This is a genomic window from Citrobacter gillenii (assembly GCF_013337685.1).
GTDB lineage: Bacteria > Pseudomonadota > Gammaproteobacteria > Enterobacterales > Enterobacteriaceae > Citrobacter > Citrobacter gillenii.
The window spans coordinates 1-57,671 of the sequence record NZ_SUQN01000010.1 but is presented as its reverse complement, the minus strand read 5'-3'; the positions used below and the strand labels follow the sequence as shown (position 1 = coordinate 57,671).

At 52.4% G+C, this 57,671-nt stretch carries 55 protein-coding genes and 1 pseudogene (1 of these 56 running past the window's edge); 30 read left to right on the top strand and 26 right to left on the bottom strand.

Annotated features, from left to right (window positions below):
- Window positions 1–408: the 5' portion of a 6-hydroxyaminopurine reductase gene (yiiM, locus tag FCH32_RS21065; protein ID WP_096758835.1), read on the bottom strand. It extends 267 nt beyond the left edge of the window; the window shows 408 of its 675 coding nt (coding positions 1–408); the start codon lies at window positions 406–408; the stop codon falls past the left edge of the window.
- 152 nt (window positions 409–560) lie between these two features.
- Between yiiM and FCH32_RS21060 the strand changes: the two genes are divergently transcribed.
- Entirely contained in the window at window positions 561–1,451 is an 891-nt protein-coding gene (locus FCH32_RS21060) for a dihydrodipicolinate synthase family protein (RefSeq protein WP_115259794.1), read from the top strand.
- An 88-nt stretch (window positions 1,452–1,539) separates the two neighbouring features.
- Here the strand turns inward: FCH32_RS21060 and sodA are convergent, their stop codons facing one another.
- Window positions 1,540–2,160 (bottom strand): superoxide dismutase [Mn], encoded by a 621-nt coding sequence (gene sodA / locus FCH32_RS21055; protein ID WP_096758838.1) that lies wholly within the window; start codon window positions 2,158–2,160, stop codon window positions 1,540–1,542.
- A 255-nt stretch (window positions 2,161–2,415) separates the two neighbouring features.
- Between sodA and FCH32_RS21050 the strand changes: the two genes are divergently transcribed.
- Window positions 2,416–3,837, top strand: coding sequence for an L-fucose/L-arabinose isomerase family protein (locus FCH32_RS21050; protein ID WP_174361468.1), 1,422 nt, complete (start codon window positions 2,416–2,418; stop codon window positions 3,835–3,837).
- A gap of 202 nt (window positions 3,838–4,039) precedes the next feature.
- Window positions 4,040–5,074 (top strand): L-rhamnose/proton symporter RhaT, encoded by a 1,035-nt coding sequence (gene rhaT, locus FCH32_RS21045; RefSeq protein WP_117343650.1) that lies wholly within the window; start codon window positions 4,040–4,042, stop codon window positions 5,072–5,074.
- Here rhaT and rhaR read toward each other — a convergent pair.
- On the bottom strand, window positions 5,071–5,922 hold the full coding sequence (gene rhaR, locus FCH32_RS21040) for an HTH-type transcriptional activator RhaR (protein WP_117343676.1): 852 nt from the start codon (window positions 5,920–5,922) through the stop codon (window positions 5,071–5,073). The two genes, rhaT and rhaR, sit on opposite strands and share 4 nt — an antisense overlap.
- 152 nt (window positions 5,923–6,074) lie before the next feature.
- Complete coding sequence (gene rhaS / locus FCH32_RS21035) at window positions 6,075–6,923, bottom strand: HTH-type transcriptional activator RhaS (RefSeq protein ID WP_096758841.1); 849 nt, start codon at window positions 6,921–6,923, stop codon at window positions 6,075–6,077.
- Window positions 6,924–7,226: 303 nt separating this feature from the next.
- Between rhaS and rhaB the strand changes: the two genes are divergently transcribed.
- The 5 genes from rhaB to rhaM all read left to right on the top strand — a co-directional run bounded on the left by rhaB (window position 7,227) and on the right by rhaM (window position 12,512).
- A complete protein-coding gene (gene rhaB / locus FCH32_RS21030; RefSeq protein WP_117343649.1) occupies window positions 7,227–8,696 on the top strand; it encodes a rhamnulokinase in 1,470 nt (489 codons plus the stop codon).
- The gene (gene rhaA, locus FCH32_RS21025) at window positions 8,693–9,952 is read left to right on the top strand and encodes an L-rhamnose isomerase (protein WP_137362844.1); all 1,260 of its coding nucleotides are present in this window, start codon (window positions 8,693–8,695) and stop codon (window positions 9,950–9,952) included. The genes rhaB and rhaA overlap by 4 nt, the downstream gene beginning before the upstream one ends.
- A 144-nt stretch (window positions 9,953–10,096) precedes the next feature.
- A complete protein-coding gene (gene rhaD / locus FCH32_RS21020) occupies window positions 10,097–10,924 on the top strand; it encodes a rhamnulose-1-phosphate aldolase (protein ID WP_115259799.1) in 828 nt (275 codons plus the stop codon).
- A gap of 128 nt (window positions 10,925–11,052) precedes the next feature.
- A complete protein-coding gene (fucO, locus tag FCH32_RS21015) occupies window positions 11,053–12,201 on the top strand; it encodes a lactaldehyde reductase (RefSeq protein ID WP_146717404.1) in 1,149 nt (382 codons plus the stop codon).
- Window positions 12,198–12,512 carry an L-rhamnose mutarotase gene (gene rhaM, locus FCH32_RS21010; RefSeq protein ID WP_096758846.1) on the top strand — a complete coding sequence of 105 codons (315 nt, stop codon included), beginning with the start codon at window positions 12,198–12,200 and terminating at the stop codon, window positions 12,510–12,512. Before fucO ends, rhaM begins: the two co-directional genes overlap by 4 nt.
- Before the next feature lie 57 nt (window positions 12,513–12,569).
- Here rhaM and FCH32_RS21005 read toward each other — a convergent pair whose 3' ends face one another.
- The gene (locus tag FCH32_RS21005) at window positions 12,570–13,118 is read right to left on the bottom strand and encodes a helix-turn-helix domain-containing protein (RefSeq protein ID WP_135912772.1); all 549 of its coding nucleotides are present in this window, start codon (window positions 13,116–13,118) and stop codon (window positions 12,570–12,572) included.
- A 101-nt stretch (window positions 13,119–13,219) separates the two neighbouring features.
- Between FCH32_RS21005 and FCH32_RS21000 the strand changes: the two genes are divergently transcribed.
- Entirely contained in the window at window positions 13,220–13,879 is a 660-nt protein-coding gene (locus FCH32_RS21000; RefSeq protein ID WP_174361467.1) for an AzlC family ABC transporter permease, read from the top strand.
- Window positions 13,879–14,202, top strand: a complete 324-nt coding sequence (locus FCH32_RS20995) for an AzlD domain-containing protein (protein ID WP_115259804.1) — start codon at window positions 13,879–13,881, stop codon at window positions 14,200–14,202. The genes FCH32_RS21000 and FCH32_RS20995 overlap by 1 nt, the downstream gene beginning before the upstream one ends.
- A gap of 42 nt (window positions 14,203–14,244) precedes the next feature.
- Here FCH32_RS20995 and FCH32_RS20990 read toward each other — a convergent pair whose 3' ends face one another.
- The 3 genes from FCH32_RS20990 to fdhD form a co-directional block, all read right to left on the bottom strand.
- Window positions 14,245–14,457, bottom strand: a complete 213-nt coding sequence (locus tag FCH32_RS20990) for a YdgH/BhsA/McbA-like domain containing protein (protein ID WP_135912774.1) — start codon at window positions 14,455–14,457, stop codon at window positions 14,245–14,247.
- Between the two features lie 394 nt (window positions 14,458–14,851).
- Window positions 14,852–15,481: a hypothetical protein gene (locus tag FCH32_RS20985; protein ID WP_174361466.1), complete on the bottom strand. Its 630-nt coding sequence runs from the start codon at window positions 15,479–15,481 to the stop codon at window positions 14,852–14,854.
- Between the two features lie 82 nt (window positions 15,482–15,563).
- Window positions 15,564–16,400: a formate dehydrogenase accessory sulfurtransferase FdhD gene (fdhD, locus tag FCH32_RS20980; protein ID WP_174361465.1), complete on the bottom strand. Its 837-nt coding sequence runs from the start codon at window positions 16,398–16,400 to the stop codon at window positions 15,564–15,566.
- 194 nt (window positions 16,401–16,594) lie between these two features.
- Between fdhD and fdnG the strand changes: the two genes are divergently transcribed.
- Genes fdnG through fdhE form a run of 4 tightly spaced genes read left to right on the top strand, consistent with a single transcriptional unit; the run spans window position 16,595 to window position 22,118 of the window.
- Window positions 16,595–19,645, top strand: coding sequence for a formate dehydrogenase-N subunit alpha (gene fdnG, locus FCH32_RS20975; RefSeq protein ID WP_117343643.1), 3,051 nt, complete (start codon window positions 16,595–16,597; stop codon window positions 19,643–19,645).
- 12 nt (window positions 19,646–19,657) lie between these two features.
- The gene (fdoH, locus tag FCH32_RS20970; protein ID WP_115259809.1) at window positions 19,658–20,560 is read left to right on the top strand and encodes a formate dehydrogenase O subunit beta; all 903 of its coding nucleotides are present in this window, start codon (window positions 19,658–19,660) and stop codon (window positions 20,558–20,560) included.
- Window positions 20,557–21,192, top strand: a complete 636-nt coding sequence (gene fdoI / locus FCH32_RS20965) for a formate dehydrogenase cytochrome b556 subunit (RefSeq protein ID WP_096758858.1) — start codon at window positions 20,557–20,559, stop codon at window positions 21,190–21,192. The genes fdoH and fdoI overlap by 4 nt, the downstream gene beginning before the upstream one ends.
- Window positions 21,189–22,118: a formate dehydrogenase accessory protein FdhE gene (gene fdhE / locus FCH32_RS20960; RefSeq protein WP_096758859.1), complete on the top strand. Its 930-nt coding sequence runs from the start codon at window positions 21,189–21,191 to the stop codon at window positions 22,116–22,118. The genes fdoI and fdhE overlap by 4 nt, the downstream gene beginning before the upstream one ends.
- A 126-nt stretch (window positions 22,119–22,244) precedes the next feature.
- Here the strand turns inward: fdhE and fabY are convergent, their stop codons facing one another.
- The 6 genes from fabY to FCH32_RS20930 form a co-directional block, all read right to left on the bottom strand.
- A complete protein-coding gene (gene fabY, locus FCH32_RS20955; RefSeq protein WP_153064726.1) occupies window positions 22,245–23,186 on the bottom strand; it encodes a fatty acid biosynthesis protein FabY in 942 nt (313 codons plus the stop codon).
- 44 nt (window positions 23,187–23,230) lie between these two features.
- Window positions 23,231–23,668, bottom strand: coding sequence for a D-aminoacyl-tRNA deacylase (gene dtd / locus FCH32_RS20950; protein WP_096758864.1), 438 nt, complete (start codon window positions 23,666–23,668; stop codon window positions 23,231–23,233).
- Window positions 23,669–23,670: 2 nt separating this feature from the next.
- A complete protein-coding gene (locus FCH32_RS20945) occupies window positions 23,671–24,537 on the bottom strand; it encodes a virulence factor BrkB family protein (protein WP_115259810.1) in 867 nt (288 codons plus the stop codon).
- Window positions 24,531–25,130, bottom strand: coding sequence for a glucose-1-phosphatase (gene yihX, locus FCH32_RS20940; RefSeq protein ID WP_174361464.1), 600 nt, complete (start codon window positions 25,128–25,130; stop codon window positions 24,531–24,533). The genes FCH32_RS20945 and yihX overlap by 7 nt, the downstream gene beginning before the upstream one ends.
- A 105-nt stretch (window positions 25,131–25,235) precedes the next feature.
- Window positions 25,236–26,039 carry a DeoR/GlpR family DNA-binding transcription regulator gene (locus tag FCH32_RS20935; RefSeq protein WP_096758867.1) on the bottom strand — a complete coding sequence of 268 codons (804 nt, stop codon included), beginning with the start codon at window positions 26,037–26,039 and terminating at the stop codon, window positions 25,236–25,238.
- 33 nt (window positions 26,040–26,072) lie between these two features.
- Window positions 26,073–26,969 (bottom strand): sugar kinase, encoded by an 897-nt coding sequence (locus FCH32_RS20930; RefSeq protein WP_174361463.1) that lies wholly within the window; start codon window positions 26,967–26,969, stop codon window positions 26,073–26,075.
- 165 nt (window positions 26,970–27,134) lie between these two features.
- On the opposite strand from FCH32_RS20930, the gene yihU reads away from it, so the two are divergent.
- The 8 genes from yihU to ompL all read left to right on the top strand — a co-directional run bounded on the left by yihU (window position 27,135) and on the right by ompL (window position 36,790).
- Window positions 27,135–28,031, top strand: coding sequence for a sulfolactaldehyde 3-reductase (gene yihU, locus FCH32_RS20925; RefSeq protein WP_117343641.1), 897 nt, complete (start codon window positions 27,135–27,137; stop codon window positions 28,029–28,031).
- 22 nt (window positions 28,032–28,053) lie between these two features.
- Window positions 28,054–28,932 carry a sulfofructosephosphate aldolase gene (gene yihT, locus FCH32_RS20920; protein WP_117343640.1) on the top strand — a complete coding sequence of 293 codons (879 nt, stop codon included), beginning with the start codon at window positions 28,054–28,056 and terminating at the stop codon, window positions 28,930–28,932.
- Between the two features lie 15 nt (window positions 28,933–28,947).
- On the top strand, window positions 28,948–30,189 hold the full coding sequence (gene yihS, locus FCH32_RS20915) for a sulfoquinovose isomerase (protein ID WP_174361462.1): 1,242 nt from the start codon (window positions 28,948–28,950) through the stop codon (window positions 30,187–30,189).
- A gap of 3 nt (window positions 30,190–30,192) precedes the next feature.
- Window positions 30,193–31,050 (top strand): aldose-1-epimerase, encoded by an 858-nt coding sequence (locus FCH32_RS20910; protein WP_117343638.1) that lies wholly within the window; start codon window positions 30,193–30,195, stop codon window positions 31,048–31,050.
- 48 nt (window positions 31,051–31,098) lie between these two features.
- Window positions 31,099–33,135: an alpha-glucosidase gene (locus tag FCH32_RS20905; RefSeq protein WP_174361461.1), complete on the top strand. Its 2,037-nt coding sequence runs from the start codon at window positions 31,099–31,101 to the stop codon at window positions 33,133–33,135.
- Between the two features lie 45 nt (window positions 33,136–33,180).
- A complete protein-coding gene (locus FCH32_RS20900) occupies window positions 33,181–34,563 on the top strand; it encodes an MFS transporter (RefSeq protein WP_117343636.1) in 1,383 nt (460 codons plus the stop codon).
- A gap of 46 nt (window positions 34,564–34,609) precedes the next feature.
- On the top strand, window positions 34,610–36,031 hold the full coding sequence (locus tag FCH32_RS20895) for an MFS transporter (protein ID WP_174361460.1): 1,422 nt from the start codon (window positions 34,610–34,612) through the stop codon (window positions 36,029–36,031).
- Between the two features lie 66 nt (window positions 36,032–36,097).
- Window positions 36,098–36,790, top strand: coding sequence for a porin OmpL (gene ompL / locus FCH32_RS20890; RefSeq protein WP_174361459.1), 693 nt, complete (start codon window positions 36,098–36,100; stop codon window positions 36,788–36,790).
- A gap of 68 nt (window positions 36,791–36,858) precedes the next feature.
- Here ompL and FCH32_RS20885 read toward each other — a convergent pair whose 3' ends face one another.
- From FCH32_RS20885 to typA, 4 genes are all read right to left on the bottom strand, one after another.
- A complete protein-coding gene (locus FCH32_RS20885; protein WP_096758879.1) occupies window positions 36,859–38,124 on the bottom strand; it encodes an MFS transporter in 1,266 nt (421 codons plus the stop codon).
- Window positions 38,125–38,223: 99 nt separating this feature from the next.
- Window positions 38,224–39,207 (bottom strand): sugar phosphate isomerase/epimerase family protein, encoded by a 984-nt coding sequence (locus tag FCH32_RS20880; protein ID WP_096758880.1) that lies wholly within the window; start codon window positions 39,205–39,207, stop codon window positions 38,224–38,226.
- An 8-nt stretch (window positions 39,208–39,215) separates the two neighbouring features.
- Window positions 39,216–39,926 (bottom strand): GntR family transcriptional regulator, encoded by a 711-nt coding sequence (locus FCH32_RS20875; RefSeq protein ID WP_096758881.1) that lies wholly within the window; start codon window positions 39,924–39,926, stop codon window positions 39,216–39,218.
- 238 nt (window positions 39,927–40,164) lie between these two features.
- Window positions 40,165–41,988 (bottom strand): ribosome-dependent GTPase TypA, encoded by a 1,824-nt coding sequence (gene typA / locus FCH32_RS20870; RefSeq protein WP_115259820.1) that lies wholly within the window; start codon window positions 41,986–41,988, stop codon window positions 40,165–40,167.
- A gap of 379 nt (window positions 41,989–42,367) precedes the next feature.
- Here typA and glnA point away from each other — a divergent pair, with 379 nt between their 5' ends.
- The 4 genes from glnA to FCH32_RS20850 all read left to right on the top strand — a co-directional run bounded on the left by glnA (window position 42,368) and on the right by FCH32_RS20850 (window position 46,664).
- Window positions 42,368–43,777, top strand: a complete 1,410-nt coding sequence (gene glnA / locus FCH32_RS20865) for a glutamate--ammonia ligase (protein WP_174361458.1) — start codon at window positions 42,368–42,370, stop codon at window positions 43,775–43,777.
- A 194-nt stretch (window positions 43,778–43,971) separates the two neighbouring features.
- Window positions 43,972–45,021, top strand: a complete 1,050-nt coding sequence (gene glnL / locus FCH32_RS20860; RefSeq protein ID WP_115259821.1) for a nitrogen regulation protein NR(II) — start codon at window positions 43,972–43,974, stop codon at window positions 45,019–45,021.
- A gap of 11 nt (window positions 45,022–45,032) precedes the next feature.
- Complete coding sequence (gene glnG / locus FCH32_RS20855) at window positions 45,033–46,442, top strand: nitrogen regulation protein NR(I) (RefSeq protein ID WP_115260010.1); 1,410 nt, start codon at window positions 45,033–45,035, stop codon at window positions 46,440–46,442.
- Window positions 46,443–46,553: 111 nt separating this feature from the next.
- The gene (locus FCH32_RS20850) at window positions 46,554–46,664 is read left to right on the top strand and encodes a YshB family small membrane protein (RefSeq protein WP_096758886.1); all 111 of its coding nucleotides are present in this window, start codon (window positions 46,554–46,556) and stop codon (window positions 46,662–46,664) included.
- A gap of 87 nt (window positions 46,665–46,751) precedes the next feature.
- On the opposite strand, the gene hemN is transcribed toward FCH32_RS20850, so the two are convergent.
- From hemN to FCH32_RS20835, 3 genes and pseudogenes are all read right to left on the bottom strand, one after another.
- Window positions 46,752–48,125 (bottom strand): oxygen-independent coproporphyrinogen III oxidase, encoded by a 1,374-nt coding sequence (hemN, locus tag FCH32_RS20845; RefSeq protein ID WP_174361457.1) that lies wholly within the window; start codon window positions 48,123–48,125, stop codon window positions 46,752–46,754.
- A gap of 188 nt (window positions 48,126–48,313) precedes the next feature.
- Entirely contained in the window at window positions 48,314–48,829 is a 516-nt protein-coding gene (gene yihI / locus FCH32_RS20840; protein WP_096758888.1) for a Der GTPase-activating protein YihI, read from the bottom strand.
- A 110-nt stretch (window positions 48,830–48,939) separates the two neighbouring features.
- Window positions 48,940–49,164 (bottom strand): annotated as a pseudogene (locus FCH32_RS20835) (hypothetical protein).
- Window positions 49,165–49,391: 227 nt separating this feature from the next.
- Here FCH32_RS20835 and yihA point away from each other — a divergent pair.
- Window positions 49,392–50,024, top strand: a complete 633-nt coding sequence (gene yihA / locus FCH32_RS20830; RefSeq protein ID WP_096759489.1) for a ribosome biogenesis GTP-binding protein YihA/YsxC — start codon at window positions 49,392–49,394, stop codon at window positions 50,022–50,024.
- Window positions 50,025–50,143: 119 nt separating this feature from the next.
- On the opposite strand, the gene spfP is transcribed toward yihA, so the two are convergent.
- Together spfP and polA are read right to left on the bottom strand one after the other, a co-directional pair.
- Window positions 50,144–50,191 (bottom strand): small protein SpfP, encoded by a 48-nt coding sequence (gene spfP, locus FCH32_RS23540; RefSeq protein WP_071892919.1) that lies wholly within the window; start codon window positions 50,189–50,191, stop codon window positions 50,144–50,146.
- A gap of 166 nt (window positions 50,192–50,357) precedes the next feature.
- Window positions 50,358–53,144, bottom strand: coding sequence for a DNA polymerase I (gene polA / locus FCH32_RS20825; protein ID WP_115259823.1), 2,787 nt, complete (start codon window positions 53,142–53,144; stop codon window positions 50,358–50,360).
- 363 nt (window positions 53,145–53,507) lie between these two features.
- Here polA and FCH32_RS20820 point away from each other — a divergent pair, with 363 nt between their 5' ends.
- Window positions 53,508–54,443 (top strand): acyltransferase, encoded by a 936-nt coding sequence (locus tag FCH32_RS20820; RefSeq protein ID WP_115259824.1) that lies wholly within the window; start codon window positions 53,508–53,510, stop codon window positions 54,441–54,443.
- A gap of 13 nt (window positions 54,444–54,456) precedes the next feature.
- On the opposite strand, the gene dsbA is transcribed toward FCH32_RS20820, so the two are convergent.
- The 3 genes from dsbA to FCH32_RS20805 form a co-directional block, all read right to left on the bottom strand.
- Window positions 54,457–55,080, bottom strand: coding sequence for a thiol:disulfide interchange protein DsbA (dsbA, locus tag FCH32_RS20815; protein ID WP_174361456.1), 624 nt, complete (start codon window positions 55,078–55,080; stop codon window positions 54,457–54,459).
- A gap of 16 nt (window positions 55,081–55,096) precedes the next feature.
- Window positions 55,097–56,083 (bottom strand): serine/threonine protein kinase, encoded by a 987-nt coding sequence (locus FCH32_RS20810; protein WP_174361455.1) that lies wholly within the window; start codon window positions 56,081–56,083, stop codon window positions 55,097–55,099.
- 76 nt (window positions 56,084–56,159) lie between these two features.
- Window positions 56,160–56,429 carry a YihD family protein gene (locus tag FCH32_RS20805; RefSeq protein WP_042325406.1) on the bottom strand — a complete coding sequence of 90 codons (270 nt, stop codon included), beginning with the start codon at window positions 56,427–56,429 and terminating at the stop codon, window positions 56,160–56,162.
- A 69-nt stretch (window positions 56,430–56,498) separates the two neighbouring features.
- On the opposite strand from FCH32_RS20805, the gene mobA reads away from it, so the two are divergent.
- Window positions 56,499–57,083 (top strand): molybdenum cofactor guanylyltransferase MobA, encoded by a 585-nt coding sequence (gene mobA, locus FCH32_RS20800; protein ID WP_135912788.1) that lies wholly within the window; start codon window positions 56,499–56,501, stop codon window positions 57,081–57,083.
- The gene (mobB, locus tag FCH32_RS20795) at window positions 57,080–57,583 is read left to right on the top strand and encodes a molybdopterin-guanine dinucleotide biosynthesis protein MobB (protein ID WP_096758894.1); all 504 of its coding nucleotides are present in this window, start codon (window positions 57,080–57,082) and stop codon (window positions 57,581–57,583) included. The genes mobA and mobB overlap by 4 nt, the downstream gene beginning before the upstream one ends.
- The last annotated feature ends 88 nt before the right edge of the window (window positions 57,584–57,671 follow it).

The following is a 57,671-nucleotide window of genomic DNA, read 5'->3' as shown; positions in this document are numbered from 1 at the left end:
CATCTGGCTTGCCATATCGCTAATAGCAAAATGAAAATTCAGCTTAAAACACGGCGAGCGTGGCTGTGTGACCTGAATCAGCGCCTCACCCCACTGGAAGATATCACCAATAAAAACATTCTCTTCCGTCATGCCCTGCGTTGACAGGTTCTCGCCAAAAGCGGGCGCGACAAACAACTCTGCCTGTTCAGGAAAAGCCTGTCGCCAGTGTAGGTAGTGTTCACGCGGATAATGGCACAGCGCGCGGTCCGGCCCACCGTGAATTTTCGTTTCTGCCTGTTCATCCCCTGCCAACCCTAATTCGGTCAGCATCAGCTCGCCATCGACCTGAACTTTCGCAATCGCACTGGGGCGGCTTCCCGTGTAATCCCGAATCTTGCCTGCAAATACATCAACCGGATATCGCATCTGTTCCCTCTCCCGATAACTTTTCCCCATTACACCCTATTTATTCTACCCTATTCGCTCAAAATGAGAGCACGGTTGGTGTGAAACGTAGGGACACATGCTATCAATGTAAGTTGGTTTTGAAACAACATTTCAATTAAGGAGTCGACAACGTGACGGGTCAATCGCAATTTGCTGGCGTCTGGTGTCCTTCCATTACGCCAATGGACAATGACGGCAAGATCGATTTCAACGGTCTGAGCCAGCATCTCAAACGCCTTACCGAGGCACAGATCGACGTTATTTTGCTGATGGGAAGCATTGGGGAATTTGCCTCCTTTACGCTCGACGAAAGGCTGCAGTTGATCCGTGAAGCCCGAGCTATGAGCTCGCTGAAGATGGTCGCCAACGTCTCATCCACCTGCCAGAATGATGTGCTACTGATGGCGCAGGAAGCGTATCACGCGGGATACGATGCCGTCATGATCCTGCCACCTTACTATTACGGACAAACGGCAACGCAGCTGCTGAGCTACTTCCGCCAGTTAGGGCAACAACTCAGCGGTCAATGGTTTGCCTATAACTTCCCGGCCCGTACCGGCTGTGATTTAACACCTGAGCTGGTTGCTACCCTGGCCGGGGAATTCCCGAACTTCGCCGGTATCAAAGACACCGTGGACTGCCAGTCCCATACCCGCAGTATGATTCAGACCACCCGCGCTGTACGCAAAGATTTTGCCGTACTCTCCGGCTACGACGAATATTACATCCCCAACCTGCTGGCAGGCGGCGCAGGGATTATTTCTGGCCTAAATAACGTGATGCCTGAGCTGTTTGTCCACGCACGCGAGGCGTTTAAACAGGGCGACCTGGCGGCGTTGCGTGATATTCAGGATAAGATTGGCACGTACATGTCCATCTACGCTATTGGCGAGGATTTTGTCACCACCATTAAAACCGTGGTGTCGCGTAAGTTTGGCTATTGCACCGGCGTTTCGCGTAATGCAGGTGGGGAGTTAAACGAGGACCAATGCCGAATAATTGATGAGGTGTTTGGGCGTTAATATTACCCGGCCCGCATCATGATGTGGGCCGGGTAAGTGCATCAGGCAATACAGCGTTACCGCTCTACGCCATCAGGCTGTATGGGGCTTATTTTTTCGCCGCGAAACGCGCCGCAGCTTCGTCCCAGTTCACCACGTCCCAGAACGCTTTGATGTAGTCCGGGCGACGGTTCTGGAATTTCAGGTAGTAAGCGTGTTCCCAAACGTCCAGGCCCACGATCGGGAAGCCGGAAGCGCCAGAGATAGCCTCACCCATCAGCGGGGAATCCTGGTTGGCAGTAGAAACCACAGCCAGTTTGTCACCTTTCAGTACCAGCCATGCCCAGCCAGAACCGAAACGGGTTGCCGCTGCTTTTTCAAATTCAGCTTTGAAGTTATCAACAGAGCCAAAGTCGCGTTCGATAGCCGCTTTCAGGTCACCCTGCAGCGTAGTACCTGTTTTCAGACCTTTCCAGAACAGGCTGTGGTTAGCGTGGCCGCCTGCGTTGTTACGCAGTACGGTTTTCTTATCCGCTGGCAGCTGATCCAGTTTAGTGATCAGCTCTTCAACAGGCAGGCTAGCGAATTCAGGCAGGCTTTCCAGCGCAGCGTTCGCGTTGTTTACATAGGCCTGGTGGTGCTTGGTATGGTGGATTTCCATCGTCTGCTTATCAAAGTGCGGTTCAAGGGCATCATAAGCGTACGGCAGGGATGGCAGTGTATAACTCATAATCATCTCCAGTATTGTCGGGCGGCCAGTGTTAACGCCGCGTAAGCAGTTGAGTCATTATAGTTAATTAAATGATATTGAAAATGATTATCAATGCCGTACTTTTTACAGGGCTATTGCAAGATGAAAATGTGAGCGCCACCGGGAAAATCAGGCGAATTTTGCCAACCTGCGTAGGAAACAGGCAGCGACATAAAGGACATGGGAGACAAAGCACGAGATAGTCTGCGGATTATCTCACAAGGAAATATTGCTATGTCTGTCAACATCGCCCTTTTCGGAATCGGCCTCGACACATACTGGCCCCAGTTTGCTGGCCTGGAGTCACGCTTGCAGGGTTACCTGCAAACGATTGATGAGCGTCTGACGGCGCAACAGGCCACCGTCATTAATGGCGGCCTGATTGATAACGTCGATAAAGCCGATGATCTTATCAGGCGATTACAACAGCAGCCGGTCGATGCGGTCTGTCTTTACATTAGCACCTACGCACTCAGCGCAACGGTTCTACCCCTTGTACAGAGTATCAATAAGCCAGTTATTATTATGGCCCTACAGCCGGAGCCTGGCCTGCCCTATTCGGCAATCCGCCAAATTCCCGATCGGGGCGGACGTACTGGAGAGTGGCTGGCGCACTGCCAGGCCTGCAGCGCGCCCGAACTGGCAAACGTATTTAACCGTGCGAATATCCGCTTCCAGTTGATTGTTGGTGCGTTACAAGGCGATGAGTACGTCTGGCAACAAATGGCACAGTGGTTACAGGCCCTTAATGCCTGCCAGATGCTGGCAAACTGTCAGGTCGGCGTACTCGGACACTATTATGACGGCATGGTGGACGTTTACAGCAATATGACGAACCTGTCCGCCAAATTAGGCGTACGCTTTAAGCCACTGGAAATGTGTGAGCTGGCGGAATACCGCGAGCAGGTCAGCGAGACAGATCTCAGCGTCAAACAACAGGAAATGTACCGTGTGCTTCAGCTGGATCCGACATGCGAACCGGCAGAGCTTGATCGCGCACTCACCACCGCCTGCGCCATGGATAAACTGATTGCCCAGAACACACTCGGTGCACTGGCCTACTACTACGAAGGTAGAAACGGCAATGCTTACGAGAACATCATCACCTCAATCATTCTTGGCAACACACTACTCACCCACCGTGGTATTCCCGTGGCAGGTGAATATGAAATCAAAAATGTACTGGCGATGAAAATTCAGCAGCTTCTGGGGGCGGGTGGTTCATTCTCTGAGCCATATGGAATTGAATTTATTGATGATGTTGTATTGTGGGGACATGATGGCCCGGCGCACCCGCTGATGGCTGATGGTCCGGTGCGTCTGGTTCCGCTGCCGGTTTATCATGGTAAACCGGGTAAAGGTGTGTCTATCCAGATGACCGTGAAACCGGGCCCGGTAACCTTTCTTTCGGTCATTGAAGATGCCGAAAACGGGGTGCGTTTGCAGTATGCCGAAGGGGAAGCAGTGGCAGGTGAAGTCCTGGATATCGGCAATACCAACAGCCGCTATCGCTTCCCGTTATCGGCTCGCGATTTCACCACGCAATGGTGCATGGGCGGTCCAGCCCATCATTGCAGCATTGGCCTTGGTCATCATGGTGAGGTACTGGAAAAACTCGCCTGGCTACTGGGTATTCAGACGGTAAAAATCTGCTAACCCTTAATATTATCGCCCTTCTCAAAAAAGAGGGGCGGATCAGCATTTGTGATCAACATCCTTTTCATCCCCTGAATTTTGCCAGCATTGCCCATCCTACGGCAGCATGCTGAAGGTTAATTCATTGCTCACTCTTTAGACTTTTGAATATCAAAACGGGTGATTTTCATCCAGCCAGAACGACAATTTAAAAGGAACCAGAATGGGTAACGCAATTACGATGGGGATATTATGGCATCTTATCGGTGCCGCTAGTGCCGCTTGTTTTTATGCCCCTTTTAAAAAGGTACAACACTGGTCCTGGGAGACCATGTGGTCCATAGGCGGTTTTGTTTCATGGTTGATCCTGCCCTGGCTCGTCAGCGCAATCCTGCTGCCAGACTTCTGGGCCTATTACAGTTCATTCAGCGCATCCACACTACTGCCGGTATTTTTATTCGGCGCAATGTGGGGGATCGGTAATATCAACTATGGTCTGACCATGCGCTATCTCGGCATGTCGATGGGGATCGGCATCGCTATCGGCATTACGCTGATTGTTGGCACCTTAATGACACCAATCATTGCCGGTAAATTTGACGTGCTCATCGGCACGCCGGGTGGGCGTATGACCCTGCTTGGTGTGCTGGTCGCGCTGATCGGCGTGGCGATAGTCACTCGAGCAGGACAGTTAAAAGAACGCAAGATGGGTATCAAAGCCGAAGAGTTCAACCTGAAAAAAGGTCTAATACTGGCGGTGATGTGCGGCTTTTTCTCCGCAGGGATGTCCTTTGCCATGGATGCGGCTAAACCGATGCACGAAGCCGCCGCTGCGCTCGGTATCGATCCTTTGTATGTCGCTCTGCCAAGCTACGTAGTCATTATGGGCGGCGGTGCGGTGATCAACCTGGGATTCTGCTTCATTCGTCTGGCAAAAATGAAGAACCTGTCGGTAAAAGCCGACTTCTCGTTAGCAAAACCACTTATTATCAGCAACATCCTGTTCTCGGCCCTTGCCGGTCTGATGTGGTATCTCCAGTTCTTCTTTTACGCCTGGGGCCATGCCAAAATTCCAGCGCAGTATGACTACATGAGCTGGATGCTGCACATGAGTTTCTACGTCCTGTGCGGCGGTATCGTCGGCCTGATCATGAAAGAGTGGAGCAATGCGGGAAAACGCCCTGTCAGCGTGCTGAGCCTCGGCTGCGTGGTGATTATCCTTGCCGCAAACATTGTCGGTCTGGGAATGGCCAGCTAGTCCTGCGGATTACTGAGATGACGCCACTGGCTCGGCGTCATCCCGGTTTCTCGCGTAAACACCACCGAAAAGTAGTTACTGTCCTCAAAGCCACAACGCATAGAAATCTCACCAATCATCAACTTGCTATGTTGCAGCAAATACTGAGCGTGGCAGACCCGCACCTGTCGAAGATACTGGTTGATGGTCATTCCAGTCTGGCTGCGAAACTGCTGACGCAGCACGCGCTCGCTGCACTGCTCCCGTTGACAGAATTTATCCAGTTCAAAGGTATGCTCATGGCTGCCGGCCAGCGCAGTGATCAGCTTATCCAGCAGTGTCTCACTGGTGGTGGCCGGGAGCCTATCCGTGGCATAACGATGGCGCTTGAGAAGCGTCACCAACTGTCCGAACAACAGCTCCGCCATATCATTACATAACGGATCGCGCTGCTGGCTTTCGTGTTCCAGTTGGCTAATCACCTGTCGAGCCTGAGCCATACCGGCACTGCCCAGCCGCCAGTGGGGCTGGCACGGCGTGCCGTTGTTAAAACCGGGGATCACATCTTCCCATCCCAGATTCAGCGTCAACCGCTCAGGGCAGTAGATAATATTCTGCAGGACGAGGTCGTTAACAGAGGTGTACGAGTGTTTGTCTGCGGCGCGAATGTAAAACAGATCGCCACGGGTTATTCGATACGGCCGATCGTTGAGAACATGCAGACCATTGCCACGCCAGACCATCACCAGTTCACAAAACTCATGAGTATGTTCGGCAAACACATCCTGCGGATAGCGATCGGCGACGGCGACGGCCTGCTGTTCGCTCGCAAAAAAGTCTGATTTCAGAAGGACTAGCTGATTCGCCACCACATCACCTCAACCTGAACGCTTGCCGGATACGCTGCGCTTATTCGGCCTACAGGGCATTCATGTAGGCCGGACAAGGCGCAGCCGCCATCCGGCATTAAAGGGTATGATTATCAGCAAACGGACGGTAAAAAACGTTGATAGCTTTCGCGTTACTGGAGGCTGCTTCCGGCCATGACGTCGCGGCCCTGGCGAATATCGCGCGGTGACCAGTTAAACTCCCGGCGAAATAGCGTCGAAAAGTGGTTACTGTCGCCAAAACCGCAGCGATAAGCGATGTCCGTAACGCTGTCATCGCTATGGCGCAATAAGTGCCGTGCTTTGATTAGCCGCAGGCGATTGAGATAGCGCTGCGGCGTCAGCCCGGTTTGCTGTTTGAGCTGGCGGTGCAAGGTGCGTAAAGAGAGCGAAAACTGCTCAGCCACCGCATCCCAGCAGACTTCGTCGGCAAAATTATCTTCCAGCCACGCCATCAGCCGGTTTAGTCGCGCATCGTTATCCGCTGCCGCTTCCATCAGACTACTTTTGCGTAGCAGCACCAGCAGTTGCATAAACAGGATCTCGCGATTGGCCGCCGTCGGCGTATCCATCTCCTCACCAAGATGCTCTATTTGCCCCACCAAGTGACGGACCTGCTGCAGTACGCCCTGATTCACGCGCCAGTGGGACGGATACTGACCGTTCTGCTCCTGAGGTAACAACTGGTTTAACCCAGCCAGAAACTGAAACGCATCCGGGGAACGATACAGTACATTTGTCAGGCACAGGTTGTCAGTATGTTCATATAAGTGTCTGTCATGATCGCGGACAAAACAGACCGTCCCGCCGCTAATGGTGTAGGGCTGTCCATTGAAAACATGAATACCTGTTCCATGCTCAACTATCACAATTTCATGAAAATCATGATGATGCTCGGGAAAAGCAGTCTGGGGCAGTCGCGGTTCGATCGCCACAGGCGCTTTACCTGTCGGAAAAAAATCCACGCAATGCAGTACGGTCATGATGACTTCCTTCCAGATCAAATGAACATGGCTGCATAGTAATTAAGGGTTATGACCCTCACCTTAAATTTTTGACGCCAAAGTGCGTAAACACGGTTAATTCTTCAAGAAACGACAGGAAAGATCGGGAAATGCGGAAGGGGTCACATCAGACAAAATCCCGCCCATTACACGAAACTGTGAACAGCATCACGTTCACCTTTGCCATGCTGCCAGCGGCTTATTGTGACTGTCACTAACAAGAAGGTACGCCGTTCCAGGGGTTCTTAGACTGAGTGCAATAAAACTCAGAAGGACCTCGCTATGACTCTTCGCCATTGTGTCGCTGTCGATCTCGGCGCATCCAGCGGACGCGTAATGCTGGCACGTTACGACAGTGACCACCGCACCCTGACGCTGCGTGAAATCCACCGTTTCGCGAACTGTCTGCAAAAAACAGACGGTTTTGACACCTGGGATATCGACAGCCTGGAAAACGACATTCGCCTGGGGCTGAAGAAGGTCTGCGATCAAGGCATCCTGATTGACAGCATCGGGATTGATACCTGGGGCGTGGATTACGTCCTGATCGGTAAAGACGGTCAGCGCGTCGGTCTGCCGGTCTCTTACCGCGACAGCCGCACTACCGGCGTGATGTCGCAAGCTTTAGCGCAACTGGGTAACAGCGAGATCTATCGTCGGAGCGGCATTCAGTTTCTGCCCTTTAACACCCTGTATCAGCTCCGCGCACTGGTCGAACAGCAGCCAGAGCTGGTCCCGCAGGTGGCGCATGCCCTGATGATCCCCGACTACTTCGGCTACCGCCTGACCGGCGAAATGAACTGGGAATATACCAACGCCACCACTACGCAGTTGGTCAATATCAACACCGACGACTGGGATGACACCCTGCTGGCATGGACCGGCGCAGACAAAGCCTGGTTTGGTCGCCCAACGCATCCGGGGAACGTGATTGGTCACTGGATCTGCCCGCAGAAAAATCAGATCCCGGTGGTTGCCGTCGCCAGCCACGACACCGCCAGCGCGGTCATCGCTTCACCGCTGGCCGATAACAACAGCGCTTATCTCTCTTCCGGCACCTGGTCCCTGATGGGGTTTGAGAGCAAAACACCGTATGCCAACGAGGCCGCGCTGGCGGCAAATATCACCAACGAAGGCGGCGCGGAAGGACGTTACCGCGTGCTGAAAAATATTATGGGATTGTGGCTGCTGCAACGCGTATTAAAAGAGCGGCAGATTACCGACCTGCCCGCGCTGATCGCGAAAACCGAAGCGCTACCGGCCTGCCAATTCCTGGTCAACCCGAACGACGATCGCTTTATCAACCCAGTTGATATGAGCGCAGAAATTCAGGCCGCATGCCGCGAATCCGGTCAACCCGTTCCGGTTCAGGATGCTGAGTTGGCGCGCTGTATTTTCGACAGTCTGGCGCTGCTGTATGCCGACGTCCTGCAGGAACTGGCACACCTTCGTGGTCACGCCTTCAACCAACTGCACATTGTTGGCGGCGGCTGCCAGAACGCCCTGCTCAACCAACTGTGCGCGGATGCATGCGGTATCCGCGTCATGTCCGGGCCTGTTGAGGCCTCTACGCTCGGCAATATTGGCGTTCAGCTGATGACGCTGGACGAACTTAACAACGTCGATGATTTCCGCCAGGTGGTGACCGCTAACTACGACCTGACAACCTTCATCCCAAATACTGACAGTGAAATTGCCCGCTACCAGGCGCAGTTTCAATCAACACGACAGACAAAGGAGCTTTGCGCATGACCACTCAACTTGAACAAGCCTGGGAACTGGCAAAACTGCGTTTCGCCGCGGTAGGTATCGATGTCGAGGAGGCATTACGCCAGCTCGATCGTCTGCCGGTCTCCATGCACTGCTGGCAGGGCGATGATGTCGCCGGATTCGAAAACCCGGAAGGTTCGCTCACCGGCGGCATTCAGGCCACCGGTAACTATCCAGGCAAAGCGCGTAACGCCGTTGAACTGCGCGCCGATCTGGAGCAGGCACTGAGCCTGATCCCGGGTCCTAAGCGTCTGAACCTGCACGCTATCTACCTGGAATCCGATACCCCGGTATCCCGTGACCAAATCAAACCTGAACACTTTAAAAACTGGGTGGAATGGGCGAAAGCGAACCAGTTAGGTCTGGATTTCAACCCGTCATGCTTCTCGCATCCGTTGAGTGCCGACGGTTTCACGCTGGCACATGCTGACGACAGCATCCGTCAGTTCTGGATTGACCACTGCAAAGCCAGCCGTCGCGTCTCCGCGTACTTTGGCGAACAGCTGGGTACGCCGTCGGTGATGAACATCTGGATCCCGGATGGCATGAAAGACATCACCATTGACCGCCTGGCACCACGCCAGCGCCTGCTGGAAGCCCTGGACGACGTCATCAGCGAGAAGTTCGACCCGGCGCATCATATTGATGCCGTCGAGAGCAAACTGTTTGGTATCGGCGCAGAAAGCTACACCGTTGGCTCCAACGAGTTTTACATGGGCTACGCCACCAGCCGCCAGACCGCACTGTGCCTGGATGCAGGTCACTTCCATCCGACTGAAGTGATTTCCGACAAGATCTCTGCCGCCATGCTGTACGTGCCGCGCCTGCTGCTGCACGTCAGCCGTCCGGTGCGCTGGGACAGCGACCACGTGGTATTGCTGGATGATGAAACTCAGGCGATTGCCAGCGAGATCGTACGCCATAATCTGTTCGACCGCGTACACATTGGCCTCGACTTCTTCGACGCCTCCATCAACCGCATTGCCGCATGGGTGATCGGCACCCGCAATATGAAGAAAGCCCTGCTGCGTGCGCTGTTAGAACCCACTGAGCAACTGCGCCAACTCGAAGCTAGCGGCGACTACACCGCCCGCCTGGCCCTGCTGGAAGAACAGAAATCGCTGCCATGGCAGGCCGTCTGGGAGATGTATTGCCAGCGTCACGACACCCCAGCCGGCAGCCAGTGGCTGGACAACGTCCGCACGTATGAAAAAGACGTACTGAGCAAGCGTAGCTAAAGGCGTTGTCTGCCTTGTAGGCCGGATACGGTGCGTTAGCGCCGCCATCCGGCAACGTACAAAACACTACGCCGGATGGCGCTGCGCTTATCCGGCCTACGTAAGACCCGACACCCGTTCGGGCAATAAACAGGAACACCGACCATGCAAAACATTACTACCTCCTGGTTCGTCCAGGGGATGATCAAAGCCACTTCTGATGCCTGGCTGAAAGGTTGGGATGAGCGTAACGGCGGCAACCTGACGCTGCGCCTGGATGAGGCTGATATCGCCCCCTTTACCGCTGATTTCCACGAAGAACCGCGCTACATCGCGCTGAGCCAGCCGATGCCGCTGCTGGCTAACACGCCGTTTATCGTTACCGGTTCCGGCAAATTCTTCCGCAACGTTCAGCTCGATCCGGCAGCCAATTTAGGTGTGGTAAAAATCGACAGCGACGGCGCTGGCTACCACATTCTTTGGGGGCTGACCCACGAAGCCGTACCGACCTCCGAACTGCCCGCACACTTCCTTTCCCACTGCGAGCGCATTAAAGCCACCGATGGCAAAGACCGCGTGATCATGCACTGCCATGCCACCAATCTGATTGCTCTGACCTATGTACTGGAAAACAGCACTGCGCTGATCACCCGCAAACTGTGGGAAGGCAGCACCGAATGTCTGGTGGTGTTCCCGGACGGCGTAGGCATTCTGCCGTGGATGGTGCCGGGTACCGACGAAATCGGTGAAGCGACGGCAGTTTCAATGCAGCAGCATTCTCTGGTGTTGTGGCCGTTCCACGGCGTATTTGGCAGCGGCCCGACGCTCGACGAAGCGTTCGGTTTGATAGATACCGCAGAGAAATCGGCCGAAGTTTTGGTCAAAATCTATTCGATGGGCGGTATGAAGCAAACCATCACGCGTGAAGAGCTCATTGCTCTCGGCAAACGTTTTGGCGTGACCCCACTGGCCAGCGCATTAGAGCTGTACTGATACCTCCCTCATTCAACGCCGGATGCGGCTTTGCCTTATCCGGCCTACATGACGGTCCCTATTTAACCGTAGGCCCGATAAGCGAAGCGCCATCGGGCACCAGGGATTTATTATTCAGGAGAATACTTATGAGCTTTATGTTGGCACTGCCAAAAATCAGTCTGCACGGCGCTGGTGCGATTGGTGATATGGTCAACCTCGTGGCGAACAAGCAATGGGGTAAGGCGCTGATCGTAACCGACGGTCAACTGGTCAAACTGGGCCTGCTGGACAGCCTGTTTACCGCCCTTGATGCGCATAAAATGTCGTATCATCTGTTCGACGACGTATTCCCGAACCCAACGGAAGAACTGGTCCAGCAAGGTTTTGCCGCATACCAGGACGCTGAATGTGATTACATCATCGCTTTCGGCGGCGGCAGCCCGATCGATACCGCTAAAGCGGTGAAAATCCTGACCGCCAACCCTGGCCCGTCTACCGCCTATTCCGGCGTGGGCAAAGTTAAAAATGCCGGCGTACCGCTGGTTGCCATTAACACCACCGCGGGTACGGCCGCAGAAATGACCAGCAATGCGGTGATCATTGATTCCGCACGCAAGGTGAAAGAAGTCATCATCGATCCGAACATTATTCCGGATATCGCCGTCGATGACGCCAGCGTGATGCTGGAAATTCCTGCCTCAGTCACCGCCGCTACCGGTATGGACGCCCTGACCCACGCGGTGGAAGCCTATGTTTCTGTTGGCGCGCACCCGTTAACCGACGCCAATGCCCTGGAAGCTATTCGCCTGATCAACCAGTGGCTGCCTAAAGCCGTCGACGAGGGTCACAACCTCGAAGCCCGTGAGCAAATGGCATTTGGTCAGTATCTGGCGGGGATGGCGTTCAACAGTGCAGGTCTGGGTCTGGTGCATGCGCTGGCACACCAGCCGGGCGCGACGCACAATCTGCCGCACGGCGTCTGCAACGCTATCCTGCTGCCGATTATCGAAAACTTTAACCGTCCAAACGCCGTGGCACGCTTTGCCCGCATAGCACAGGCCATGGGGGTTGATACCCGTGGGATGAGCGATGAAGTAGCAAGCATGGAAGCCATCAACGCGATCCGTGCCCTGAGCAAGCGCGTGGGCATTCCGGCAGGCTTCAGCCAGCTAGGCGTGACCAAAGAGGACATTGAGGGGTGGCTGGACAAAGCACTCGCCGATCCGTGCGCACCATGCAATCCGCGCACCGCCAGCCGCGAAGACGTCCGCGCGCTGTATCTGGAGGCGTTATGATCCGCAAAGCCTTTGTGATGCAGGTGAATGCCGACGCGCACGTTGAGTATCAGCGTCGGCATAATCCCATCTGGCCGGAGCTGGAAGCCGTACTGAAAGCCCACGGCGCGCATCACTACGCGATTTATCTCGACCAAGAGCGCAGCCTGCTGTTTGCCACCGTTGAGATTGAATCCGAAGAGCGCTGGAATGCCGTCGCCAGCACCGACGTGTGTCAGCGTTGGTGGAAGCATATGCGTGACGTGATGCCCACCAACCCGGACAACAGCCCGGTGAGCGCGGAATTAAAAGAAGTGTTTTATCTGCAGTAGTATTGTTGGCCGGATAAGGCGCTAACGCGCCGCATCCGGCACAACGCAACATAACAGTTAGTTCTGCTCAGAAACCAGAATCGCTTGGGTATCCGGCTCCAGCGCTTTAAAGATATGTGCCTGGTCCGCGGGATAACAAATGTAATCCCCTTCGCCTAACTCTTCCGGCGCGTCGGTCAGTCCCACCAGCGCCTTCCCCTGCGTCACAATAATATGCTCAACAGACCCCGGCGGATGCGGGTGTGAGATGCGGTCAGCACCCGGTTGCGTCAACAACAGATAGATATCTCGCCGTGCGCCCGGTGGACAGGCCGCCAGTAAAATAGCCTGATAATGGGCCTGCTCCGCCACCACTTTGGTCCCTTCACCCCGGCGTATCACTTGGGTTTTTTGCACCACAGGCTCCAGCAATCGCGCAAAGGGAATATCCAGCGCCACACACAGCGACCACAGCGTTTCCAGGCTAGGATTGCCATTGCCCGCCTCCAACTGCGAGAGCGTCGATTTTGCAATACCCGCGCGGCGGGCGATTTCTGCCAGCGACAGACCGGTACGCTGACGTTCACGCACCAGGCTTTTCGCAATCATACTGATGGGTTGGGTCATACATGACTCCATGTTCTTTATATCGAACGAATCGTTCGACTTGTAAAGCAATCTTGTTGCGTTCATTATAATGGAAATTCGTTCGATATGGCTAAAGCAGGATGAAACATTATTTTTCCAGTCTCAAAGGCGACACGATAAAAGCAATATTTTTAGTCTGTCTGGCTGTCGGCGTAGTCGGCATGTCATACGGCTCGCTGGCGATGGCTTACGGCTTCCCGCTGTGGGTGCCGTTTGTGCTCTCGATTACAGTGCTGGCGGGTGCGTCTGAGTTTATGTTTATCGGGATTGTTGCCAGCGGTGGTAATCCGCTTGCCGCTGCTGCTGCCGGTTTACTGGTCAACGCACGCCACGTGCCGTTTGGCGTGACGGTACGCGATCTGGTGGGAACGCGGGCCGCCAGTTTCCTCGGCTGCCATATCATGAACGATGAAAGCGTGGTGTTTGGCCTGTCGCAAAAAACGCCGGAGCAGCGCAAAGCCGCCTACTGGCTGTGCGGACTGGGCGTAGCCATTGTCTGGCCGCTGGGCACGCTGCTTGGGGCGATGGTTGGCAAGCTACTGCCCGCCACAGAAACCATCGGCCTGGATGCCGTTTTCCCTGCCATTCTGCTGGCCTTAGTGGTCCCGGCATTTAAAAACCGTACCACGCTGGTTCGCGCCTGCAGCGGTGCTGCGCTGTCGCTCGCCGCCGTCCCGTTTGCGCCGGTGGGCCTGCCGGTACTGCTTTCACTGTTTGGCTTACTGACGAGGAAAAAATAATGGGCAACATGACGCTGTTTATCGTCGGTATCGCCGTACTCTCTCTGGGAACCTATTTAATGCGTTTAGGCGGAGCAAAGTTGGGGAGCCGTCTGGCATTTTCCACGCGCTCGCAGGCGCTGCTTTCCGATGCCGCGACGGTATTACTGTTCTCCGTCGCCCTGGCGACCACCTTTTACGAAGGTGAGCACTTTGCTGGTATGGCGCGCGTTCTCGGCGTGGGGTTTGCAGTGTTCCTCGCCTGGCGCAAAGTGCCATTGATTATGGTGATTATCGCCGCTGCTGTGGTGACGGCGTTGTTAAGGATGGCGGGAATAAACTAAAAAAGCGCCTCAAGGGCGCTCTTTCGACAGTACTGAGGTCACTTATTTCAGCAGTTCAGCGGTCATATGCACACGGTTACCGCTGTAGGCCTGAGTGATTTTATAATCGCTTGCGCCAGCACGTTCCGCCTGAGCGGCAATTTTTGCTTCAGTGCTTTCCAGAGTTGACCCGGTAGCGGTAACAGACTGAGCAGCGAAAGAACCGAAAGAGGTAGCAAGAGCGATAACTGCGACAAAAGTTTTGATGCTTTTCATGATGTAAACCCTTTAATTTAGTTGTTTGAGTAAGGCACCGTGCCTTGATGTGATAAATAATAGCCCTCACACCGCACAACTAAAAGCGGAAGGATTTGCCAGTCTCATTCAAATTATTTGATCAATGAATAGCTCTTAATCGGGAACAGCAATGGTTCGCAGGCAGCCGTTGAAAAGCGCAACCGCCGGGCAGTTGGTTACTTCGTCAGGGTGAACCGCAAAGTAAAATTCATCTTTTACATCATGGCGTTGCCCGTGCGGTGTATCACACAGACAACGGCGTTGAAAGGGTTAAAGAGTTCTGCTTTGCCGGGGGAGTATTTTTTTCTGCAGCTGGAATCGAAGTCCTACTGAAAACCAGGGATGGGTAATGTAGATTCTATAAATATTATTCTTACCACTTTGGCCCCTTACAATAACTGACCGTCTTAGTATTTGGATACGTTATTTCATATCCTTTGTTAGAGACGTAGTAATCAATGAGTTTATTTATGAGCTTTTCATTTTTAAGGTAGGCTCGTTCTTTGTTTTTACAAAACTGGTCATGATCCATACGATCGCATATTCCTACAACACAGAAAGCCCCCGTGATAATATGGCCTGCATCATTGTCCTCCAAGGCTAGATGTAATGGATCGCGCTGCAACTTGCCATTTTCAGTCCATGCCCACGGGAATACAGCCCCAGAATGGATAAACACATTGGCTATACCTTGTAGTTGTTGGTATTGTTCAATTGACAATTCTTTATTTTCACATAAGTATTCAGCAGAATCATAAGTTTCATTTATAACCCCGGAGGAAAAATGGCGCGATGACGCTAAAAGAGCTTTCTGTTCCCGGGTGGGGATAATATTATTATTTGAACTAATAATTACCGGAGAACTATAATCTACTTCTTGACTTGCTCCCTTTCCAAAAGGACAAAATTCATTTTGGTCCAGCGAATAACATCCCGACAAAAATAAAGTAACAACGATCACAGAAATTAATTTTACATTTAGATAAAAATCAGTACGGTTCATTCAAGTCCCTTTTCCCGTTCAATTAATTTATTCGCTCCAGCGTACTTACGTTACGCATGGAACTAAAACGGTTCCATTTACATCACAGCGCCACCAGACGTTCCGGATGCGTATAAATCGTTGCCCTGCCCGGCTTGCAAAAACCCACCAGCGTCAGGTTACAGCGTTCGGCTACTTCTACGGCCAGCGTCGTCGCGGCAGAGACAGCAAACAGGATCTCCACGCCGCACATCGCCGACTTTTGCACCATCTCATAGCTGGCGCGACTGGAGACTAAAACGGCTCCCTGCCGCCATGTTTCGCCTTCAATTGCACGCCGCCCGAGCAGTTTATCTAGCGCCACGTGACGGCCCACATCTTCATGCCCTCCCGCCAGGTTCCCCGACGGCTGGACCCAGGCCGCTGCGTGCGTACAGCCCGTCAGTTGCCCCACGGGCTGGAAGTCGTGCAAATGCTTTAACGCGCGATCGAGGTCCGCCAGGTTAAACGTCTGGGTAAACGTCAAAGGCTGAACCGGCTTGCCAATGTCATTGAGCTGTTCCACGCCGCAAACGCCACAACCGGTACGACCGGCCAGCGCACGTCGGCGCTCTTTCAGCCCCATAAAACGGCGGCTGGACAGTTCAACCTGAACTTCTAATCCGTTACAGGAAGGCACCACTTCCATGCCGTAGATATCCTGCGGGGACTCAATAATGCCTTCAGAAAGTGAAAAGCCCATCGCAAAATGCTCAAGATCTTTCGGTGACGCCATCATCACCACGTGCGAAATCCCGTTGTACACCAACGCAACGGGCACTTCTTCAGCGACGACATCCGGCTGAGGATGTTGCAAATCCTCGCGTTTCCAGAGGGTCAACTGGCGCGATCCCGTCAAAGTTGTCACATTTTCGATGTTTTCTTGAATAATCTTATTCACTTTCTTTTAACCATATTGGAACACACATACCAACATTGTGGTATTCTTTACAAATCCCTCCTGGACGGAGGGAAATTCACCCAATTCTGGACCTTTGCGGTCCCGTCCGCAAAGAAAAATAACAACCACTTCCCTCGCGATCGCGATACACCTACGCGAAGGGAACGTGACAATGTCGAAACAAGGAGCGAACCATGCAGGTCAGCAGAAGGCAGTTCTTTAAGATCTGCGCTGGCGGTATGGCAGGCACCACGGCAGCGGCACTGGGTTTTGCACCCGGCGTAGCGCTAGCGGAAACACGGCAATATAAACTGCTGCGTACCCGCGAAACCCGTAACACCTGCACTTACTGTTCCGTTGGCTGTGGACTGTTAATGTACAGTCTCGGTGACGGTGCGAAAAACGCCAAAGCATCCATCTTCCATATCGAGGGCGATCCGGACCATCCGGTGAACCGTGGCGCGCTGTGCCCGAAAGGGGCTGGTCTGGTGGATTTCATCCACTCCGAAAGCCGGCTGAAATTCCCGGAATACCGTGCACCAGGCTCCGATAAGTGGCAACAAATTAGCTGGGATGAGGCATTTGACCGCATCGCGAAGCTGATGAAAGAAGACCGCGACGCTAACTACGTTGCGCAGAACGCCGAAGGCGTCACCGTTAACCGCTGGCTTTCCACCGGGATGCTGTGTGCTTCCGCCTCCAGTAATGAAACCGGCTATTTAACGCAAAAATTCTCCCGCGCGCTGGGTATGCTCGCGGTCGACAACCAGGCGCGCGTCTGACACGGACCAACGGTAGCAAGTCTTGCTCCAACATTTGGTCGCGGTGCGATGACCAACCACTGGGTCGACATTAAAAATGCCAACCTCGTTGTGGTGATGGGCGGTAACGCCGCTGAAGCTCACCCGGTCGGATTCCGCTGGGCGATGGAAGCCAAAATTCACAACGGCGCGAAGCTGATTGTGGTCGATCCTCGCTTTACGCGAACCGCAGCGGTGGCAGATTTCTATGCACCCATTCGTTCCGGTACTGACATTGCCTTCTTGTCAGGCGTCTTGCTGTACCTGCTGAATAACGAAAAATTCAACCGCGAATATACCGAAGCCTACACCAACGCCAGTCTGATTGTGCGTGAAGATTATGGCTTCGAAGATGGCCTTTTCACCGGCTATGACGCGGACAAACGCAAGTATGATAAAACCAGCTGGAACTACGAGCTGGATGAAAAAGGCTTCGCCAAACGCGATGTTACGCTGCAACACCCGCGCTGCGTGTGGAATCTGCTGAAACAGCACGTTTCCCGCTACACGCCGGATGTTGTCGAAAACATTTGCGGTACGCCGAAGGCTGATTTCCTGAAAGTCTGCGAATACATCGCTGAAACCAGCGCCAAAGACAAAACCGCGTCGTTCCTGTACGCGCTGGGCTGGACGCAGCACTCCGTGGGCGCGCAGAACATTCGCACCATGGCGATGATCCAGCTTCTGCTCGGCAATATGGGGATGGCAGGCGGTGGCGTTAACGCCCTGCGCGGTCACTCCAATATTCAGGGTCTGACTGACTTAGGCCTGCTGTCGCAGAGCCTGCCTGGTTACATGACGCTGCCAAGCGAAAAGCAAACCGACCTGCAAACTTACCTTGCGGCCAACACGCCAAAACCGTTGCTGGAAGGTCAGGTAAACTACTGGGGCAACTACCCGAAATTCTTCGTCTCGATGATGAAGGCCTTCTTTGGTGATAAAGCGACAGCGGAAAATAGCTGGGGCTTCGACTGGCTGCCGAAGTGGGATAAAGGGTACGACGTGCTGCAGTACTTCGAGATGATGAACCAGGGCAAAGTGAATGGCTACATCTGCCAGGGCTTCAACCCGGTCGCCTCATTCCCGAACAAAAACAAGGTCGTGGCTTCACTGTCAAAACTGAAGTTCCTGGTGACTATCGACCCACTCAACACCGAAACGTCCACCTTCTGGCAAAACCACGGTGAGTCGAACGATGTGGATCCGTCAAAAATCCAGACCGAAGTGTTCCGTCTGCCGTCCACCTGCTTCGCCGAAGAAAACGGCTCAATCGTTAACTCCGGACGCTGGCTGCAGTGGCACTGGAAAGGCGCGGATGCCCCAGGGATTGCCGCCACCGACGGTGAAATCCTCGCCGGTATCTTCCTGCGCATGCGCAAGATGTACGCCGAACAGGGGGGAGCGAACCCGGAACAGGTGCTGAGCATGACCTGGAACTACTCCACGCCGCATGAACCTGCTTCAGAAGAAGTGGCGATGGAGAGCAACGGTAAAGCCCTGGCTGATATCACCGACCCAGCAACCGGTGCGGTGATCGTCAAGAAAGGCCAACAGCTTAGTTCATTTGCCCAACTGCGCGATGACGGCACTACCTCCAGCGGCTGCTGGATATTTGCCGGTAGCTGGACACCGGAAGGCAACCAGATGGCGCGTCGTGATAACGCCGATCCGTCGGGCCTGGGCAATACGCTGGGCTGGGCATGGGCATGGCCGCTCAACCGCCGCATTCTGTATAACCGCGCCTCCGCTGACCCGCAGGGGAATCCGTGGGATCCAAAACGTCAGATCCTGAAATGGGATGGGGCGAAATGGAGCGGGATGGATATTCCGGACTACAGCGCCGCCGCACCGGGCAGCAACGTCGGGCCGTTTATCATGCAGCCCGAAGGGATGGGACGCCTGTTTGCTATCGATAAGATGGCGGAAGGGCCGTTCCCGGAACACTACGAGCCGTTTGAAACGCCGCTGGGCACCAACCCGCTGCATCCGAACGTTATCTCTAACCCGGCTGCCCGTATCTTTAAAGGCGATGAAGAAGCACTGGGCAAAGCGGATAAGTTCCCGTACGTCGGGACGACCTACCGTCTGACCGAGCACTTCCACTACTGGACCAAGCACGCGCTGCTAAACGCCATCGCTCAGCCGGAACAGTTTGTGGAAATTGGCGAGAAGCTGGCGAACAAGCTCGGCATCTCCCACGGCGATACCGTTAAGGTCTCTTCTAACCGCGGCTACATCAAAGCCAAAGCGGTGGTGACCAAACGTATTCGCACGCTGAAGGCCAACGGTCAGGATATCGACACCATCGGTATTCCGATCCACTGGGGCTACGAAGGTGTGGCGAAAAAAGGCTTTATCGCTAACACGTTAACGCCATTCGTCGGTGATGCGAACACGCAGACGCCGGAATTTAAGTCCTTCCTCGTGAACGTGGAAAAGGTGTAACGGAGACGACCTATGGCTTATCAATCGCAAGACATCATTCGTCGATCCGCCACTAACGGTTTCACCCCCGCGCCTCAGGCGCGGGATCACCAGGAGGAAGTGGCCAAGCTCATCGACGTCACCACCTGCATCGGTTGTAAAGCCTGTCAGGTGGCCTGCTCAGAGTGGAACGATATCCGCGATGAAATCGGCAGCAACGTTGGGGTGTACGACAACCCCGCCGATTTGACCGCCAAATCCTGGACGGTGATGCGCTTCTCGGAAGTGGAACAAGACGACAAACTGGAGTGGCTGATCCGCAAGGATGGCTGCATGCACTGTGCCGATCCGGGCTGCCTGAAGGCGTGTCCGGCGGAAGGGGCAATCATTCAGTATGCCAACGGCATTGTCGACTTCCAGTCCGAGCAGTGCATTGGCTGCGGCTACTGCATTGCAGGCTGTCCGTTCGACGTGCCGCGCCTCAACCCGGAAGACAATCGCGTCTATAAATGTACGCTGTGCGTTGACCGTGTTGTGGTAGGACAAGAACCGGCCTGCGTGAAAACCTGCCCAACCGGCGCGATTCATTTCGGCACCAAAGAGTCGATGAAAACGCTGGCAGGCGAGCGCGTGGCAGAGCTGAAGACCCGTGGCTACGATAACGCCGGACTGTACGATCCGATAGGCGTTGGCGGTACGCACGTTATGTACGTTTTGCATCATGCCGACAAGCCGAATCTGTACCATGGCCTGCCGGAAAACCCGGAAATCAGCGCCACCGTGAAGTTCTGGAAAGGCATCTGGAAACCCCTCGCAGCGGTCGGCTTTGCAGCGACATTTGCGGCCAGCATCTTCCACTACGTCGGCGTCGGTCCGAACCGTGCGGAAGAGGAAGAAGACAATCTGCATGAAGAAAAAGACGAGGTGCGCAAATGAAACGACGTGACACCATCGTGCGCTATACAGCGCCGGAACGCATCAACCACTGGGTCACCGCCTTCTGCTTCATGTTGGCGGCGATAAGCGGGCTGGGCTTTTTCTTCCCATCCTTCAACTGGCTGATGCAAATCATGGGCACCCCGCAGCTGGCGCGAATTCTGCACCCGTTTGTCGGCGTGATTATGTTTGCCTCGTTTATCATCATGTTTTTCCGTTACTGGCACCACAATCTAATCAATCGGGATGATATCTTTTGGGCGAAGAATATTCGTAAGATCGTCGTCAACGAGGAAGTAGGTGACACGGGACGTTATAACTTCGGCCAGAAATGCGTATTCTGGGCGGCGATTATCTTCCTGGTCCTGTTGCTGGTGAGCGGAGTGATCATCTGGCGCCCGTATTTTGCGCCTGCTTTCTCAATCCCGGTGATCCGATTCGCGTTAATGCTGCATTCATTTGCCGCAGTAGCGTTAATTGTGGTTATCATGGTGCACATTTACGCCGCCCTTTGGGTGAAAGGCACCATTACCGCGATGGTGGAAGGATGGGTCACCAGCTCATGGGCGAAGAAACATCACCCACGCTGGTACCGTGAAGTCCGCCAGAAACAGGAAAAGTCATCTGAATGAGTATTCGCATAATCCCGCAAGATGAGCTGGGTTCGAGCGAGAAACGCACGGCGGATATGATTCCGCCGTTATTGTTCCCCAGACTCAAAAATTTGTATAACCGCCGTGCTGAGCGTCTGCGCGAGCTGGCCGAAAACAACCCGTTGGGTGATTATCTGCGCTTTGCTGCGCTGATCGCTCATGCGCAGGAAGTGGTGCTGTACGACCATCCGCTGCAGATGGACCTGACCGCGCGCATCAAAGAAGCGAACGATCAGGGCAAACCGCCGCTGGATATCCACGTTCTGCCACGCGATAAGCACTGGCAAAAACTGCTGCAATCGTTAATTGCTGAGCTGAAACCAGAAATGAGCGGCCCTGCGTTAGCGGTGATCGAGAATCTGGAAAAAGCCTCCGAGCAAGAGCTGGAACTGATGGCCAGCGCGCTGTTTGCTTCTGATTTTGCGTCGGTCAGCAGTGATAAAGCGCCGTTCATCTGGGCCGCGCTGTCGCTCTACTGGGCACAAATGGCCAGCCTGATCCCCGGCAAAGCCCGAGCGGAATACGGTGAACAGCGCCAGTTCTGCCCGGTGTGCGGTTCGATGCCAGTCTCCAGCATGGTGCAAATCGGTACCACTCAGGGGCTGCGCTATCTGCACTGCAACCTGTGTGAAACCGAGTGGCACGTGGTGCGCGTGAAGTGCAGCAACTGCGAGCAAAGCCGTGATTTGAACTACTGGTCACTGGATAACGAACAGTCTGCGATTAAAGCTGAAAGCTGCGGCGACTGCGGGACTTACCTGAAGATTCTGTATCAGGAAAAAGACCCCAATGTCGAAGCCGTTGCCGACGACCTCGCCTCGCTGATGCTGGACGCGCACATGGAGCAAGAGGGCTTTGCCCGCAGCTCCATCAACCCGTTCCTGTTCCCGGGTGAAGGGGAGTAAGTCTACTCACAACCCGGTGAGCATTTCACGCTGCCGGGTTGTCCTTTAGACGCTTAATGCCTGAATAACACGTCTGGGATCGTTAGCAATAGCGAACGGGGTAGAATGAAAAACAGGGATTTGCCCCTACTCCTCTTCGTTTCCACCTTCTTCGTAGGCACCAAATGGTTTTGCGGGTAGCACAATGTAGGTGCCTTCAAACACCACACCTGCCGCATCATCGCCAAAGACCTCTACCTGCATCTGGACACGCGCCTTACGGCCTCTCGCCAGACGGTCAAGATCGCCACTCAGCGAACCCAGATCGGCAATGGCCGTCGGCTTGCCGGTGATCGGTCTGCTGTAGCGGATATGTGCATCGGCGAGGATAATCGTTCCGCCCAAATGGCGCTCGCGCAGCATTAGCCAGATCAGCCCCCAACCGGTTAACGTAGCCAGAGAAAACAGGCTTCCGGCAAACAGGGTATGGTGCGGGTTTTGATTGCCGGTTTCGGGCATCGTGGTAATGAATTTTTGCCCGGTATACTGCTGAATACGCACGCCCATTTTCTCGCTCAGCGGAATATGTTCGTACCAGGCTTGCTGAAGCTGTCCACACCAGTCACCGCGATGAAGAATATCATCCAGTGTGGCAATGGGCTTGATCATCAAAAAGTGGCGTACCGGCGTGGTTTGCGGCGTGGTGATTTCACCCTGGCTCACAAAACCCAGCTTGGCAAAAAATTCGACCGCATCTTCACGGGCGCTACAGGTTACGCGCTTGACCCCTTCCTGACGCGCCACAGATTCCAGGGTCATCGCCATCAGCGTGCCTAAGCCCTTCTCCTGCACGGACGGGTCTACAGCCATAAAGCGTATGGAGGCTTCGTTATCCGCATTGATGTACAAACGCCCAACCGCAACCAGATTACCCTCTTCATCCACCACCATCTGGTGGTGCGCCATCGCATCCCAGGCATCCCGCTCGGAGCCTTTTGGCTGATGCAGTGGTTTACGCAACATCTCCCAGCGAAACTGGTAGTAACGCGCCAATTCTTCTTCTGTTTGCGGCACTCGAAGGTGATACATAGTTGTATTCTCTCTTGTTACCCGCGACCACGCCGGAAGCTGATTCATACCTGTAACCAGAACGTCACGGGGCCATCATTAACCAGTGAAACCTGCATATCCGCAGCGAATCGTCCGGTTTGCGTATTCATCTCCTGTTGGCGACAGCGCTCAACAAAGTATTCATATAACGCTTCTGCACGATCGGGCGCAGCGCCCTTTGAGAAGCCCGGGCGCATGCCCCGTTCGGTATCTGCCGCCAGCGTAAACTGTGAGACCACCAGCACGCTGCCACCCGCCTGTTGTACGTTCAGGTTCATCTTACCTTCGGCATCGCTAAAAATTCGATAGCCGAGCACGCGCTCGCAAAGGCGGTTTGCTTTCTGTTCGTCATCATCCCTTTCGACACCTAATAAGACTAAAAGTCCTGGGCCAATTTCACCCGTCACCTCATCCTCCACGGTGACGCTGGCACGGGTTACGCGCTGAATCAATGCAATCATATTTATTCTGCTTCTTCTTGTTCTGCGGCTTGTTTGAGTTTGCGGTATTCACCGAGAGTGACAGTTATTTCCGCGCCTAGCAAGACGATACACCACGTCCAGTATACCCAGACGAATAAAATGGGGATCACCGCCAGCACGCCGTAGATCAACTGATAAGACGGAAACATCGTGATATAGAGTGCAAATCCTTTCTTCCCAGCTTCGAACAGCACCGCGGCGACAAAAGCGCCGATCACCGCATCACGATTGGGTACGCGTGTGGTAGGTACAATGCTGTACAGCAGCCAGAATGAGAGCCAGGAGAGCACCAGCGGCAATACCCTCAGGACGTTATCAATAACGGTATTGAGATCGCTGGCCCAGCGCAGGGACAAAAGATAAGAGCTGATCGCCAGACTGGCACCCGCCAACAACGGGCCCAGCGTTAAAATCATCCAGTACACCGCAAACGAATACACTTTGGGCCGGGTGCGTTTGCTGCGCCAAATGGTATTCAGTGCGCTGTCGATGGCATACATCAGCAACAGAGCCGTCACAATCAGCCCACATGCGCCGACGGCGGTCATTTTGTTCGAGTTCGCGACAAACTGTTCGATATAGCGCTGAATAACATCGCCGGTGGCCGGAATAAAATTAGCGAATATAAAATGTCGCAGCTGAATGCTGACGTCGGAAAACATGGGAAATGCGGCGAAAAGCGCAAAAACAACGGCGATAAGCGGCACTAACGAAAGCAACGAGACGTAAGCCAGGTTGCCCGCCAGTGTCGTCATGTTGTCCTCATCAATGCGTTGCCATAATAACTTCAGCCAGGCCCGTACAGGACGCGTATGGTGCCTGGCTTTTTGATGCACGTTTTTTAGCATAACACCGTCGCGAAATAGTCAGGTATGGTCGTTTTATCAACGACCAGGATGCTGGTGATCCCTAACTGGTTAGCCCCTTCAATATTATCGGCGTTATCATCAAAAAAGACCGTATCTGCGGCAGAAAAACCTTCGGACTGCAGAACATGCTGGTAAATCCGCGCTTCGGGTTTACGCATGCCGAGTTCCTGGGAAAGATAGATATGGTCCGCAGCCTGGCGAACTTCTGGGTACTCATCCGGCCAAAATGTCGTATGCAGGTGGTTGGTATTCGACAGCACCACGACACGATGCCCCTGCTCACGCAGTTTATGCATGATGTCGATGACGTCGGGGCGTAGCGCAACAAAAACGGCCTGCCAGCCATGGGAAAACTGTTCGTAACTCAACGGCAGCGCCATGTCGTGACACAGCGCCTCGGCAAACGCCTCATCGGTTATTTCACCCCGCTCATGTTGGCGAAAAGCCTCCCCCATGGTGAAACTTTGCTTTAGCGAAGCCAGCGGGACACGGCTCAGATCGCTCCATGTGCCTAACACGCGATTGAAGTCGATATCGACAATCACATTACCCAAATCAAAGATATAGAGCATGTCCTTCTCCTTACTCGCCATGGATGAATAACTGTAGCGGGAAAGGAGAAGTTTGACTATGCGTGCGTGATGGCTTTGACGTTTCCGAGTCACCACTAGAGGGGATTACATTGCCAGAGCGTCATCCTGGGAGGGACTCACCTGCACAATTTCCACCTGCTGCGACTGGAGCAAGTTGTGCAATGCCGGACCGGGATACTCATCGGTAAACAACGCCGTCACCTGAGACACATTACCAATCTCTACCGCTGCGGAAGCCGTGTATTTCGTATGATCGGCAGCCAGCAGAATATGCCGCGAATGGGCCATCATCGTTTTCACCACGCTGGCTTCGTTGACATCAAATTCCAGCAGCGCGCCATCGTTTTCTATCGCCCCGACGCTGGTCACCAGATAATCTGCCCGAAAATCAGCCACAAACGCGGTGGCTGAAGGGCCGATAATCCCGCTGTTGTGCGGGCGCAGCGTCCCGCCGGGCACCATCACCTCGAAGCGCGGATTGTTATACAGAATATGCGCCACCCGCAGACTGTTGGTGATAATGCGCAAATGGTTATGGTTTAACAGCGCCCGCGCCACCTGTTCAACGGTGGTACCGATGGTAATAAACACCGTTGAACCATCTGGAATATAGTCAGCCACCGCTTCTGCGATGGCTTTTTTCTCTTCCGTCCAGGAGACTTCACGCTGCTCGAACGCCGTATTGACCACGCTCGACGCTCTGCCTGCCCCGCCGTGGTGACGCGTAATCAATCCCTGTTCGCTTAGTTTACGAATATCACGGCGCACGGTCTGCGTGGAAACATCCAGCAGGCTGGCCAGCTCGTCAATATTCATATAACCGCGCTCGCTAATCAGCATCAGCAGCTGATCGTGCCGCGGGTTACCGGTCAGTTCGGTAAGACTCATGAAATTTCCTCGAAAAACCATTGCCCTGGCATTTTATACAAAAAGTGACAGAAAAGATCGGGTTTGATCACAGTCAGGGATACCCGCACGCCCTCCTGGGCGCGTACACTTCAGTGCCGCAACCCCGCTGGCAAACTTGACGGCATCTTCCTGGGCGCAGCCAGAAGCCAGACTGAAGGCCAGCGCACCGTGGAAAACATCTCCTGCACCGGTAGTATCAACCACATCCACGGCAAATCCAGGTTGATGCTGTAACACATTATTTTTTATCCAGTCACAGCCTTCCCCACCTCGCGTCACATAAACATGTCCATTTGTGAGCGCTTGTGCTTTTTTCAGACCAGCCTCCGATTCTTCTGTCCCGGTCAGGCGCGCCAGTCCCGGTTCAGAGAAAGCAGCATGATCGCTTAACGCCACCAGCTCGCTAATGTCCTGCGGCGTAACATCACCATCCAGCACGGTTATCACTCCAGCCCGACGCGCGAGGGTAAATGCCTGCTTTGCCCCTTCGTGCCAGCGAACATCTGCCAGCACCACGTCCCACTGTGAAAAATCAATCGCATTCAACCAGTCGGCATCCGGCAGTAAGTCCGGGCTGGGGTAGTTGACGATAATCCGCTCCCCTTTCGCATCAACCATGATTGCCGATTGCGAAGAGTTTGCTCCCGTATAGCGCCGGGTGTAGCGGGTATTTACCCCCAGGGATTCAAGCTCCGCCAGCAAGCTATTTCCGGTGTCGTCATCGCCCACACGGCCAATAAAGTCCACCTGCGCGCCCAACTTCGCCGCAGCCACTGCCGCCGTTGCGGCAGGCCCTCCCCCCACTTCCGTATAGCGCTTCGCCACATATTTCCCCCCTTCAGTCGGTAAGCCTTCTACGTAATAGATGCGATCCATCACGGCAATACCCACACAAGCAATACGAATCATGGTCATTCCTCAAATGTTTTGGATGGGATCATTTTAATTTCACAAAATGTTTAAAAAGTGACGGCTGTCAATTTTTTGACCATAAATTACAAATACGATCAAAAATAGACAGAAAAGACCAATTTTAAATGACAAAAAATGACATCCACATCTCAGGAGAAGGTTATGGCAGTTATAGCATTTATCGGATTAGGTCAGATGGGTTCACCAATGGCGAGCAACTTGCTGAAGCAGGGCCATCAGCTCAGCGTCTTTGACGTTAACCCGGATGCTGTTCAGCGCTTGGTAACACAAGGCGCACAGCCTGCCAGCACGCCAGCTCAGGCCGCAAAAGACGCAGAGTTTGTCATCACCATGCTGCCAAACGGCGATCTGGTACGCGGCGTTTTATTCGGTGAACAAGGCGTTTGTGAAAGCCTTTCCCCGCAGGCGCTGGTGATTGATATGTCGACCATTCATCCACTGCAAACCGACAAGCTGATTACCGATATGCGTGCCAGGGGCTTGTGCATGATGGATTGTCCGGTCGGACGCACTTCCGATCACGCGGTCGCGGGGACATTGCTGCTGCTGGCGGGTGGTACGGCAGAACAAGTCGAACGCGCCACACCAGTGCTGATGGCGATGGGCAGCGAACTGATTAACGCAGGCGGGCCGGGCATGGGCATCCGCGTGAAGCTTATCAACAACTATATGAGCATTGCGCTGAATGCGCTGTCTGCCGAAGCCGCCGTGCTGTGCGAGGCACTCGGTCTCTCCTTCGATGTGGCCTTGAAAGTGATGAGCGGGACCCCCGCCGGAAAAGGCCACTTCACCACCTCCTGGCCTAACAAAGTGCTGAAAGGCGATCTTTCCCCGGCCTTCATGATCGAGCTGGCCCACAAAGATCTTGGTATCGCGCTGGATGTTGCCAATCAGTTGCATGTGCCGATGCCGCTGGGTGCCGCCTCCCGCGAGGTTTATAACCAGGCGCGCGCCGCCGGTCGTGGTCGTGAAGACTGGACCGCCATTCTTGAGCAGGTGCGCAACAGCGCCGGACTAACTGCCAAAGTAAAAATGTAACGACTGTATAAAGGAAAATTGAATGAACAATTACACCATCAAAGATATCACGCGCGCATCCGGTGGTTTTGCCATGCTGGCCGTCGACCAGCGTGAAGCCATGCGCTTAATGTTTGCCGCTGCGGGTGCGAAATCCCCGGTCAGCGACAGCGTGCTGACCGATTTCAAAGTGAATGCGGCAAAAATCCTTTCTCCTTATGCCTCGGCCATTCTGGTCGATCAGCAATTCTGTTACCGCCAGGTGGTGGAGCAAAACGCGGTAGCCAAAAGCTGCGCCATGATTGTTGCCGCCGATGCGTTTATTCCGGGCAACGGCATTCCTGTTGATAGCGTAGTGATTGATAAAAGTATCGATCCGCAGGCCGTTAAGCAAGACGGCGCCAAGGCGTTAAAACTGCTGGTGCTGTGGCGTAGCGATGAAGATGCCCAGCAGCGTCTGGATATGGTGAAAGAATTTAATGAGATGTGCCACTCCAGTGGCTTGCTGAGCATTATCGAACCGGTCGTACGTCCGCCGCGTCGCGGCGATAAGTTCGATCGCGAGCAGGCCATTATCGATGCCGCTAAAGAGCTGGGTGACAGCGGTGCCGATCTCTACAAAGTCGAAATGCCGCTCTACGGTAAAGGCTCTCAGCAAGAGCTTCTCACTGCATCACAGCGGCTGAATGAAAACATCAATATGCCGTGGGTCATTCTTTCCTCCGGTGTGGATGAAAAACTGTTCCCTCGCGCGGTCAGCGTGGCCATGACCGCAGGAGCATCCGGCTTCCTGGCCGGGCGCGCGGTCTGGTCATCGGTTGTGGGATTACCGGATACCGAACTGATGCTGCGCGATGTTTCTGCACCGAAGTTGCAGCGTCTGGGCGATATCGTCGATGAAATGATGGCCCGCCGCCGTTAATACGAGGATCGAAGAATGAAATGGTTTAACACCTTGAGCCACAACCGCTGGCTGGAGCAGGAAACCGACCGCATCTTTAACTTTGGCAAGAACGCGGCGGTACCGACCGGATTTGGCTGGCTGGGAAACAGTGGCCTGGTCAGAGCAGATATGGGAACGCATTTGTGGATCACCGCCCGCATGCTGCACGTCTATTCCGTTGCCGCGTCCATGGGTCGCCCCGGCGCATATCAGTTGGTCAGTCACGGGATTAACGCCCTGAACGGCGCACTGCGCGACAAACGCTACGGCGGCTGGTACGCCTGCGTCAATGACGAAGGCGTGATGGATGCCTCCAAGCAGGGCTATCAGCATTTCTTTGTGTTGCTTGGCGCGGCAAGCGCCGTCACTACCGGTCATCCGCAGGCCCGACAGCTGCTCGATGACGCCATCGAAGTGATTGAAAAATACTTCTGGAGTGAAGATGAGCAGATGTGCCTGGAGTCCTGGGACGAAGCCTTCAGCCAGACGGAAGATTATCGCGGCGGCAACGCCAACATGCACGCAGTTGAAGCCTTCCTGATCGTTTACGACGTCACCCACGACCGTAAATGGCTGGATCGGGCGCTGCGCATCGCGTCGGTGATTATTCACGACGTGGCCCGCAGCGGCGAGTATCGGGTCAACGAACATTTCGATTCGCAGTGGAACCCGATTCGCGATTACAACAAAGACAACCCTGCTCACCGCTTTCGCGCCTACGGCGGTACACCGGGCCACTGGATTGAGTGGGGCCGCCTGATGCTGCATCTGCATGCCGCGCTGGAAGCGCGCTTCGAAACGCCACCCGCCTGGCTGCTGGAAGATGCTAAAGGTCTGTTCCACGCCACCATCCGCGATGCCTGGGCTCCCGATGGCGCTGACGGCTTTGTTTACTCAGTGGACTGGGACGGCAAACCGATCGTCCGCGAAAGAGTGCGCTGGCCGATAGTCGAAGCCATGGGCACCGCCTACGCCCTGTATACCCTCACTGGCGAGAGCCAGTACGAAACCTGGTACCAGACGTGGTGGGATTACTGCATCACCTATCTGATGGATTACGAGACCGGCTCATGGTGGCAGGAACTGGACACCGATAACAAGGTGACCACCAAAGTCTGGGACGGCAAGCAGGATATTTATCACCTGCTGCATTGTCTGGTGATCCCACGCCTGCCACTGGCTCCGGGACTTGCTCCAGCGGTTGCTGCCGGTCTTCTGGATATCAACGCAAAATAGGTCATAAGGATAGCAGCCATGCATAGCGGCGGAAAAACCGTTCATCTTCGGGCGGGTCATTACCAGGCAAAAATCGTGACGGTTGGCGCTGGGCTGGCGGAACTGACGTACCACGGACGCCATATTGTCGTCCCACATAAGCCGGAAGAGATGCCGTTGGCACATCTGGGGAAAGTGCTTATCCCGTGGCCTAATCGCGTGGCAAACGGCTGCTATCAGCATAACGGCAAGAGATTGCAGCTTGCCGTCAACGACCTTGCTTCGCAGAGCGCGATTCATGGCCTTTTAGCCTGGCGGGATTGGCAGATTAACCAGCAGTCGGCATCGGAAGTGTCGCTGACAATTTTTCTGCCGCCCTCATATGGCTACCCGTTTGCACTGGTATCAGAGGTAATTTACCGGCTGGATACTACCAACGGGCTGCACGTTTCTATTTGTACGCAGAATGTGGGCGAGGACACGGCGCCTTATGGTGCAGGAGCGCACCCCTATTTGACCTGCAATCTACAACACATCGACAGCTGTGAATTAACACTGCCGGCGAGCGAAGAAAGGTGTGATGAACGGGATTTCACTACGCCGCATTTACTCGCGCAAACCGTAATTGATCATACGTTTAGGCCCCTGTCACCCGACGCGGGATGGGAAGTCAGAATGACCAGCCGCTCGCAAAATATGTCCACCTTTTTACGCAGCCACCAGCCCTGGCTGCAGGTGTATACCGGCGAGAAATTAGCAAGGTGTGGCCTGGCAGTAGAACCCATGACCTGCCCGCCCGACGCCTTTAATTCTGGGATTAGCCTGATTCATCTCGCGCCCGGAGAAAAACACCAACTGAATTTTTTAATCGGCAGTGAATAACAGATTTCCGACAAATTACCGAATTACCCTATGTTTACGGAGACGATAATGAATTCGCTACAACAACGGTCAACCGCATTAGAAATCACCACGTTACAGGATGGCTTTGCGCTTACGTACCATCAGCGCCTGATTCTGCGCCATACCTCGCAAACCCCTTGTCTGTGGATCGGCGCAGGCGTTGCCGACATTGAGATGTTCCGCGGCAACTTCAGCATTAAAGACAAACTCAATGAGAAGATTGCCCTCACGGAGGCGACGGTCAGCGAATCACTTGATGGCTGGCGGGTACATTTCAGCCGCGGCGGCGCCATCGCGGCCAGCCTGCACATCTCCACCGATGAACAGGGCCGACTGAAGCTGGATCTGCAAAACGACGATCTCAGCCACAATCGCATCTGGTTACGTCTGGCCGCCAATCCGAAAGATCATATCTACGGCTGCGGCGAGCAATTTTCTTACTTTGATTTACGCGGTAAACCGTTCCCGCTGTGGACCAGTGAACAAGGCGTGGGCCGCAACAAGAACAGCTACGTGACCTGGCAGGCAGACTGCAAAGAGAACGCCGGCGGCGACTATTACTGGACTTTCTTCCCACAGCCGACCTTCGTCAGCACGCAAAAGTACTACTGCCACGTTGATAACAGCTGCTACATGAATTTCGACTTTAGCGCGCCGGAATATCACGAGCTGGCGCTGTGGGAAGACAAAACCACCCTGCGCTTTGAGTGCGCCGACACGTATATCGCCCTGCTGGAAAAACTGACCGCGCTGTTAGGCCGCCAGCCGGCACTGCCGGACTGGATTTACGACGGCGTCACGCTGGGTATTCAGGGCGGCACCGAGGTTTGCCAGAACAAACTGGACACCATGCGTAATGCGGGCGTGAAGGTGAATGGCATCTGGGCGCAGGACTGGTCCGGGATCCGTATGACCTCGTTTGGCAAACGCGTGATGTGGAACTGGAAGTGGAACAGCGACAACTATCCACAGCTGGATAGCCGCATTAAACAGTGGAAAGAAGAAGGCGTACAGTTCCTCTCGTATATCAATCCGTACGTTGCCAGCGATAAAGACCTCTGCGCGGAAGCGGCGGCTCGCGGCTATCTGGCAAAAAACACCGCTGGCGGTGACTATCTGGTTGAGTTCGGCGAGTTCTACGGCGGCGTGGTCGATCTGACCAACCCGGAAGCCTACGACTGGTTCAAAGACGTCATCAAAAAGAACATGATTGAGCTCGGCTGTGGCGGCTGGATGGCGGATTTTGGCGAATATCTGCCGACCGATACGTATCTGCACAACGGCGTCAGCGCCGAGATCATGCATAACGCCTGGCCTGCACTGTGGGCGAAGTGTAACTACGAAGCGTTACAGGAAACCGGCAAGCTCGGCGAGATCCTGTTCTTTATGCGTGCGGGTTACACCGGCAGCCAGAAGTACTCCACCATGATGTGGGCAGGCGACCAAAACGTTGACTGGAGTCTCGACGATGGTCTGGCCTCGGTCGTGCCTGCCGCACTTTCGCTGGCAATGACCGGTCACGGCCTGCACCACAGCGATATCGGCGGTTATACCACCCTGTTTGAGATGAAGCGCACGAAAGAGCTGCTGCTGCGCTGGTGCGACTTCAGCGCCTTCACACCAATGATGCGGACCCACGAAGGCAACCGTCCGGGCGATAACTGGCAGTTTGATGGTGATGCAGAAACCATCGCCCATTTTGCCCGCATGACTACCGTGTTCACCACCCTGAAACCGTATCTGAAGCAGGCCGTCGCGCAAAACAGCGCCACCGGACTGCCGGTGATGCGCCCGCTGTTCCTGCATTATGAAGACGATGCCACCACCTACACCCTGAAATACCAGTACCTACTGGGTCAGGATCTACTGGTTGCGCCGGTTCACGAACAGGGTAAGCGCGACTGGACGCTGTATCTGCCAGAGGACAGCTGGGTCAACCTCTGGACCGGGGAAACTTACCAAGGTGGCGAAATTACCGTTGATGCGCCTATTGGCAAACCTCCGGTCTTCTATCGCGCGAAGAGTGAGTGGGCATCACTGTTTGCAACTTTACGCAGTATCTAATCAGGCTCGCCCGCGCGGAAACACGCGGGCAAATGAGGGATAATCATGAGTCAGAATACAGCCAATCCGGCAACCCTACGCTTACCTTTTAAAGAAAAACTCGCCTATGGGATGGGTGATTTAGGTTCCAATATCCTACTGGACATTGGCACGCTCTATTTACTCAAGTTTTATACCGATGTCCTTGGTTTACCAGGTACTTACGGCGGTATCATTTTCCTTATCGCCAAGTTTTTTACCGCGTTTACCGATATGGGTACCGGGATTATGCTCGATTCGCGACGTAAAATTGGTCCGAAGGGCAAATTCCGTCCGTTCGTGCTTTACGCGGCTTTCCCGGTTACGCTCCTGGCCATCGCTAACTTTGTCGGTACGCCATTTGAAATCACCGGAAAAACGGTGATGGCAACGGTGCTGTTTATGCTGTACGGACTGTTCTTCAGTATGATGAACTGCTCTTACGGCGCGATGGTGCCCGCAATAACGAAAAACCCGGATGAACGAGCTTCCCTTGCCGCCTGGCGCCAGGGCGGTGCCACGCTCGGCCTGCTGCTGTGCACCGTCGGCTTTGTGCCGGTGATGAACCTGATCGAAGGTAACTCGCAGCTGGGTTATATCTTCGCCGCCACGCTATTCTCCCTGTTCGGCCTGCTGTTTATGTGGCTGTGCTATGCGGGTGTGAAAGAGCGCTACGTCGAAGTAAAGCCGGTAGATGCAACGCAAAAGCCGGGATTACTGCAATCCTTTCGCGCCATCGCCGGCAACCGCCCGCTGTTTATTCTGTGCATTGCCAACCTGTGCACGCTCGGCGCGTTTAACGTCAAGCTGGCGATCCAGGTCTATTACACCCAGTACGTATTGAACGACCCGATCCTGCTCTCCTGGATGGGCTTCTTCAGTATGGGTTGTATCTTCATCGGCGTATTTTTAATGCCGGGAATGGTCAGACGCTTTGGTAAGAAGAAGGTCTATATCGGCGGTCTGCTGATTTGGGTGGCGGGCGATCTGCTCAACTACTTCTTTGGCGGCGGGTCGGTGAGCTTTGTCGCCTTCTCCTGTCTGGCCTTCTTTGGTTCGGCGTTTGTTAACAGCCTGAACTGGGCGCTGGTCTCTGACACGGTGGAATATGGCGAATGGCGCACCGGCGTGCGCTCTGAAGGGACGGTATACACCGGATTCACCTTCTTCCGTAAAGTCTCGCAGGCGCTGGCGGGGTTCTTCCCCGGTTGGATGCTGACGCAGATTGGCTACGTGCCTAACGTGGTGCAATCGGCGGGTACCGTCGAAGGTTTACGCCAGCTGATTTTTATTTATCCGTGCGCCCTGGCAGTCATCACCATCGTGGCAATGGGCTGCTTCTACAACCTTAACGAGAAGATGTATGTCCGTATCGTTGAAGAGATAGAAGCGCGTAAACAACCCGTTTGATAATAATAATGAATAGCGCCCTACGGGGCGTTATTAAGGAGCGATTATGTCTGACCATGATCCGCTAACGTTAAAACTGAGCCTGCGTGAAAAACTCGCCTACGGAGTGGGTGACTTCGGCTCAAATTTGATGCTGTGTATCGGCACGCTGTATCTGCTTAAATTTTATACCGATGAGCTTGGGATGCCTGCATATTACGGCGGGATAATCTTTCTGGTGGCGAAGTTCTTCACCGCCTTCACCGATATGCTGACCGGCGTATTACTGGACTCACGGCGTAATATTGGCGTAAAAGGGAAATTCAGACCCTTTATTTTATATGCGTCGTTTCCTGTCGCCCTGGTTGCCAGCGCGCAGTTTTTAGCCACCGATTTTACGCTAACGGTAAAAACGGGACTGGCAACGGTGCTGTTTATGCTGTTTGGCCTGTTCTATAGCCTGATGAACTGCTCTTACGGGGCGATGGTTCCCGCCATCACCAAAAACCCGCATGAGCGCGCCCAGCTTGCAGCCTGGCGTCAGGGTGGCGCCACGGTCGGACTGCTGCTGTGTACCGTGGGCTTTATGCCGATTCAGGCGCTGTTTACCAGCGCACCTTCGCTTGGCTATCTGATTGCTGCGCTGATCTTCTCGGTTTGCGGTTTGTTCAGTATGTGGTGGTGCTTTAGCGGGGTGAAAGAGCGTTATATCGAAATCATGCCGGACCATCATAAGCCCAGTATTCTCAAATCGTTCCGCGCGATTTTCCGTAACCCTCCCCTACTGGTGCTGTGTATCGCCAACTTGTGTACGCTGGCGGCATTCAACATCAAGCTGGCGATTCAAGTTTATTACACCCAGTACGTGCTCAACGATATCCATCTGTTGTCATGGATGGGTTTTTTCAGTATGGGATGCATTCTGATTGGCGTACTGCTGGTGCCTACAACCGTGAAACGCTTCGGTAAAAAACAGGTTTATCTCGGCGGCCTGGCATTGTGGGCCCTCGGCGATGTGCTGAACTTTTTCTGGGGCGGGACGTCGTTCTTGTTTGTGACTTTCTCATGCATGGCCTTCTTCGGTACCGCTTTTGTTAACAGCCTGAACTGGGCGCTAGTCCCAGATACCGTTGACTACGGTGAATGGAAAACCGGGATTCGTGCCGAGGGGTCGGTCTATACCGGTTATACCTTTTCACGAAAAATTTCTGCTGCGCTGGCGGGTTTCTTGCCGGGTATTATGCTGACGCAAATCGGCTATGTCCCCAACATAGTCCAGAGCGAGGCCACCTTGCTCGGTTTGCGCCAGCTTATTTTTCTCTGGCCATGCGGGCTTGCCATCATCGCAGCCTTCACCATGGGTTTATTTTATAAACTCAATGAAACTCGCTTTGCTTTTATTATCGAGGAAATCAGTCAACGGAAGAAAAGCAATTTCAAACCTGATACTGAGAGTCATAAAAAGAATACCTCTGTTGTAAACGTATAAAAATAATTGCCGCTTTCTCCATCTCTATGGATGGCGGCTTCCCTACGCTTATAAAATGGATTTATTATGAAAAAGTTGAATACAATAATTCTTTTATCCTCTGTCGTCTCCACCTCTGTTTTTGCCGGTGCCTATGTGGAAAACCGCGAGGCATATAATCTGGCATCCGATCAGATGGAAGTCATGCTGCGCGTTGGCTATAATTCCGATATGGGTGCGGGTATCATGCTCACGAATACCTACACCATGCAACGCAAAGATGAGTTAAAACATGGCTATAACGAAATAGAAGGCTGGTATCCATTATTCAAGCCGACAGATAAACTGACTATTCAACCCGGTGGACTGATTAACGATAAGAGTATTGGTTCTGGCGGCGCAGTATATCTGGATGTGAATTATAAGTTTACGCCCTGGTTTAACCTTACGGTACGTAATCGATATAATCATAACAACTACAGCTCAACCGATTTAAACGGCGATCTGGATAACAACGATACCTATGAGATTGGCAACTATTGGAACTTCAGCATTACGGATAAGTTTTCTTATACGTTTGAACCACACTACTTTATGCGAGTAAATGATTTTAATAGTAGTAATGGTAAAGACCATCATTGGGAAATTACCAATACCTTTAAATATCGCATCAACGAGCACTGGCTGCCCTATCTTGAATTACGCTGGTTAGATCGTAATGTGGAACCCTACCACAGGGAACAAAATCAGATTCGTGTTGGGGCAAAGTATTTCTTCTAGCTCCCTCTATTGATAAAAAAGCCGCTGACAATCAGCGGCTTTTTCATACTACCTGACGTAAACGCGCATCACGCCTGTTCCGCTTGCAGCATTTTCTTTCTTTCACTGATTCGCTTAACCAGCAGAACAGATGCAATCGCCCCACAGAAAGCGAAGCAGGCCATAATACCAAACACAATTTTGTAGCCGATGAGCCCTGGGTTCAAATCCAGAATATATCCGTACATACTGAAGCAGAACATCGCCGGGGCATAACCGATAAAGCTGCCCAGCGCCATTGCCGCACCCGTTTGATTCTCTGCGATTTTGGCCTCACCAATAGGGGCAAAGAATACAGCGCGCTGAGTAAATACGATGGCGCCGAAGCCCAGCGTACACACCATGCCTAAATAAACGGGCATACTTTCATGCGGCAGAACGATCAGCAGCAACAGTGCCACTGTGCTGAGCATAAATGTGTAGCATAAATATTTACTCGGTGATTTCAGGATTTTATCTGAGATCAGTCCACCAATCGGGCCACCAACCATTTTCAGGCAATATTGGTTAATAATCCCATAAGCCCCCACCAGCGCGACGGGCAGCATATAAATGTTTTTCAGGAATGGGATAAAGAACGTCAATCCACAATACACGGCATAAACAAAGAAGACGTTAAACGCGATTAACCAAATAGTCTTATCTTTCAGAACTGACGACATGCTTGGATTTTTCGGCGCATCTTCAGCATCATGGATTTTTGCGGCGGGGATTTCCTCTTTATCGTTCAGAACAAAGAAGATGATGATCCCGACCATAATGACAATTGCAGAGTAGAACCAGATACCGGCCTTGAACCCCAACAGACCACTGCCAAACCAGGCAAAGACGGCCAATGCAGAAAATGCGACAACCGTATCCACAATACCGCGGCCCGTTTCAAAAAAGCCGAACAGACGCCCTTGTTGTTCGCTGTTGCCGAGTCGGCTAACGGATTTTAATAACACCGGCCAGTTCATCATGTCGCAGGTAACACCAAATAACGCCCAGACAAAGAGGATCCCCCAATAGCCAGGCATGGTGGTCAAATAAACCCCCAGCAGCCCCGTGGCAATAAGGGAAAGAGACATAGTGTATTTACGTGGAAGTTTGTCTGCAAAATAAATAGATAAGAAAAAACCTATGGTAGTTACAAATGAGTTCACTGACATCGCGTTACCAATCTGACCGTTAGTCAAATGGAAGTATTCCTGCATCGGAATATAGAACGCATCTTTCAGTGAGGGTAATTTGTAAATTGTACCGCCACACAGCGTTAACAGGCTAAAAAGCGCCCATTTCTTTTTTGTGAGCATAGCATCCCCTAAATGATTTATTTAATCATTTGTTTTAAATATAAAAACACGCCCATTCATCAGGAATGGACTATGAATTCTAAATAAAGGCGTTAGATATTAATAATGAGTTAGAATGTGATGCGCCTCATTTTTAATTTGTTGTAGCACGCTACGCACAAATTGTATTTGTTGGATGGCATCATTTTTTTCTTTAATCAAACGTTCTTCGAGAAGTTCTGGCTCCGGTAGCGGTGTTTCGCTCATCTGGCGCCATGGGATCCAGGGGTTATCTCCTTCATTGTCGAAACGAAATGCCGGGGCGTAATAATCCACTTCTTCTTCCAGCCCGTAAGCCGTTACCTGCGGCTTCTCATCACCTAAGCAAATAAGTTTGGTCAGCAGATCTTTAAACGGCATATCCCCTTGACCCGAAGTACAGGCTTTATGGCCCAGTCCCGCATTCTCATTTACAATTAATGCATCTTTAATATGCACCTGGGTAATATGCGGAGACATTGTGTCTAACGCCGTCAACGGATGCTCATTGGCATTGATCATATTAGCAAAATCAAACAGTAAAGAGAGCGACTCCATATCACTGTTCTGAACTAACGATACCAATTCATGACTCTTTAAATCCTCATGCTGCTCTAAGGTAAAGGTCAGTCCGCTATCCTGATAGCAATCGCGCAAATATTTGATATCCTGCGTAATGATTGCAAGCACCTCTTGAAGATTACCTTCGTAGCGCGGGTAAAACCTCACCGAAGAGGCGCCTGTTTTTAATGCGATAGCGACAGCCTGGTCAATAGCTTTTTTATCAGAAGAACTGGTCTCGATATGCAGATCAAGCTGTAGCTGACGCGCTTTGTCGCCAAATGCTGACAGTGCTTCATCATTCATATTTTCAAGAGAATAGCGTTCACCATCAAGGACGTGGATTTTCACCCCACGCAGATTATTTTCACTGGCAATATCTAATAAATCATTCGGTAATATGCGTTCAACGCGCATATTCAAATGATAAGCATAAGCGTGAAGATAAAGAGGAAGATTATCTACCCGCGCCAGAATTTTATGTGCATTGTCTTTAGTGACCATAAACGTACCTACAAGTTAATGAAGAGATCAACTGCTTCAAATCGCCAATACTCAATATCTATTTGTACGATATTTCCATCACTGTCAGCCCGGTGTTTTTCAATAAGAATGGCGGGCATTCCAGTCGAACCGCCAATAAACTTGCTAATGTCGCCGGCCATTCTGACAGGTTTAAAAGCCAGTTTTTTGATTACCGTTTCTTTTTTATATTCATTTTCCCATACCGAAGAAAATGACTGGCTTTCAAGCTGCTCAATAAACCCCGGTGCGACCTTCGGGTTGATAAACGTTTCATGATAGAAAACTTTATGCCCTTCCAGCGCTCCCCAGCCCGTTATCCGATACAGTTCATCAGACGGTGTTGCTGACACCAACGGCGCGGCAACGTCCGGGTACTGAGAAACCCGGCTTTTCTCGATAAATCCCCAGGAAGGCTCTCTACCCTGCTCGAGCGCGGCGCGCTGAAAGCTTGCTGACAATTCCGGGCTGTAGTTAAAGCGTGCCTGGGTAACGAACCACCCTTTGCGATCCTTACGAAAGATTTTGGATTCAGACTCCAGGTTTAATAGCGCCTGACGTAACGTCATGCGCTTGATCCCCAGCAACTCTCCCAACTCCCTTTCCGAGGGCAGTTTTCCGCCCGGAGTGGTGATCCCATCTTTTAACCAACGATCTAACTTCTCTTTCGCATTCTCAACGGTCGACTGATTACTCGTCATTGTTTAATTCGCTTGGTTTAAACCAGATGGTTTAATCATACGCTGACGATGAAAAAGAAAGCAAACACCCGCGTTGAGCTTTAGAAAAATTTGTGACCAAGCTCTCTTAAGCCAGACATCTTGAGGGGAGAGTATTTCTTGAGGCAGGGAATCAACGTAATCCCGCCGGGAACCAGGGATTGCGGGCAAAAAAAAACCCCACCTCTTAAGGCAGGGTCTTGTCATTAAAGCACGTTAATTAGTCTTCTTTCGGACCACGCATCGCACGTTTACGATCGTTTTCAGTCAGGTGACGTTTACGAATACGGATAGACGTTGGTGTTACTTCTACCAGTTCGTCGTCATCGATGAATTCCAGAGCCTGTTCCAGAGTCATTTTCTGAGCTGGAACCAGCGTGGTGGCTTCATCAGTACCGGAAGCACGCATGTTGGTCAGTTTCTTACCGGTCAGGCAGTTTACAGTCAGGTCGTTAGAACGACTGTGAATACCGATGATCTGGCCTTCATAAACTTCTGCGCCGTGACCCAGGAACAGCTTACCGCGGTCCTGCAGGCTGTACAGTGCAAACGCAACAGCTTTACCCTGACCATTGGAGATCAGCACGCCGTTCTGACGCTGGCCCACTTCGCCCGGACGAACATCGTCGTAATGGCTGAAGGTGGAGTACAGCAGACCGGTACCGGAGGTCATGGTCATGAATTCTGAACGGAAGCCGATCAGGCCACGGCTTGGGATCACGTAGTCGAGACGTACGCGGCCTTTACCATCTGGATTCATGTTTTTCAGGTCGCCTTTACGCTCACCCAGTGCCTGCATAACAGAACCCTGGTGCTGCTCTTCGACGTCCAGCGTTACGTTTTCGAATGGCTCTTGTTTACGGCCATCGATTTCGCGGAAGATAACTTTCGGACGGGAAACCGCCATCTCGAAACCTTCACGACGCATGTTTTCAATCAGAACGGACAGGTGCAGTTCACCACGACCAGACACGCGGAATGCGTCTGCATCCGGAGTCTCTTCAACACGCAGTGCAACGTTGTGTACCAGTTCTTTTTTCAGGCGGTCAAGGATCTGACGAGAAGTAACGTACTTACCTTCTTTACCGCAGAACGGAGAGGTGTTTACGTTGAAGAACATGGTCACGGTCGGCTCATCAACAGACAGCGCCGGCAGCGCTTCAACATTCTGCGGATCGCAGATGGTGTCGGAGATGTTCAGTTCGCCCAGACCAGTGATCGCGATGATGTCGCCCGCTTCTGCAACGTCGCTCTCGATACGCTCAAGACCCAGATGGGTCAGAACTTTACCGACTTTACCGTTGCGAGTTTTGCCTTCGCTATCAATGATAGTGATCTGCTGGTTCGGTTTAACTTTACCGCGCTTGATGCGACCGATGCCGATAACACCCACGTAGTTGTTGTAGTCCAGCTGAGAGATTTGCATCTGCAGCGGGCCATCAAGGTCAACGTTCGGAGCCGGTACACGGTCAACGATGGTCTGATACAGCGGGGTCATGTCTTCCGCCATATCTTCGTGATCCAGACCTGCGATACCGTTCAGCGCTGAAGCGTAAACGATCGGGAAGTCCAGCTGTTCGTCGGTCGCGTCGAGGTTAACGAACAGGTCGAATACCTGGTCAACAACCCAGTCAGGACGCGCGCCAGGACGGTCAACTTTGTTGATAACAACAATTGGCTTCAGGCCATGAGCAAAGGCTTTTTTAGTCACGAAGCGCGTCTGCGGCATCGGACCGTCCATTGCATCAACCACCAGCAGCACGGAGTCTACCATGGACATTACACGTTCAACTTCACCACCGAAGTCGGCGTGTCCCGGGGTATCAACGATGTTGATACGGTAGTCATTCCACTTGATAGCGGTGTTTTTAGCGAGGATGGTAATCCCACGCTCTTTCTCCAAATCGTTGGAGTCCATCACGCGCTCTTGGGTTTCGGCACGAGAGTCGAATGTACCGGATTGTTGGAGCAGCTTGTCTACCAGGGTGGTTTTACCATGGTCTACGTGCGCGATGATGGCGATGTTACGCAAATTTTCGATCACAACTTTGCCTCAGGCATTTTAGAAATAGCGCGTTATTGTACACGGATTAATCGCAGTACAAAACAGGATCACAAACATCCTCCGCAAACAAGTATTGCAGAGTTTCTTTGTGATCACATTCACGGAGCGTTAAAAGGGGTAATCTCATGTCAATTGCACCATTATAGTGCTTAATGTTCACAAAGAGGCACTATAATGGTGCAATACAACCTTCATGGTGCAACCCCTTTGCACGATGATGCGCATGATAACGCCTTTTGGGGGCAATTTAAAAGTTGGCACAGATTTCGCTTTATATTTTTTACGGCGACACGGCCAATTTTTGCAGAATTGAAGACCTCGTTACCACGACGACAATGACCAATCCGGGAGAGTAAGTATGTCCGCTGAACACGTTTTGACGATGCTGAACGAACACGAAGTGAAGTTTGTTGATTTGCGCTTCACTGACACTAAAGGTAAAGAACAGCACGTCACGATTCCTGCTCATCAGGTAAATGCCGAATTCTTTGAAGAAGGCAAAATGTTTGACGGCTCCTCAATCGGTGGCTGGAAAAGCATTAACGAATCAGACATGGTTCTGATGCCAGATGCTTCTACTGCACTCATTGACCCGTTCTTTGAAGAGTCTACTCTGATCATCCGTTGCGATATCCTGGAACCAGGCACACTGCAGGGTTACGACCGCGACCCGCGCTCCATCGCAAAACGCGCTGAAGAATATCTGCGTGCTACCGGCATCGCAGACACCGTGCTGTTCGGGCCAGAGCCAGAATTCTTCCTGTTCGACGACATCCGTTTCGGCAGCTCTATTTCCGGTTCCCACGTCGCTATCGATGATATCGAAGGCGCATGGAACTCCTCCACCAAATATGAAGGTGGTAACAAAGGTCATCGTCCTGGCGTGAAAGGCGGTTACTTCCCGGTTCCTCCGGTCGATTCTTCCCAGGACATCCGTTCTACCATGTGTCTGGTCATGGAAGAGATGGGCCTTGTCGTTGAAGCGCATCACCACGAAGTGGCGACTGCGGGCCAGAACGAAATCGCTACCCGCTTTAACACTATGACCAAAAAAGCGGACGAAATTCAGATCTACAAATACGTCGTTCACAACGTCGCGCACCGCTTCGGTAAAACGGCGACCTTTATGCCAAAACCGATGTTCGGCGATAACGGTTCCGGTATGCACTGCCACATGTCTCTGTCCAAGAACGGCGTAAACCTGTTCTCCGGTGACAAGTATGCAGGTCTGTCCGAGCAGGCGCTGTTCTACATCGGTGGTGTAATCAAACACGCTAAAGCGATCAACGCCCTGGCGAACCCGACCACCAACTCCTACAAGCGTCTGGTCCCGGGTTACGAAGCACCGGTTATGCTGGCGTACTCTGCCCGTAACCGTTCTGCCTCTATCCGTATCCCAGTCGTTGCCTCTCCGAAAGCACGCCGTATTGAAGTACGCTTCCCGGACCCGGCGGCTAACCCGTACCTGTGCTTTGCAGCACTGCTGATGGCTGGTCTTGATGGTATCAAGAACAAGATCCACCCGGGCGAAGCAATGGACAAAAACCTGTACGACCTGCCACCGGAAGAAGCAAAAGAGATCCCACAGGTTGCTGGCTCTCTGGAAGAAGCACTGAACGAACTGGATCTGGACCGCGAGTTCCTGACTGCAGGCGGCGTGTTCACCAATGAAGCGATCGATGCGTACATTACGCTGCGTCGCGAAGAAGATGACCGCGTGCGCATGACCCCGCACCCGGTAGAGTTTGAGTTGTACTACAGCGTTTAATCGTTTGAGTTGTACTTTCCAGATAAGGTCGCGTCACGCGCTGGCGCGATAACCTGGAATTGAGTTGCCGTGGAAACTTTCAGCCCATCACACGATGGGCTTTTTTCTCCGCCAACGAACTGATCCTTCGCGCTTTTTCTACGTGAAAGCTATAATGCACTAAATTGGTGCAACCTTTTTCAGGAGACTGCTGAATGGCAACCGGCACGCTGCCCGATGCTGGGCAGATCCTCAATTCGTTAATTAACAGCATTTTACTTGTCGACGATGAGCTGGCGGTGCATTACGCCAACCCCGCGGCACAGCAGCTGCTTGCCCAAAGTTCCCGCAAACTGTTTGGCACGCCGCTTTCTGAACTGCTGAGTTATTTCTCATTAAACATCGGGCTGATGCGAGAGAGCCTGGAAGCGGGTCAGGGCTTTACGGACAACGAAGTGACGCTGGTGATAGATAGCCACTCGCATATCCTCTCTGTGACCGCCCAGAGGCTGCCTGATGGCCTTATTCTGCTGGAGATGGCGCCCATGGATAACCAGCGCCGTCTGAGTCAGGAGCAGCTCCAGCATGCCCAGCAAATAGCCGCCCGCGATCTGGTACGTGGTCTGGCGCATGAAATTAAAAACCCGTTGGGTGGATTACGCGGTGCAGCACAACTGCTCAGTAAAGCGCTACCGGATCCAGCCCTCAAGGAATATACCCAAGTCATTATTGAGCAGGCAGACCGCCTGCGTAACCTGGTCGACCGCCTGCTGGGGCCGCAGCAACCCGGTATGCACATCACGGAAAGTATTCACAAGGTGGCAGAACGCGTTGTGGCACTGGTGTCGATGGAACTCCCGGAGAATGTCACGTTGATCCGCGATTACGACCCGAGTCTGCCAGAAATACTGCACGATCCTGACCAGATAGAACAGGTTCTGCTGAATATCGTGCGTAATGCGTTACAAGCGCTGGGACCGGAAGGTGGCGAGATTATTCTGCGTACCCGCACCGCGTTTCAGCTCACATTGCACGGCATGCGTTACCGCCTGGCGGCGCGTATTGACGTTGAGGACAACGGTCCGGGTATTCCTCCACATTTACAGGATACGCTGTTCTACCCAATGGTCAGCGGTCGCGAGGGGGGAACCGGGCTGGGATTATCTATCGCCCGTAATTTGATTGATCAACATTCCGGCAAAATTGAATTTACCAGTTGGCCGGGTCATACCGAGTTCTCGGTTTACCTGCCTATCAGGAAATAGAGGTGACGTTTATGCAACGAGGAATAGTCTGGGTCGTTGATGACGATAGTTCCATCCGTTGGGTGCTTGAACGTGCGCTCGCAGGGGCAGGACTCAACTGCACCACATTTGAAAGCGGTAAAGAGGTACTGGACGCGCTCGCCAGTAAAACGCCGGACGTGCTGTTGTCGGATATCCGCATGCCGGGGATGGACGGCCTGACGCTGTTAAAACAAATTAAACAGCGTCATCCGATGCTTCCGGTCATCATCATGACCGCGCACTCCGATCTGGACGCCGCCGTCAGCGCCTACCAGCAAGGGGCGTTCGATTACCTGCCCAAGCCGTTTGATATTGACGAAGCTGTGGCGCTGGTTGAACGCGCCATAAGCCATTATCAGGAACAGCAGCAGCCGCGTAATGTTCAGATCAACGGCCCCACCACCGATATCATTGGTGAAGCCCCAGCAATGCAGGATGTCTTTCGCATAATTGGCCGGCTTTCCCGCTCTTCAATTAGCGTCTTGATCAACGGTGAGTCCGGGACCGGTAAAGAGTTGGTCGCTCATGCTCTCCACCGTCACAGCCCGCGTGCCAAATCGCCATTTATCGCCCTTAACATGGCGGCAATTCCGAAGGATTTAATCGAATCTGAACTGTTTGGCCACGAAAAAGGCGCCTTTACCGGCGCCAATACCATTCGTCAGGGACGCTTCGAGCAGGCGGATGGCGGCACGCTGTTTCTCGATGAGATTGGCGATATGCCGCTGGACGTGCAAACGCGATTGCTGCGTGTATTGGCCGACGGACAGTTTTACCGCGTCGGCGGCTATGCGCCGGTGAAGGTGGACGTGCGCATTATCGCGGCTACGCACCAGAATCTGGAACTGCGGGTACAGGAAGGCAAGTTCCGCGAGGACTTGTTCCACCGACTGAACGTCATTCGCGTTCATTTACCACCGCTGCGCGAGCGACGGGAAGACATCCCTCGCCTGGCGCGTCATTTCCTGCAGGAAGCCGCTCACGAGCTGGGTGTGGAAGCCAAGCAGTTACACCCTGAAACCGAGGCCGCACTGACGCGTCTGGCCTGGCCGGGTAACGTTCGTCAACTAGAGAACACTTGCCGCTGGTTAACCGTGATGGCCGCCGGGCAGGAAGTGCTGATTCAGGACCTGCCGGCTGAGCTATTTGAAGCAAGCGTTCCAGACGCGCCCTCACATATGCAGCCTGACAGTTGGGCAACACTGCTGGCACAATGGGCTGACCGGGCGCTACGCTCCGGTCATCAAAACTTACTCTCTGAAGCGCAGCCTGAAATGGAACGCACGCTGTTAACCACCGCGCTGCGCCATACTCAGGGCCATAAACAGGAAGCGGCGCGCTTACTCGGATGGGGGCGTAATACCCTGACACGTAAGTTAAAAGAGCTTGGCATGGAGTAAGGGATTTTCGCTGTGTAAAGATTGATAATTGAGCGCAAAGCGCTGCTATTTTGCGCTTTACTGTTCCGATGAGTTAAGTATGATCGTGCCCGGAAAACGGGGGAAGTCATCATGCTGGAATCAATTATTAATCTGCTGTCGAGCGGCTCGGTTGAAAGCCATACGCCGCAAACTGCGGTTGCCGCGGTGCTGTGTGCGGCGCTGGTTGGGCTGTTTAGCTAGCGGGTTTGTCGGGTGGCGCTTCGCTTACCCGACCTACATATTGAGATGTCGTAGGCCCGGTAAGCGAAGTGCCACCGGGCAACGTCATTAGATGACCCGCGAGAACTGCTGCATCCGTGCTTTCTGGCGCAGGTACGCATCAAAGCACATGCAAATATTGCGGATCAGCAGACGACCTTTTGCCGTCACCTGAATCCCCTTCTCATCCACATCCACCAGCCCATCTTTCGCCAGCGGAGCCAACAGCTTCAGGTCTTCAGCAAAATAGTCAGCAAAGTTCAGATCCCATTGCTGTTCTACGACGGCGTAGTCGAGGCGGAAGTTGCAGATCAGTAGTTTAATCACATCCCGGCGAATACAGTCATCTTGGGTCAGTGCAATACCGCGCCACAGCGCATTCCCCTGCTCATCCACCTGCTGATAATAGTGCTTCAGCTCTTTTTGGTTCTGCGCGTAGTTGTCGCCAATCATACTGATGGCGGAAACGCCCATGCCCAGCAGGTCGGTATCGCCCTGGGTGGTATAACCCTGGAAATTACGGTGCAGAACACCCTCGCGCTGGGCAATCGCCAGCTCGTCATCCGGACGGGCAAAGTGATCCATCCCAATGAACTGATAACCTGTTTCGGTCAGCGAGGAGATGGTCTCCTGCAAAATATCCAGCTTCTGTTGTGGGCTGGGCAGATCAGCATCTTTGATTTTACGCTGCGCGGCAAACAACGTTGGCAGGTGCGCATAGTTAAAGACACTCAGGCGGTCGGGATTGAGCTCAGCCACCCGCTTCAGGGTAAAGGCAAAGCTTTCCGGCGTCTGTTTTGGCAGACCATAGATGAGGTCAATGTTGGTCGAGGTAAAGCCAATCTCACGCGCACGATTAATCAGTGCAAAGATAAACTCCTCGTCCTGCTCACGGTTTACCAGGCGCTGAACTTCTTTATTGAAGTCCTGCACCCCCATGCTCAGGCGGTTAAAGCCTTCAGCACGTAAATGATCGAGCACATCGAGTTCGATTTCACGCGGATCAACTTCGATCGAGATTTCTGCATCCGCGTTAAAATCGAAGTTATCACGCAGCAGCGTCATTAAGCGGCTAATCTGCGTTTTATTCAGATAGGTTGGCGTACCGCCGCCCCAATGCAACTGGCTAACATGACGGCCAGCAAACAGCGGCGCGCGATGAATAATCTCTTGTTCTAAAACGTCCAGATATTGATCGGCCTTATGCTGCTGGCGGGTCACAATTTTGTTGCAGCCGCAGAAATAGCACAATTTATGGCAGAACGGGATATGGACGTACAAAGAGAGTGGACGTTCAGGGTAACGCGCTACGGCTTGCAGAAATGCTTCAGCACCGTAGTCTGCAGAAAACTCCAGCGCGGTCGGATACGAGGTGTATCGTGGCCCGGAATAGTTATATTTCTGGATCAGGGCCAGGTCCCAGTCGATTAGCTGCTCAGACATGCTCACTCCTTCCGATGGCGTTTCTGGCGGGTACGGCGTACCGGCTTACCCCCACTGCGAGTGATAAGCCGGTTGCGCAGCCACTTTTGGCGCCGCGACAATCGCTGTAGTTTAACGAATAACCACACCAGATAACATATAACCGGAAGGGTTATAAGCAGGACGGGAAGACCCACGGTACAAAACCGTTAGTTACCGCCCTTCAGCAGGCGCATCATGTCTTCCTGCTTTTCTTCTTCTTCGTCAATTTCTTCGTCATCATCGTAAGAGAGCCCCAGTTTCTGCATCAGCTCATCGATGCGATCCAGCTTGGCATCCACCCAGGACTGATCTTCAGCACTCAGGATCTCTCCCGCTTCAAGACGTTCCAGCAGCGCATCCAGGCGCTCATCCGTTTCCAGTAAATCCAACTCAGCCTGTGGTGAAAGCATAGGTTTCTCACTCTTCGGTTTGTGCTGTTTGGTGACTTTTTCAGTCACACCCAATGCAATGGGAGTTTTACTGCCAATACGAGGATCTTTGTGTTTGTTTTGGTTTCCGCCACCTGATGCACCATCGCTGCCAGTCGCACGGCTGCCCGCTGCAAGACCACGGTGTTTTTTCTGACGCTTACGGTCGCGAGCTTCCAGGTTAATTTCTTCGCGTGTCTTACGACGCGCCTTTGCAGGACCTTTCCCGCGAGGTGTAGAAGTTGTTTTCATCATGATTCGTCTTTGGCTGTTTTTATTCAGTATATAATTGCGCCGGAATCTAGCAGAAATAAAGAAAAAAGGCGACAGAGTAATCTGTCGCCTTTTTTCCTGACTCTCAACCCTTAACGGGCCCTACAATCCCTGTCGGCTATCAACACACCCTGTTTTTCCCTTAGCCAGAAACATTCCGTGTTGTTTCCATTTCCTTTTACTAACGTCTCCGGACGTTTGTCTTCCTGACAATCCTGCGTCTTCGCCTCCTGGCGCTCCTGACCCTCATCCTGAGTCGTTTATCCTGTTAGCTCCCTTGCTATGGACGCTACTTTACTCTTTTGGGTAACACGCACAAGTAACCGACTTAACAGTTTCAGTTTTTCAGAATATTTCTTAATGGTAATTATATGATTTATTTAATTTATATTGTTATGCACTCTCTCATCTCGCATAAATACTATCGGCAATGTCTCACAAAGCCCGCGCTTTTAACTTACATAACCCGCGCGTCGAAAAATCCGCCTTTTGCTGGTGTTCAGGTATAATCGCTGCAAAGCCTTGATTGATGGAGACGACCACGTTGACTAACTTGAATTATCAACAGACGCATTTTGTGATGAGTGCGCCTGATATTCGCCATTTACCTTCCGATACAGGAATTGAAGTGGCTTTTGCTGGCCGTTCCAACGCAGGCAAATCCAGCGCACTAAATACCCTGACAAATCAAAAGGGTCTGGCACGTACATCTAAAACGCCGGGCCGTACTCAGCTCATCAACTTGTTTGAAGTGGTTGACGGTAAACGTCTGGTTGACTTGCCGGGGTACGGGTATGCAGAAGTTCCGGAAGAGATGAAGCGCAAATGGCAGCGCGCGCTGGCAGAATATCTGGAGAAACGTCAAAGCCTGCAAGGTTTGGTCGTACTGATGGATATTCGCCATCCACTGAAAGATCTCGATCAGCAGATGATTTTGTGGGCCGTAGAGAGCAACGTCCAGGTGCTGGTATTACTGACCAAAGCGGACAAACTGGCCAGCGGCGCACGCAAAGCACAGTTGAATATGGTGCGTGAAGCAGTGCTGGCGTTTAATGGCGATGTACAGGTAGAAGCATTCTCATCGCTGAAAAAGCTGGGTGTGGATAAACTGCGTCAGAAACTGGATACCTGGTTTAGCGAACTGGCGCCTATTGAAGAGATGCAGGACGGGGAATAACCTACCGATATGCCGGATGGCGCCGCTGCGCGTCTTATCCGGCCTACAGCATGTGCGAAACCTTTCTTTCGCACAATAAAAAACGCCCCAGTCATTACTGACTGGGGCGGCTAAAATATTCAGCCAAATCCGATTACGTGAAGTAAAAGGTCTGAAAGATAGAACATCTTACCTCTGTACCCTACGAGAATAACTTTACTCTTTTTTGAGCAGCGCAGAAAGCACTTTTTGTAATTTTTTTTCACTCCCGGCATAGGAAATTTTAATGGTCATCACAAAAAGCGCTAACTTATGTTGCTTAGTTACGAAAAGAGCGCGTTATTCAGCAAACCCTTAGTGCGCTTGATCCCAGTTTTCACCGCTTCCGACTTCCACCAGCAACGGCACATCAATTCGCGTTCCGTTCTCCATCAGCTGATGGATTTTTTTCGAGACGCTATCGAGATCATCTTTGTGCACTTCAAACACCAGTTCATCATGTACCTGCATGATCATACGTACGCGAGGCTGTTCGGTTTGCAGCCAGCCGTCTACGGCAATCATAGCGCGCTTAATAATGTCCGCAGCGGTGCCTTGCATCGGGGCGTTAATCGCCGCACGTTCCGCACCTGCACGACGCGCACCATTACTGGATTTGATATCCGGTAAATAGAGGCGACGTCCTTCCAGCGTTTCAACGTACCCTTGCTCTTTTGCCTGCGCACGCGTGCGTTCCATATATTCCAGTACGCCCGGGTAGCGTTCGAAATAGAGATCCATGTACTTCTGCGCTTCTTTGCGTGGAATATTGAGCTGGCGTGCAAGACCGAAGGCACTCATGCCGTAGATCAGACCAAAGTTGATGGCCTTCGCGCTGCGGCGCTGTTCACTGGTCACGGAATCAAGAGGTAAGCCAAAGACCTCTGCAGCCGTGGCGCGGTGAATATCCTTTCCTTCGGCAAAGGCGGTAAGCAGCCCCTTATCACGCGAGAGGTGCGCCATAATGCGTAGCTCAATCTGCGAGTAGTCCGCCGAGACAATGACATAATCTTCTGGTGCAATAAATGCCTGGCGAATACGGCGTCCTTCCTCATTACGCACCGGAATATTTTGCAGGTTAGGATCGGTAGAAGACAAACGCCCGGTCGCCGTAACTGCCTGATGATAAGAGGTATGCACACGGCCAGTTTTAGGGTTGATCATCAGCGGAAGTTTATCTGTATAAGTAGACTTCAATTTTGCCAGCCCACGATATTCCAGAATCACCTTCGGCAGCGGATAATCCAGCGCTAACTCTTCCAGCACCTCTTCTGACGTTGACGGCGCGCCGCCCGGCGTTTTCTTCAGCGGCTTGATGCCCTGCTTTTCAAACAGAATGGTTTGCAGCTGTTTAGTGGAAGAGAGGTTAAAGGCTTCCCCGGCAATCTCGTGCGCTTTTTGCTCCAGCTCGTTCAAACGCAGCGTCAGCTCTGCTGAATGCTTGTGCAACACGGCAGGGTCGATTTTTACACCGTTGCGCTCGATGCGGGACAGGACCGGGACCAACGGCATATCGATATTCTCGAAGACGTTTAGCGGTCCTTTATGTTTTTGCAGCTCTGGCCACATTTTCAGATGCAGCTGTAGCGTGACGTCGGCGTCCTCCGCGGCATAACGACCAGCTTCTTCCAGCGCAATCTGGTTAAAGGTCAGTTGGTTTTTACCTTTCCCGGCGATCTCTTCGAAGGTGATCGTTTTATGTTTCAGCCAGCGGTCAGACAGGCTGTCCATATCGTGTCGCCCGGCAACGCTGTTAAGAATGTAGGATTCGAGCATGGTATCAAAGACGATACCGCGCAGTTCGATACCGTAGTTCGCCAGGATGCCACGGTCATACTTCAGGTTTTGCCCAACTTTATGCGCTTTTTCGTCTTCCAGTAGCGGCTTCAGCAGCGTCAGTGCCCGATCACGGGAAATTTGGTCAGGGGCATCCAGGTAGTCATGCGCGACTGGAACATACGCCGCCACACCCGGTTCAATAGCGAAAGAGAGCCCCACCAGATTCGCAGAGATATTGTCCAGGCTGTCGGTTTCGGTATCAAAAGCAAAGACCGGCGCTTTTTCCAGCTTCGCAATCCACGCTTCCAGCGTCGTCTCGTCCAGAATCGTCACATAGTTATCGTATGAGAGAACCGTGGCGGGCTCCTCAGGCGTTTCATCAATAACGATGGTTTCCTGTGGTTTTGCCGCAGGTTTTGTGCCTTTTGCCTGCAGCCATTTCCCGGCTTCAACGTCGGTGACCCAACGTTTGAACTCATATTGTTTGAACAGATTTAACAGCTCGTCCGCTGCAGGTTGTCGTACTTCCAGCTGCTCGCAGGTTAATTCCAGCTCGACATCCGTTTTGATGGTTGCCAGCTTATAAGAGAGGTAAGCCACCTCTTTATTCTGCTCGAGCTTGCCAGCCATGGTTTTTGCGCCACGGAACGTCAGGCCCGCTATTTTTTCTGATTCAGCATAGAGCGTATCCAGCCCGCCCAGCCCCTGGAGTAACGCCTGAGCCGTCTTTTCACCCACGCCCGGCACGCCAGGAATGTTATCAGAAGAGTCGCCCATCAGCGCCAGGAAGTCGATAATCAGTTCCGGCGGCACGCCATACTTATTTACCACCTCATCCGGGCCGAGGATCGTATTGGTCATGGTGTTGATGAGGGTGATATTCGGCGTCACCAGCTGAGCCATGTCTTTATCACCGGTACTGATCAGCACCGGACGGCCAATTTGCTCTGCTTCACGCGCCAGCGTACCGATAACGTCGTCCGCTTCTACGCCTGAAACAGCCAGCAGGGGTAACCCCATGGCTTTTACCATCGCGTGCAGCGGTTCAATCTGCGCGCGTAGATCGTCTGGCATCGGCGGACGATGCGATTTGTAGTGCTCGAATAATTCATCACGGAAGGTTTTACCCTTGGCGTCGAATACCACCGCCGCATGCGTCGGCTTATATTGCAAAATCAAGCTACGCAGCATGTTGAGGACACCGTACATCGCGCCCGTAGGCTCTCCTGCGCTGTTGGTCAGCGGTGGGAACGCATGGTATGCGCGATACAGGTAAGATGAGCCATCTACAAGGATAAGTGGGTTTTCTGGGATCTGAACCATAATGTCCATGCCTGTTTATCAGATTATGGGTAAAGGATGCCACAGACAGGATGAAAACATGAGTTTTTCGCCGCATTTGTCGAAAATCTTTTGCAGATCTTCTGCGTTGTTCGCAATGTGAGCTGTGGATAAGTTTGTGAATAAATAATTTTCAGCCCTTTAAATACAGCAAGATAATTTATGAATCATAATAATTCTGCATATTTTTCATTATGTTATTTCATGACGCAGAATTTTATATCATCTTTTCAGCTTATAGCTGGATGTGGATAGATATTCCCTTTTTTTCTATTCAGCGAAGATCCATCATTTGGTTCGTTTTCTGATAAAATTAGCCCCTTGCGCCCTTTTAGCGCACTATTTATGGCTAACCTTTTGAATAATTTAATTATGGCGAGAATACTCGCCGCGATAACGCTGCTGCTGAGTATCGCATTGACCATATTGGTCACGATTTTATGTTCCGTGCCAATCATCCTGGCCGGAGTTGTAAAACTGCTTTTGCCTATTCCTTTCGTCTGGCGCAAGGTATCCCTCTTTTGTAATTTCATGATGTACTGCTGGTGTGAAGGTCTGGCGCTATTGCTACACCTTAATCCACGACTGAAGTGGGATGTTGAGGGGCTGGAAGGTCTGAGCAAGAAAAATTGGTATCTGCTCATCTGTAATCACTACAGCTGGGCCGACATCGTTGTGCTTTGCGTTTTGTTTCGTAAGCATATCCCGATGAATAAATACTTTCTTAAGCAGCAGTTAGCCTGGGTGCCTTTTATTGGTCTGGCATGTTGGGCGCTGGATATGCCATTTATGAAACGCTATTCGCGCGGTTATTTGCTCCGTCACCCTGAACGACGTGGTAAAGATGTGGAAACAACACGTCTTTCTTGTGAGAAGTTTCGCGTGCATCCAACAACGATCGTGAATTTTGTCGAAGGCTCACGGTTCACCCACGAGAAATGCCAGCAGACCCGATCTCCCTATAAAAACCTGCTGCCACCTAAGGCTGCCGGTATTGCGATGGCGCTGAATGTCTTAGGATCGCAATTCGATAAGTTGCTGAACGTCACGCTGTGTTATCCGCAGAACAGCAGCCATCCTTTCTACGACATGCTGAGCGGTAAGTTAACGCGCATTGTAGTACGGGTGAATCTGGAGCCGGTGAAAGAGGAATTACACGGTGATTACGTCAACGATAAAGGGTTTAAGCGTCGGTTCCAGCTGTGGCTGAATACGCTTTGGGCCGAGAAAGATGCGCAAATAGATGCGATTAAAGCCTCAACTAAAAAAGCCGGTCTCTGACCGGCTTTTTCGTTTACTTCTGGCCTACCAGATATTTCACGGTATCGGCATACTGCTGTACAAAGATATCCATGCTGCTGGTATCCATGCCTTGCGGATTCACCTGATATTTGCCATTCACAAACATCGCCGGAACCCCCTGCAGTTGCAGATCGGCAGCCGCTTTTTCCTGCTGAGCGACCAGTGATTTCACCACGAAGCTGTTCCATGCCGCATCATAGTCTTCACCTTTAATACCCGCATCAACAAATACTTTACGGATATCAGCGGTAGACTGGACGGTCTGAGTTTTCTGCACCGCTTCAAACAACGGTACTGTGACCTTATCTTCTACGCCCAGCGCCAGCGCAACCGCCCACGCCTGAGTCAGATCTTTGCCCAGAGGTCCCAAAAACTCAACGTGGTATTTGGTCATCTTGGTGCCTTCAGGCAGTTTTTTCTTCACGTTATCAGACACGTGAAGCACTTCTTCAAACTGGTAGCAATGCGGGCAGTAGAAGGAGAAGAACTCCAACACCTGCGGTTCACCCGCAATAGGCTTTTCCAGTGTGATGTACTGCTTACCATCCTGGAACTGCGCTGCCGATGCGCAAAAAGCTAAAACCATACCAGCCAGCGCCAGCCATATTTTTTTCATGTCCATGTCTCTCCGATTAATACATTGGCGTTAATTGTAAGGGGGGTTGTTGCAGAATTTTTGCCTGCTCAATAAAGGTCGCCGTCTGACGGTGCCAGTAATCTTCTCCGGTTAACCACGGGAAGTTTTTTGGAAACGCAGGATCATCCCAACGTCGAATCAGCCAGGCTAGATAATAAACTAAACGCATGGCGCGTAAAGGTTCTATGAGTCCTAATTCAGCGACGTCGAACTCAGTAAACTCTTCATAAGCTTCGATAATGGTTTCAAGCTGCATGCGCTGCTCGGCTTTATCACCATTAAGCAGCATCCATAAATCCTGAATGGCAGGGCCATTGCGGGCATCATCTAAATCGACAAACATCGGACCATCGCGCCACAGAATATTTCCGGCATGACAGTCACCGTGCAGGCGCAGAGTGTCAAAACGCGTATGCCACCGTTCGGTAACCACGGTGATAAGTGCATCCGTTGCTTTCAGAAATGCCGCTTTTTGCCCTGATGGAATAATCGGTGCACTGTCGAAAAGTTTACGCGGTTCAATCAGATACTCGTCGAGGCCAATGGTCGGTCGAAAAGCAAAAGGCTGTTTTCGCCCGGTTTGATGCAGACGCCCGAGATAGCGGCCAACCGACTCCATTTGATCGATATTGTCGGCTTCAAACTGCCGACCTCCTACGCTGGGGAATATCGCATAGTGGAACCCTTGATGCCCCAGTAATGTCTGGCCATCAAACACCATCGGCGCCGCAACCGGCACGTCATCACGCACCAGTTCCAGTGCAAACTGATGTTCTTCCTGTATTTGATCGACGGACCAACGCTCAGGGCGGTAAAACTTTACGATAAAGCGTCGACGGTCTTCGTCCTGGAATTGGTAGACACGGTTTTCATAGCTGTTGAGCGGGGTAAGCCCGGAATCCACCCGGATCCCCTGCTCAAACAGCGCATCCATGATGGTATCCGGGTGTAGCGTTTGGAAAGTAAAAGCGTTGTTATTCATCCCATCATCCGGAAATTACTACGAATGATTCAGGATATCATTTCGCAGCACTTTCGGTGGCGGCGATTACAAGCTTTTACTCTTTAATTACGCCACGAGCGCGCAGCAATGCGGTTTTAAAGTCTTCTTCATAATCTTTCTGAATACCTGGGATCACCGCATCCTTCGCTGAGTCACGCATTTTCAGGTGATAGATCAGAATGTCATCAGTTAAATCCGCCAGTTCTCCGTCAAAACCTGACTCTTTCGCCAGTTTCTGTAAAAATTGCATCAGGTTAAGATCGGGTTCTTTCTGCCAGGCTGGCTGGAGGAGTTCAATAACTTCATTCAGACGTTTACATTTCATGGTTGTGCTCCTTACGCTTAATACAGATACGTTAGCAGGGTCAATCCCACATTAAAAGAGGCGATATCAGTGATTCTGGATAGTGCAATTACAGGGGTTGTCCTGGCGGGCGGTAAGGCCAGGCGGATGGGGGGTGCAGATAAAGGACTGCTTGAGCTAGACGGCAAACCTTTGTGGCGGCACGTCGCAGATGCGCTCGCCTTACAGGTCGAGACCGTCGTGGTTAATGCCAATCGCCATCAGGATATTTATCAGCAAAGTGGTCTGAAAGTTATCCCTGATTCATTACCTGATTTCCCTGGCCCGCTGGCCGGAATGCTGTCGGTATTTTTACAACTGGCAGGTGACTGGTTTTTATTCTGCCCCTGCGATATGCCCTATATTCCCCACAACCTGGTCGCAAGACTGGCAGAACAGCGCCAAAATGCGCCAGTGGTGTGGGTGCATGATGGGGAGCGGGATCACCCGACAATTGCGCTGATGCACAGAGCAATGCAGCCGTTACTGCAGGAGTATCTTCAGGCAGGTGAACGACGGGTGATGGTCTTTATGCGCCAGGCCGGCGGACACGCCATCGATTTTAGCGATCATAAAGATGCGTTTGTGAATGTGAACACACCTGAAGAATTGGCCAGATGGCAGGATAAATCATGATCCCATTGCTCGGTATTGCCGCATGGAGCGGTACAGGAAAAACCACACTGCTCAAAAAACTGATCCCGGAACTGTGCGCCAAAGGCATTCGTCCAGGATTAATTAAGCATACCCACCACAACATGGACGTCGATAAACCCGGCAAGGATAGCTATGAGTTACGTAAAGCTGGCGCAGCGCAAACACTGGTCGCCAGCCAGCAACGCTGGGCGTTAATGACGGAAACGCCGGCAGAACCTGAGTTAGATTTAGCCTATCTGGTGAGCCGAATGGATGCTACAACACTGGATTTGGTACTGGTTGAGGGTTTTAAACACGAACCTGTCGCCAAGATCCTGCTTTTTCGTGAAAATTGCGGGCATAGTGCACAAGAATTAACGATTGATGAGTATGTTGTTGCGGTTGCCAGTGATGTTCCACTCGAAGTGGATGTCCCACTTTTAGATATCAACGACGTACAACAAATTGCAGGGTTTGTTACACAGTGGCTGGGACGTTAACCAACCGGTAATCTGCAAAATTGTGCCTGATGACTTTGCGCTTATCAGCGCCTACCATTCCGGCAGCGAGCAAGCACTTCCCAAAAAC

What these genes read in the sequence shown, in the direction of transcription:
- fucO (WP_146717404.1), top strand. Translation starts at nt 11,053, where the DNA reads ATGAGCTTTATGTTGGCACTGCCAAAAATCAGTCTGCACGGCGCTGGT.
- FCH32_RS20810 (WP_174361455.1), bottom strand. Translation starts at nt 56,083, where the DNA reads ATGAATAACAACGCTTTTACTTTCCAAACGCTACACCCGGATACCATC.
- FCH32_RS20850 (WP_096758886.1), top strand. Translation starts at nt 46,554, where the DNA reads ATGCTGGAATCAATTATTAATCTGCTGTCGAGCGGCTCGGTTGAAAGC.
- sodA (WP_096758838.1), bottom strand. Translation starts at nt 2,160, where the DNA reads ATGAGTTATACACTGCCATCCCTGCCGTACGCTTATGATGCCCTTGAA.
- FCH32_RS20935 (WP_096758867.1), bottom strand. Translation starts at nt 26,039, where the DNA reads ATGAGTCTTACCGAACTGACCGGTAACCCGCGGCACGATCAGCTGCTG.
- rhaM (WP_096758846.1), top strand. Translation starts at nt 12,198, where the DNA reads ATGATCCGCAAAGCCTTTGTGATGCAGGTGAATGCCGACGCGCACGTT.
- yihI (WP_096758888.1), bottom strand. Translation starts at nt 48,829, where the DNA reads ATGATGAAAACAACTTCTACACCTCGCGGGAAAGGTCCTGCAAAGGCG.
- FCH32_RS20985 (WP_174361466.1), bottom strand. Translation starts at nt 15,481, where the DNA reads ATGAACCGTACTGATTTTTATCTAAATGTAAAATTAATTTCTGTGATC.
- mobB (WP_096758894.1), top strand. Translation starts at nt 57,080, where the DNA reads ATGATCCCATTGCTCGGTATTGCCGCATGGAGCGGTACAGGAAAAACC.
- dsbA (WP_174361456.1), bottom strand. Translation starts at nt 55,080, where the DNA reads ATGAAAAAAATATGGCTGGCGCTGGCTGGTATGGTTTTAGCTTTTTGC.
- rhaB (WP_117343649.1), top strand. Translation starts at nt 7,227, where the DNA reads ATGACTCTTCGCCATTGTGTCGCTGTCGATCTCGGCGCATCCAGCGGA.
- rhaT (WP_117343650.1), top strand. Translation starts at nt 4,040, where the DNA reads ATGGGTAACGCAATTACGATGGGGATATTATGGCATCTTATCGGTGCC.
- rhaA (WP_137362844.1), top strand. Translation starts at nt 8,693, where the DNA reads ATGACCACTCAACTTGAACAAGCCTGGGAACTGGCAAAACTGCGTTTC.
- FCH32_RS21000 (WP_174361467.1), top strand. Translation starts at nt 13,220, where the DNA reads ATGAAACATTATTTTTCCAGTCTCAAAGGCGACACGATAAAAGCAATA.
- FCH32_RS20885 (WP_096758879.1), bottom strand. Translation starts at nt 38,124, where the DNA reads ATGCTCACAAAAAAGAAATGGGCGCTTTTTAGCCTGTTAACGCTGTGT.
- fabY (WP_153064726.1), bottom strand. Translation starts at nt 23,186, where the DNA reads ATGTATCACCTTCGAGTGCCGCAAACAGAAGAAGAATTGGCGCGTTAC.
- rhaD (WP_115259799.1), top strand. Translation starts at nt 10,097, where the DNA reads ATGCAAAACATTACTACCTCCTGGTTCGTCCAGGGGATGATCAAAGCC.
- FCH32_RS20875 (WP_096758881.1), bottom strand. Translation starts at nt 39,926, where the DNA reads ATGACGAGTAATCAGTCGACCGTTGAGAATGCGAAAGAGAAGTTAGAT.
- FCH32_RS20995 (WP_115259804.1), top strand. Translation starts at nt 13,879, where the DNA reads ATGGGCAACATGACGCTGTTTATCGTCGGTATCGCCGTACTCTCTCTG.
- glnL (WP_115259821.1), top strand. Translation starts at nt 43,972, where the DNA reads ATGGCAACCGGCACGCTGCCCGATGCTGGGCAGATCCTCAATTCGTTA.
- glnA (WP_174361458.1), top strand. Translation starts at nt 42,368, where the DNA reads ATGTCCGCTGAACACGTTTTGACGATGCTGAACGAACACGAAGTGAAG.
- FCH32_RS21050 (WP_174361468.1), top strand. Translation starts at nt 2,416, where the DNA reads ATGTCTGTCAACATCGCCCTTTTCGGAATCGGCCTCGACACATACTGG.
- FCH32_RS20905 (WP_174361461.1), top strand. Translation starts at nt 31,099, where the DNA reads ATGAATTCGCTACAACAACGGTCAACCGCATTAGAAATCACCACGTTA.
- yihU (WP_117343641.1), top strand. Translation starts at nt 27,135, where the DNA reads ATGGCAGTTATAGCATTTATCGGATTAGGTCAGATGGGTTCACCAATG.
- FCH32_RS20945 (WP_115259810.1), bottom strand. Translation starts at nt 24,537, where the DNA reads ATGCTAAAAAACGTGCATCAAAAAGCCAGGCACCATACGCGTCCTGTA.
- polA (WP_115259823.1), bottom strand. Translation starts at nt 53,144, where the DNA reads ATGGTTCAGATCCCAGAAAACCCACTTATCCTTGTAGATGGCTCATCT.
- dtd (WP_096758864.1), bottom strand. Translation starts at nt 23,668, where the DNA reads ATGATTGCATTGATTCAGCGCGTAACCCGTGCCAGCGTCACCGTGGAG.
- FCH32_RS20990 (WP_135912774.1), bottom strand. Translation starts at nt 14,457, where the DNA reads ATGAAAAGCATCAAAACTTTTGTCGCAGTTATCGCTCTTGCTACCTCT.
- FCH32_RS20805 (WP_042325406.1), bottom strand. Translation starts at nt 56,429, where the DNA reads ATGAAATGTAAACGTCTGAATGAAGTTATTGAACTCCTCCAGCCAGCC.
- ompL (WP_174361459.1), top strand. Translation starts at nt 36,098, where the DNA reads ATGAAAAAGTTGAATACAATAATTCTTTTATCCTCTGTCGTCTCCACC.
- FCH32_RS20930 (WP_174361463.1), bottom strand. Translation starts at nt 26,969, where the DNA reads ATGATTCGTATTGCTTGTGTGGGTATTGCCGTGATGGATCGCATCTAT.
- FCH32_RS20880 (WP_096758880.1), bottom strand. Translation starts at nt 39,207, where the DNA reads ATGGTCACTAAAGACAATGCACATAAAATTCTGGCGCGGGTAGATAAT.
- fdhE (WP_096758859.1), top strand. Translation starts at nt 21,189, where the DNA reads ATGAGTATTCGCATAATCCCGCAAGATGAGCTGGGTTCGAGCGAGAAA.
- FCH32_RS20820 (WP_115259824.1), top strand. Translation starts at nt 53,508, where the DNA reads ATGGCTAACCTTTTGAATAATTTAATTATGGCGAGAATACTCGCCGCG.
- FCH32_RS20895 (WP_174361460.1), top strand. Translation starts at nt 34,610, where the DNA reads ATGTCTGACCATGATCCGCTAACGTTAAAACTGAGCCTGCGTGAAAAA.
- yihS (WP_174361462.1), top strand. Translation starts at nt 28,948, where the DNA reads ATGAAATGGTTTAACACCTTGAGCCACAACCGCTGGCTGGAGCAGGAA.
- fdoH (WP_115259809.1), top strand. Translation starts at nt 19,658, where the DNA reads ATGGCTTATCAATCGCAAGACATCATTCGTCGATCCGCCACTAACGGT.
- fdoI (WP_096758858.1), top strand. Translation starts at nt 20,557, where the DNA reads ATGAAACGACGTGACACCATCGTGCGCTATACAGCGCCGGAACGCATC.
- rhaS (WP_096758841.1), bottom strand. Translation starts at nt 6,923, where the DNA reads ATGACCGTACTGCATTGCGTGGATTTTTTTCCGACAGGTAAAGCGCCT.
- glnG (WP_115260010.1), top strand. Translation starts at nt 45,033, where the DNA reads ATGCAACGAGGAATAGTCTGGGTCGTTGATGACGATAGTTCCATCCGT.
- yihX (WP_174361464.1), bottom strand. Translation starts at nt 25,130, where the DNA reads ATGCTCTATATCTTTGATTTGGGTAATGTGATTGTCGATATCGACTTC.
- FCH32_RS20900 (WP_117343636.1), top strand. Translation starts at nt 33,181, where the DNA reads ATGAGTCAGAATACAGCCAATCCGGCAACCCTACGCTTACCTTTTAAA.
- yihT (WP_117343640.1), top strand. Translation starts at nt 28,054, where the DNA reads ATGAACAATTACACCATCAAAGATATCACGCGCGCATCCGGTGGTTTT.
- hemN (WP_174361457.1), bottom strand. Translation starts at nt 48,125, where the DNA reads ATGTCTGAGCAGCTAATCGACTGGGACCTGGCCCTGATCCAGAAATAT.
- FCH32_RS21005 (WP_135912772.1), bottom strand. Translation starts at nt 13,118, where the DNA reads ATGACCCAACCCATCAGTATGATTGCGAAAAGCCTGGTGCGTGAACGT.